This window comes from Streptomyces sp. NBC_00239 (assembly GCF_036194065.1).
Lineage (GTDB): Bacteria > Actinomycetota > Actinomycetes > Streptomycetales > Streptomycetaceae > Streptomyces.
Genome location: NZ_CP108095.1, coordinates 5958114 through 6015316, shown reverse-complemented (window position 1 = coordinate 6015316; position 57203 = coordinate 5958114). Strand labels below are relative to the sequence as shown.

Annotated in this window: 48 protein-coding genes and 1 tRNA gene (2 of these 49 cut by a window edge); 23 read left to right on the top strand and 26 right to left on the bottom strand. The window is 72.1% G+C overall.

Annotated elements, in window-relative coordinates:
- Together OG764_RS26420 and OG764_RS26415 are read right to left on the bottom strand one after the other, a co-directional pair.
- Window positions 1–1377: the 5' end (the start) of a DEAD/DEAH box helicase gene (locus OG764_RS26420; protein ID WP_328970921.1), read on the bottom strand. It extends 1515 nt beyond the left edge of the window; the window shows 1377 of its 2892 coding nt (coding positions 1–1377); the start codon lies at window positions 1375–1377; its stop codon lies off the left edge, out of view.
- Between the two features lie 108 nt (window positions 1378–1485).
- A complete protein-coding gene (locus OG764_RS26415) occupies window positions 1486–2919 on the bottom strand; it encodes a helix-turn-helix domain-containing protein (RefSeq protein ID WP_443056054.1) in 1434 nt (477 codons plus the stop codon).
- A gap of 222 nt (window positions 2920–3141) precedes the next feature.
- Here OG764_RS26415 and OG764_RS26410 point away from each other — a divergent pair, with 222 nt between their 5' ends.
- Together OG764_RS26410 and OG764_RS26405 are read left to right on the top strand one after the other, a co-directional pair.
- A complete protein-coding gene (locus OG764_RS26410; protein WP_328970919.1) occupies window positions 3142–3771 on the top strand; it encodes a hypothetical protein in 630 nt (209 codons plus the stop codon).
- Window positions 3772–3827: 56 nt separating this feature from the next.
- Window positions 3828–4103 carry a DUF6343 family protein gene (locus tag OG764_RS26405; protein ID WP_328970918.1) on the top strand — a complete coding sequence of 92 codons (276 nt, stop codon included), beginning with the start codon at window positions 3828–3830 and terminating at the stop codon, window positions 4101–4103.
- Window positions 4104–4176: 73 nt separating this feature from the next.
- Here the strand turns inward: OG764_RS26405 and OG764_RS26400 are convergent, their stop codons facing one another.
- The 4 genes from OG764_RS26400 to rpsA all read right to left on the bottom strand — a co-directional run bounded on the left by OG764_RS26400 (window position 4177) and on the right by rpsA (window position 8011).
- Window positions 4177–4548 (bottom strand): tetratricopeptide repeat protein, encoded by a 372-nt coding sequence (locus tag OG764_RS26400; protein WP_443056053.1) that lies wholly within the window; start codon window positions 4546–4548, stop codon window positions 4177–4179.
- 103 nt (window positions 4549–4651) lie between these two features.
- Window positions 4652–5266, bottom strand: a complete 615-nt coding sequence (coaE, locus tag OG764_RS26395; RefSeq protein WP_328970916.1) for a dephospho-CoA kinase — start codon at window positions 5264–5266, stop codon at window positions 4652–4654.
- Between the two features lie 125 nt (window positions 5267–5391).
- Entirely contained in the window at window positions 5392–6330 is a 939-nt protein-coding gene (locus OG764_RS26390) for a PAC2 family protein (RefSeq protein ID WP_328970915.1), read from the bottom strand.
- Window positions 6331–6502: 172 nt separating this feature from the next.
- Window positions 6503–8011, bottom strand: a complete 1509-nt coding sequence (rpsA, locus tag OG764_RS26385) for a 30S ribosomal protein S1 (RefSeq protein WP_328970914.1) — start codon at window positions 8009–8011, stop codon at window positions 6503–6505.
- A gap of 327 nt (window positions 8012–8338) precedes the next feature.
- Between rpsA and OG764_RS26380 the strand changes: the two genes are divergently transcribed.
- Together OG764_RS26380 and hrpB are read left to right on the top strand one after the other, a co-directional pair.
- Window positions 8339–9199, top strand: coding sequence for a class I SAM-dependent methyltransferase (locus tag OG764_RS26380; RefSeq protein WP_328970913.1), 861 nt, complete (start codon window positions 8339–8341; stop codon window positions 9197–9199).
- 11 nt (window positions 9200–9210) lie between these two features.
- On the top strand, window positions 9211–11760 hold the full coding sequence (gene hrpB, locus OG764_RS26375; RefSeq protein WP_328970912.1) for an ATP-dependent helicase HrpB: 2550 nt from the start codon (window positions 9211–9213) through the stop codon (window positions 11758–11760).
- A 12-nt stretch (window positions 11761–11772) separates the two neighbouring features.
- On the opposite strand, the gene OG764_RS26370 is transcribed toward hrpB, so the two are convergent.
- The 3 genes from OG764_RS26370 to OG764_RS26360 all read right to left on the bottom strand — a co-directional run bounded on the left by OG764_RS26370 (window position 11773) and on the right by OG764_RS26360 (window position 14675).
- Window positions 11773–12768: a DUF3068 domain-containing protein gene (locus OG764_RS26370; protein ID WP_328970911.1), complete on the bottom strand. Its 996-nt coding sequence runs from the start codon at window positions 12766–12768 to the stop codon at window positions 11773–11775.
- A 12-nt stretch (window positions 12769–12780) separates the two neighbouring features.
- Entirely contained in the window at window positions 12781–12921 is a 141-nt protein-coding gene (locus tag OG764_RS26365) for an SPW_0924 family protein (RefSeq protein ID WP_328970910.1), read from the bottom strand.
- Between the two features lie 449 nt (window positions 12922–13370).
- Window positions 13371–14675, bottom strand: a complete 1305-nt coding sequence (locus OG764_RS26360; RefSeq protein WP_328970909.1) for a lytic transglycosylase domain-containing protein — start codon at window positions 14673–14675, stop codon at window positions 13371–13373.
- Window positions 14676–14923: 248 nt separating this feature from the next.
- Here OG764_RS26360 and OG764_RS26355 point away from each other — a divergent pair, with 248 nt between their 5' ends.
- The gene (locus tag OG764_RS26355) at window positions 14924–15760 is read left to right on the top strand and encodes a DUF4184 family protein (protein WP_328970908.1); all 837 of its coding nucleotides are present in this window, start codon (window positions 14924–14926) and stop codon (window positions 15758–15760) included.
- A 193-nt stretch (window positions 15761–15953) separates the two neighbouring features.
- On the opposite strand, the gene polA is transcribed toward OG764_RS26355, so the two are convergent.
- Window positions 15954–18674 (bottom strand): DNA polymerase I, encoded by a 2721-nt coding sequence (gene polA / locus OG764_RS26350; RefSeq protein ID WP_328970907.1) that lies wholly within the window; start codon window positions 18672–18674, stop codon window positions 15954–15956.
- Window positions 18675–18778: 104 nt separating this feature from the next.
- Here polA and OG764_RS26345 point away from each other — a divergent pair, with 104 nt between their 5' ends.
- The 8 genes from OG764_RS26345 (at window position 18779) to OG764_RS26310 (ending at window position 28613) form a co-directional block, all read left to right on the top strand.
- Complete coding sequence (locus OG764_RS26345) at window positions 18779–21112, top strand: FdhF/YdeP family oxidoreductase (RefSeq protein ID WP_328970906.1); 2334 nt, start codon at window positions 18779–18781, stop codon at window positions 21110–21112.
- 105 nt (window positions 21113–21217) lie between these two features.
- Entirely contained in the window at window positions 21218–21697 is a 480-nt protein-coding gene (locus tag OG764_RS26340; protein ID WP_328970905.1) for a PaaI family thioesterase, read from the top strand.
- 118 nt (window positions 21698–21815) lie between these two features.
- On the top strand, window positions 21816–22232 hold the full coding sequence (locus OG764_RS26335) for a hypothetical protein (RefSeq protein ID WP_328970904.1): 417 nt from the start codon (window positions 21816–21818) through the stop codon (window positions 22230–22232).
- 566 nt (window positions 22233–22798) lie between these two features.
- Window positions 22799–24037 (top strand): branched-chain amino acid ABC transporter substrate-binding protein, encoded by a 1239-nt coding sequence (locus tag OG764_RS26330; protein WP_328970903.1) that lies wholly within the window; start codon window positions 22799–22801, stop codon window positions 24035–24037.
- A 136-nt stretch (window positions 24038–24173) separates the two neighbouring features.
- Window positions 24174–25106, top strand: coding sequence for a branched-chain amino acid ABC transporter permease (locus tag OG764_RS26325; RefSeq protein ID WP_328970902.1), 933 nt, complete (start codon window positions 24174–24176; stop codon window positions 25104–25106).
- Between the two features lie 5 nt (window positions 25107–25111).
- The gene (locus OG764_RS26320; RefSeq protein WP_328970901.1) at window positions 25112–26827 is read left to right on the top strand and encodes a branched-chain amino acid ABC transporter permease; all 1716 of its coding nucleotides are present in this window, start codon (window positions 25112–25114) and stop codon (window positions 26825–26827) included.
- A 2-nt stretch (window positions 26828–26829) separates the two neighbouring features.
- Complete coding sequence (locus OG764_RS26315; RefSeq protein ID WP_328970900.1) at window positions 26830–27900, top strand: ABC transporter ATP-binding protein; 1071 nt, start codon at window positions 26830–26832, stop codon at window positions 27898–27900.
- Complete coding sequence (locus OG764_RS26310) at window positions 27897–28613, top strand: ABC transporter ATP-binding protein (RefSeq protein WP_328970899.1); 717 nt, start codon at window positions 27897–27899, stop codon at window positions 28611–28613. Before OG764_RS26315 ends, OG764_RS26310 begins: the two co-directional genes overlap by 4 nt.
- 98 nt (window positions 28614–28711) lie before the next feature.
- Here OG764_RS26310 and OG764_RS26305 read toward each other — a convergent pair whose 3' ends face one another.
- A complete protein-coding gene (locus OG764_RS26305) occupies window positions 28712–29374 on the bottom strand; it encodes an ANTAR domain-containing response regulator (protein ID WP_328970898.1) in 663 nt (220 codons plus the stop codon).
- Window positions 29375–29469: 95 nt separating this feature from the next.
- Here OG764_RS26305 and OG764_RS26300 point away from each other — a divergent pair.
- Together OG764_RS26300 and OG764_RS26295 are read left to right on the top strand one after the other, a co-directional pair.
- Window positions 29470–29553: transfer RNA gene (locus tag OG764_RS26300), tRNA-Leu, on the top strand.
- An 85-nt stretch (window positions 29554–29638) separates the two neighbouring features.
- Window positions 29639–30430 (top strand): helix-turn-helix domain-containing protein, encoded by a 792-nt coding sequence (locus OG764_RS26295; protein WP_328970897.1) that lies wholly within the window; start codon window positions 29639–29641, stop codon window positions 30428–30430.
- 9 nt (window positions 30431–30439) lie between these two features.
- On the opposite strand, the gene OG764_RS26290 is transcribed toward OG764_RS26295, so the two are convergent.
- The 3 genes from OG764_RS26290 to OG764_RS26280 form a co-directional block, all read right to left on the bottom strand.
- Window positions 30440–31255, bottom strand: coding sequence for a glutamate ABC transporter substrate-binding protein (locus OG764_RS26290; RefSeq protein WP_328970896.1), 816 nt, complete (start codon window positions 31253–31255; stop codon window positions 30440–30442).
- A 254-nt stretch (window positions 31256–31509) separates the two neighbouring features.
- The gene (gene pyk / locus OG764_RS26285; RefSeq protein WP_328970895.1) at window positions 31510–32937 is read right to left on the bottom strand and encodes a pyruvate kinase; all 1428 of its coding nucleotides are present in this window, start codon (window positions 32935–32937) and stop codon (window positions 31510–31512) included.
- Between the two features lie 144 nt (window positions 32938–33081).
- On the bottom strand, window positions 33082–33783 hold the full coding sequence (locus tag OG764_RS26280; protein ID WP_328970894.1) for an SIMPL domain-containing protein: 702 nt from the start codon (window positions 33781–33783) through the stop codon (window positions 33082–33084).
- A gap of 150 nt (window positions 33784–33933) precedes the next feature.
- Here OG764_RS26280 and OG764_RS26275 point away from each other — a divergent pair, with 150 nt between their 5' ends.
- Window positions 33934–35739, top strand: coding sequence for a bifunctional metallophosphatase/5'-nucleotidase (locus OG764_RS26275; protein WP_328970893.1), 1806 nt, complete (start codon window positions 33934–33936; stop codon window positions 35737–35739).
- A 21-nt stretch (window positions 35740–35760) separates the two neighbouring features.
- Here the strand turns inward: OG764_RS26275 and OG764_RS26270 are convergent, their stop codons facing one another.
- From OG764_RS26270 to OG764_RS26240, 7 genes are all read right to left on the bottom strand, one after another.
- A complete protein-coding gene (locus tag OG764_RS26270) occupies window positions 35761–37173 on the bottom strand; it encodes a lysine N(6)-hydroxylase/L-ornithine N(5)-oxygenase family protein (protein WP_328970892.1) in 1413 nt (470 codons plus the stop codon).
- Window positions 37170–38738 carry a pyridoxal phosphate-dependent decarboxylase family protein gene (locus tag OG764_RS26265; protein WP_328970891.1) on the bottom strand — a complete coding sequence of 523 codons (1569 nt, stop codon included), beginning with the start codon at window positions 38736–38738 and terminating at the stop codon, window positions 37170–37172. Before OG764_RS26265 ends, OG764_RS26270 begins: the two co-directional genes overlap by 4 nt.
- A 756-nt stretch (window positions 38739–39494) precedes the next feature.
- Window positions 39495–42053 (bottom strand): aminopeptidase N, encoded by a 2559-nt coding sequence (gene pepN, locus OG764_RS26260; protein ID WP_328970890.1) that lies wholly within the window; start codon window positions 42051–42053, stop codon window positions 39495–39497.
- 106 nt (window positions 42054–42159) lie between these two features.
- Window positions 42160–42471: a chorismate mutase gene (locus tag OG764_RS26255; RefSeq protein ID WP_328970889.1), complete on the bottom strand. Its 312-nt coding sequence runs from the start codon at window positions 42469–42471 to the stop codon at window positions 42160–42162.
- A 574-nt stretch (window positions 42472–43045) separates the two neighbouring features.
- Complete coding sequence (locus tag OG764_RS26250; RefSeq protein WP_328970888.1) at window positions 43046–43843, bottom strand: serine protease; 798 nt, start codon at window positions 43841–43843, stop codon at window positions 43046–43048.
- A gap of 380 nt (window positions 43844–44223) precedes the next feature.
- Window positions 44224–45132: an SDR family oxidoreductase gene (locus OG764_RS26245; protein WP_328970887.1), complete on the bottom strand. Its 909-nt coding sequence runs from the start codon at window positions 45130–45132 to the stop codon at window positions 44224–44226.
- A gap of 1 nt (window position 45133) precedes the next feature.
- On the bottom strand, window positions 45134–45904 hold the full coding sequence (locus OG764_RS26240; protein WP_328970886.1) for an SDR family oxidoreductase: 771 nt from the start codon (window positions 45902–45904) through the stop codon (window positions 45134–45136).
- 56 nt (window positions 45905–45960) lie between these two features.
- On the opposite strand from OG764_RS26240, the gene OG764_RS26235 reads away from it, so the two are divergent.
- Genes OG764_RS26235 through OG764_RS26215 form a run of 5 tightly spaced genes read left to right on the top strand, consistent with a single transcriptional unit; the run spans window position 45961 to window position 50372 of the window.
- Window positions 45961–46710 (top strand): enoyl-CoA hydratase family protein, encoded by a 750-nt coding sequence (locus OG764_RS26235; RefSeq protein ID WP_328970885.1) that lies wholly within the window; start codon window positions 45961–45963, stop codon window positions 46708–46710.
- Complete coding sequence (locus OG764_RS26230; protein WP_328970884.1) at window positions 46707–47558, top strand: CoA transferase subunit A; 852 nt, start codon at window positions 46707–46709, stop codon at window positions 47556–47558. Before OG764_RS26235 ends, OG764_RS26230 begins: the two co-directional genes overlap by 4 nt.
- Before the next feature lie 41 nt (window positions 47559–47599).
- Window positions 47600–48322: a CoA-transferase subunit beta gene (locus tag OG764_RS26225; RefSeq protein WP_328970883.1), complete on the top strand. Its 723-nt coding sequence runs from the start codon at window positions 47600–47602 to the stop codon at window positions 48320–48322.
- Window positions 48322–49377: an NAD(P)H-dependent flavin oxidoreductase gene (locus OG764_RS26220; RefSeq protein ID WP_328970882.1), complete on the top strand. Its 1056-nt coding sequence runs from the start codon at window positions 48322–48324 to the stop codon at window positions 49375–49377. The genes OG764_RS26225 and OG764_RS26220 overlap by 1 nt, the downstream gene beginning before the upstream one ends.
- Window positions 49374–50372 (top strand): tyrosine-protein phosphatase, encoded by a 999-nt coding sequence (locus OG764_RS26215; RefSeq protein WP_328970881.1) that lies wholly within the window; start codon window positions 49374–49376, stop codon window positions 50370–50372. The genes OG764_RS26220 and OG764_RS26215 overlap by 4 nt, the downstream gene beginning before the upstream one ends.
- A gap of 110 nt (window positions 50373–50482) precedes the next feature.
- On the opposite strand, the gene OG764_RS26210 is transcribed toward OG764_RS26215, so the two are convergent.
- The 5 genes from OG764_RS26210 to OG764_RS26190 form a co-directional block, all read right to left on the bottom strand.
- Window positions 50483–52144 (bottom strand): DEAD/DEAH box helicase, encoded by a 1662-nt coding sequence (locus OG764_RS26210; protein WP_443056050.1) that lies wholly within the window; start codon window positions 52142–52144, stop codon window positions 50483–50485.
- A gap of 91 nt (window positions 52145–52235) precedes the next feature.
- Window positions 52236–52439, bottom strand: coding sequence for a cold-shock protein (locus OG764_RS26205; RefSeq protein WP_150210372.1), 204 nt, complete (start codon window positions 52437–52439; stop codon window positions 52236–52238).
- 262 nt (window positions 52440–52701) lie between these two features.
- The gene (locus OG764_RS26200) at window positions 52702–53859 is read right to left on the bottom strand and encodes an acetyl-CoA C-acetyltransferase (protein ID WP_328970880.1); all 1158 of its coding nucleotides are present in this window, start codon (window positions 53857–53859) and stop codon (window positions 52702–52704) included.
- A gap of 31 nt (window positions 53860–53890) precedes the next feature.
- A complete protein-coding gene (locus OG764_RS26195; RefSeq protein ID WP_443056049.1) occupies window positions 53891–54535 on the bottom strand; it encodes a TetR/AcrR family transcriptional regulator in 645 nt (214 codons plus the stop codon).
- 33 nt (window positions 54536–54568) lie between these two features.
- Window positions 54569–55396 carry an SDR family oxidoreductase gene (locus OG764_RS26190; RefSeq protein ID WP_328970879.1) on the bottom strand — a complete coding sequence of 276 codons (828 nt, stop codon included), beginning with the start codon at window positions 55394–55396 and terminating at the stop codon, window positions 54569–54571.
- A gap of 104 nt (window positions 55397–55500) precedes the next feature.
- Here OG764_RS26190 and OG764_RS26185 point away from each other — a divergent pair, with 104 nt between their 5' ends.
- Together OG764_RS26185 and OG764_RS26180 are read left to right on the top strand one after the other, a co-directional pair.
- Window positions 55501–56646, top strand: a complete 1146-nt coding sequence (locus OG764_RS26185; RefSeq protein WP_328970878.1) for an acyl-CoA dehydrogenase family protein — start codon at window positions 55501–55503, stop codon at window positions 56644–56646.
- Window positions 56646–57203: the 5' portion of an acyl-CoA dehydrogenase family protein gene (locus OG764_RS26180; protein WP_328970877.1), read on the top strand. The gene runs 429 nt beyond the window's last position; 558 of the gene's 987 nt are visible here — the first part of the coding sequence; its start codon is at window positions 56646–56648; its stop codon lies off the right edge, out of view. Before OG764_RS26185 ends, OG764_RS26180 begins: the two co-directional genes overlap by 1 nt.

Sequence of the window (57203 nt, the reverse complement as noted above, 5' to 3'; positions counted from 1 at the left end):
ACCGGTGAGGGCCAGGGCCAGCGCGTCGACCGGGTCGAGCAGCCCCAGCTCGCGTTTGCGGGCCTTGCGCACCAGCACCGGGTCCACGGCCACCCACTGGTCGCGCAGCCGCACGATGGGCCGGTGCGCCTCGGCGAGCACGTCCAGCTCGGCGGGGGTGAGCCGGTCGCCGCCCAGGGCCACCTCCCATTCGAACGAGAAGAGCTTCTGCGCGTCGAAGAAGGACGTCCCGTCGGCGGCCGAGCCGGGCGCCGCGCGCACCACCGCGGTGGCGGTGAGGCCACGGGCGAGTTCGCGCGGCCAGTGCACCGGCACGCCGGCCGCGGCGAGCCGGGCCGCGGCGACACCGAGCAGGTCCTCCAACTCCTCGTCGGACAGCGCGAGGACGTCCGGCACCGGCTGGTCCAGCAGCCGCAGCAGCGGCGGCCAGACCCGGGCGGCCCGGCGCAGCGCCAGCACCGCGTCGATCCGGGCCCGCGGCCCGAAACTGTCGGCCGCAGCCAGGCCCGCCCACAGCAGGCCGGCGTCCGTCACCCGCGTCGGGTCGGCCAGGCTGTGCACCTGCACCACGGCCGCACCCGCCCGGCGCACGGCCTCGGCCGAGCGGCCGTCCGATGCGTCCGATGCGTCCGTCGGGGGCTCGTCCGAGGCGTCGAAGACCCCGTACGCGTTCAGGTCGAGGCGAAGCGAGATGCCCACGCCGGCGTCCGCGCCCGCGGCCACCTGCACCGCCCAGTCGCGTATCCCCGGCACCCGCTGCGGCTCGCGCGCCGCGAACGGACGCCCCGCCGCATACGGCGCCGCCGGCGTGCGCGGCAGGCTGTCCGCGACCGCGTCGAGGAAGGCCCGCAGCAGCGCCTCGGGCTCCGGGAGCCTGAGCGGTCCGCGGCCCGGCAGCGGGGTCGCGTGCCCTTCGTACGGCATCGCGGCGGCGATCGCCCGCAGGTGGGCGAGGTCGTCGGCGGTGAGCGGACCGGCCCGCCACGCGTCCTGGTCCGCGGCCGTCACCCCGGGCAGCAGCCGGCCGCGGGCGGTGAGCTGGAGCGCCTGGCGGGCGGCCGCGGCCCAGCAGCGGGTCGCGGGATGGACGCCCGGCGCGGCCGCCGCCGCACCGAGCAGCGGCAGCGCCGGTCCGACGGGCAGCACCACGGCCGGCACCGACCGGCTGCGGGCACCGGCCCCGTGCGGGCCGACGACCGTCAGCAGGGTGCGCCGCCCGGCCTCCGGAAGGCCGTCCTGGAGGGCCTCCGGCACGTCGTCCGGCAGCGGTTCCGAGCCGGGCGACCAGAACGCGATCCGCCCCTCCCGCGGCACTTCCGCGGGCAGGAAGACGGCCGCGTGGCGCAGCAGGGCGCGCCCCGTCCCGTACGGATCCATCGAAGCCACCTCCCCCGGCAACACGTCGGCCGATCACTCAATGCGAGTCTAGGCGCGATCACTGACAACGCCCTTGACCTGCGCAGACACCGACCGTCTCGGTGCGGGTCAGCCGGCGGTCCAGCGTCCCGACTCCGATGCGTAACCGTACGTCGGCCGTCCCGCCGCCGCGCTCGTACGGAACGGCCGTCCGCCGTCGTCGATGCGGGCGGTCCCCGACCTGCCGCCGGCGGTCCACCGGAGCTCCAGGTACCAGCCGCAGTCGCAGCCGCTCGCGCTCGCCTCGACGCGCAGCACCACGGGCTCCCGGGCCGAGACCCGCATCGGCAGGGCGGGGGCCGGGATCTCGTGCTCCCCGTCGTGCCCGGCAACGGGCCGCGCCAGCGGACGCGGCGCGTCCAGATTGACCGTGAAGACGGCGGGCGTGAGCGAGCCGCCGCACCCCTGGGACATCGTGTACACGTTCCAGGGCAGCGGGGTCCCGCGGCCCGTCACGCGCACGTGCAGCGCCTGCAGCACCACCGGATGCGCGGTCCGCCCGGCCACCGTGACCTCGACGATCTGGCGCTCGGCGTGCACGGCGCGCTGCGCCGACGCCCAGACCGCGGCGTCCTGCTCGACGGGCGGTGCGGGCACGTCCTGCGGGCGGCGCCCGATGAGGTACGCGTGGTCGCAGCCGTTCTGCCAGACCTGCGAGCGCACCCCGAGGGTCAGCGGCCGCGCGGGCACGGCCGCCGGGCCGGTACGGCTCGCGGACGGCCGCGCCGACGGGCGGCCGCTCGGAGGCACGGAGGCCTGCGCGGTCGCCGTCGTGCCGGACGGGCTGGGTGCGGCCGACGGGGACGGCGTGGCGGAGCCGGCCGTGGTCGGGGCGGCCCCGCCCCCGGGGATCCGGGTGCCGGTGAGCGGCGCCGGCGGACGCAGCCCGTCCTTCCGCTCCGCGTCGCCACCGGGCAGACCGGCCGCGAGCGCCAGTACGGCGATCAGCCCGGCCGCCGCGCCCGCCACGGCCACCGCCCGCCCACGACGCCGGTACCAGGGCGTCCCTGCCGCCGGCACCGGCGTCGGCCCCACCAGCACGGCCGGAAGCTGCCCACCGGCCGGATCCACCCGATCCGCCGGTTCCGCGCGACCCGCCGGTTCCGCGCCACCCGCGGCCGCCGGCGCGGCCCCTGACAGCTCCTCAGCCGCCGCCTCGGTCACCGCCTCGGTCACCGCTGCCGCCGACGCCTCGGCCACCGCCCCGGCCACCGTCCCGGCCGGCGCCCCGGCCGGCGCCTGCGCCGGTACGGCCGGCTCCGCGCGCGCCGTGTTCTCCCGTACGCCCGCCCGCCGCCGGGCGTCGGCGAGCAGCCAGGCCCGGTGCAGGTCCAGCGCCTCGGCCGGCGACGCCCCGCAGGCCCGGGCGAACCGGTCGACCACGGCGAACTCCGCGGGCACGGCGTCCCCGTTGCAGTACCGGTGCAGCGTCGACGTGCTCGTGTGCAGCCGCCGCGCGAGGGTGCCGTAGCTGAGCCCCGCCCGCCCCTTCAACTCCCGCATGAGGCATGCGAATGCCTCGGTCTCCGATGCTCGTTCCATCCCGCCCACGACTTCCCCTGTTCCGCAACGCCGTTCCATGCGGCGGGTGTTCCCCCAGGTCACCGCATGTTCAGCCGTTCCAGTGTCCCGTATCGGCGCGGCTCCATTGTCCGCGACCCCGGGTGTGGGCGAACCTTCTGGTGCACCAGCCGAACACATCGCTTCACAACGGGGAGAACCACCGTGTTCCAGCGTTCCACCGCCCTTGCGGGCGCCGCCCTCGCCGCGGCCGCCGTCATCGCCGTCGCCGTGCCGGTCACCACCGCCACCGCCGCTCCCAAGGCCGCCGCTCCGACCGCGCCCGGCTTCATCAAGGGCACCGACCTGCCCAAGCACCCGAGCTCCGCGTGGACCGCGGGCCCCGTCAAGAAGGGCCTGCCGGAGCACCCCGTCTTCTGCCTCGGCAAGACGCTCCCCGCCACGAACGTGTGGCACCGCGAGTTCGGCACCGACGTGGACGCCCACGCCCTCCAGCTGTCGGTCCGCGCCGCCTCCGAGGCCGACGCCAAGAAGCTGGCCGCCGCCCTGGAGAAGAAGGTCGCGGCCTGCGCCGCCGACTGGCTGCGCAAGACCTCCGGCGGCACCGCCAGCTGGAAGGACTACGGCAAGCTCACCGTCGAGGAGGGCGCCCACGTCTACGGCGTCCACACCGCGGTCCCGGACTCCGAGCACGGCGTGAACCTCTTCGGCATCGGCCGCGACGGCTCCACCGTCACCGTCGTCGACTGGTCGCAGATGGGCACCCTGGTGGACGCGCCGGCCACCGCCTTCAAGAAGACGACCGTCACGGCCGTCAAGAAGCTCAACCCGTAGCGGACCGCCTGCGGGCGGCAGCGGTGAGACCATGTACGTGAGGCGAGGCGATGGCCATGCGTACCGGTAACGAACCGCTGACCGCCCGCAGCCCTCTGCGACTGCGGTTCTGGCTCAGCGTCTGGGGCATGATCTGGGCGGTCGCGGGCACCGCGGTGTTCGCGCTGTCCGAGCGGCCCGGCTGGGCGATCACCTGTGCCCTGCTGACGCTCCTGATCGGCGCCGACCTGATGGTGGTCGTGCACCGCCTCCACCAGGGCGCCCACTACCAGCCGGGCCCCGACATCCCGCCCTACGAGCCGCCCGGCCACGACGACCCGCCCGGCCGGTGATCCGCCCGGCCGGTGCCGCGCACCGCCGCAGAACCCCGGGAGCCGTCGCCCGGGAGTCGTCGCCCGGGGGGCCTCAGTCCTCGAAGCGGGCCGCCGCCAGGTACTCCGGATTCGGGTCGAGGGCCGCCGCCAGCCTGAAGTGCCGCCTGGCGGGCTCGGGCCGTCCCGACCGCTGGAGGGTCCGGGCCAGCGCGAAGTGCGCGAAGGCGTTGTCCGGCTCCCGCTCCAGCACCAGCTCGAATTCCAGCTCCGCGGGACGGAGCTGGGCGGCAGCGAAGAAGGCCCGGGCCCGCAGCAGCCGGGCCGCGGTGTTCTCGGGGTGCACCGCTATCACCGAGTCGAGCAGCTTGACGGCACCCCGCGGGTCCCGGGCCGCGAGCAGCTGTTCGGCGGCGCGGTAGTCGATGACGTGCGTCTCCGGGCTGGTACCGCTTTTGTCGGACACGGCCACGTTCCTTCCCACTTCCAGGGTGTTCCACTCCGGGCACGGGCCGCGCCCGTACCCGCCCCGCCCATCCGTGCCCGTCGTGGTCGGCCCGCGCCCGCGGTCAGCCCGTTTCGGCGGCAGCGGCGGCCCGTTCGACGAGCTCCGCCCACACCTTCCGGACCTGCGGCTCCAGCGCCGCAAGCGGACCGTCGTTGTCGATCACCAGGTCGGCGACGGCGAGCCGCTGCTCGCGCGTGGCCTGCGCCGCCATCCGGGCCCTGGCCTCGCTCTCGGCCATCCCGCGCCGACCGGTCAGGCGGGCCAGTTGCGTCTCGGGCGCCGCGTCCACCACGACCACCAGGTCGTACAGCGGCGCCAGCCCGTTCTCGGCGAGCAGCGGCACGTCGTTCACGACGATCGCGCCGGGCCCGGCGGCGGCTTCCAGCTCGGCCGAGCGGTCCCGGACCAGGGGGTGCACGATCGCGTTGAGCGTGCGCAGCTTCTCCTGGTCGGCGAAGACGATCGCACCGAGCCCGGGCCGGTCGAGGGTTCCCTCGGGGGTCAGTACGGACTCCCCGAAGGCCTCGACGACGGCCGCGAGTCCGGGGGTGCCCGGTTCCACGACCTCCCGCGCGATGCGGTCCGCATCCACGATCACCGCTCCGTACCGGGCCAGCAGCCCGGACACCTCGCTCTTGCCGGCGCCGATGCCGCCCGTCAGACCCACTTTCAGCATGGGCCGAAGCTTAGACCGGCCGCCGCCGCCCCAGAAGAGCGGCGTACGCCCCACCCGCCCGGACGACCGCGCCCCACCCGCCCGGGCCCGGCCGCCGACCGACTGCCTGCCTGCCTGCCTGCCTGCTACGCGTCGCCTTCGCGCTCCGCCAGGAAGCGCTCGAACTCGCGCCCGATCTCGTCCGCGGACGGGATCTCCGCGGGCTCGGCGATCATGTTGCCGCGGGTCTCGGAGCCGGCCGCCGCGTCGTACTGGTGCTCAAGGCCCTGGACCAGCGAGACCAGTTCCTCGTCGCCCTCCCGGATCTGACGGTCGATCTCGGTCTGGGTCCGGTGCGCCTCGGCGCGCAGCGAGTGCGCGACGCCCGGCAGCACCAGTCCGGTCGCGGCCGTGATCGCCTCCAGCGCCGTCAACGCGGCGTCCGGGTACGGGGAGCGGGCGATGTAGTGCGGGACGTGCGCGGCGACGCCCAGCACGTCGTGGCCGGCCTGCCCGAGCCGGAACTCGACGAGCGACTCGGCGCTGCCGGGCACCTGGGCCTCGTCGAACGGGCTGCGGTGGCCGGGCATCAGGTCGGTGCGGTTGCCGTGCGGGGTGATGCCGACGGGCCGGGTGTGCGGCACGCCCATCGGGATGCCGTGGAAGTTGACGGACAGCCGGACGCCGAGCCGCTCCACGATCTGCTCGACGGCCTTGGCGAAGCGCTCCCACTCCACGTCCGGCTCGGGGCCGGAGAGCAGCAGGAAGGGCGCGCCGGTGGCGTCCTGCACCAGCCGTACGTCGAGTTCCGGCGCCTCGAACTCGGTCCAGTGGTCGCGCTGGAAGGTCAGCAGCGGGCGGCGGGCCCGGTAGTCCACGAGCCGGTCCGCGTCGAAGCGGGCCACGACCTGGTGCGGCAGCGTGTCGAGCAGCCGCCCGACGATCTGCTCCCCGGTGTCCCCCGCGTCGATGTACCCCTCGAAGTGGTAGAGCATGACCAGTCCGGCGGAGTCCTGGGCCAGAGCCAGGTCGACCACCGCCAGGCCCTTGGCGTCCCATTCGTACAAACCCTGTGGATCAAGCACGGTTACCACTCCTCCTCGCGTCAATGCCAAGAACGTACGAGGAGTCGCGACCATTCCCCCGCGCGTGAACGGGCACATGAACATGCCGTGAAACGCGGTGAGGCCCGCCCCCCGAAGGGGACGGGCCTTACCGGTTCAGCTCAGCCTCGCGCCGGGGCGCGATGCGCTGCGATCAGCTCTGGCCGCCGGCCAGCTTCTCGCGGAGCGCGGCCAGGGCCTCGTCCGACGCCAGGGCGCCGGAGGTGTCGTCCGACTCCGAGGAGTACGAACCACCCGAGATGCCCGCACCGGCGTTGCCACCGGCGGCCGGGGCGGCAGCGCCCTCGGCGGCAGCGGCCTCGTCGGCCTCGCGGCTCTTGATGACCTGCGCCTGGTGCTGCTCGAAGCGGACCTGCGCCTCGGCGTACTGGCGCTCCCACGTCTCGCGCTGGGTGTCGAAGCCCTCGAGCCAGTCGTTGGTCTCGGGGTCGAAGCCCTCGGGGTAGATGTAGTTGCCCTGGTCGTCGTACGACGCGGCCATGCCGTAGAGGGTCGGGTCGAACTCGACCGAGGCCGGGTCGGCACCGAAGGACTCGTTGGCCTGCTTCAGCGACAGCGAGATCCGGCGACGCTCAAGGTCGATGTCGATGACCTTGACGAAGATCTCGTCGTTGACCTGGACGACCTGCTCCGGGATCTCGACGTGGCGCTCGGCCAGCTCGGAGATGTGGACCAGGCCCTCGATGCCCTCGTCCACGCGGACGAACGCACCGAACGGAACCAGCTTGGTGACCTTACCCGGGACGACCTGACCGATCTGGTGGGTCCGGGCGAACTGCTGCCACGGGTCTTCCTGCGTCGCCTTCAGCGACAGGGAGACGCGCTCGCGGTCCATGTCGACGTCGAGGACCTCGACGGTGACTTCCTGGCCGACCTCGACAACCTCGGACGGGTGGTCGATGTGCTTCCAGGACAGCTCGGAGACGTGGACGAGACCGTCGACGCCACCCAGGTCCACGAAGGCACCGAAGTTGACGATCGAGGAGACGACGCCGGAGCGGACCTGACCCTTCTGCAGGGTGGTGAGGAACGTCTGGCGCACCTCGGACTGGGTCTGCTCGAGCCAGGCGCGGCGGGACAGGACCACGTTGTTGCGGTTCTTGTCCAGCTCGATGATCTTCGCCTCGAGCTCCTTGCCCACGTAGGGCTGGAGGTCGCGGACGCGACGCATCTCGACGAGGGAGGCCGGCAGGAAGCCACGGAGGCCGATGTCGAGGATGAGACCACCCTTGACGACCTCGATGACGGTACCGGTGACGATGCCGTCTTCTTCCTTGATCTTCTCGATCGTGCCCCAGGCACGCTCGTACTGAGCGCGCTTCTTGGACAGGATCAGACGGCCTTCCTTGTCCTCCTTCTGGAGAACCAGGGCCTCGATCTCGTCGCCGACCTTGACGACCTCGTTCGGGTCGACGTCGTGCTTGATCGAGAGCTCGCGGCTCGGGATGACGCCCTCGGTCTTGTAACCGATGTCGAGGAGAACCTCGTCCCGGTCCACCTTGACGATGACGCCGTCGACGATGTCGCCGTCGTTGAAGTACTTGATCGTCTCGTCGATCGCCGCGAGGAACGCGTCCGCGTCGCCGATGTCGTTGACCGCAACCTGCGGAGTGGTGGCGGTGGTCTCGGTGCTGCTCGTCATGTGGGAAAGGGCTCCGGTTACGGACAGAAAGTCGTAGGTACTGCTACGCCGGGAGCCCTTATCGGCATCTGCCGAAGCCGGACAGCCAAGGAAGCCCGAATCCGCAGAGCGGTAGGGCCTCGAAAACCGAGGGGACATCAACAGAAGCAAGCGCAGCCTGCTAGGTCTGAGGAGCACAGGCTCGCAGCGCAACTTGTAGCATACGGGGGCAGCCGGACAGGGTCAATGCGCGAAGGCGCCGACCCCGGACAGAACACCGCACAAACGGCACAACTCGTGTGCCGACAGGCACGGCTGCGTGGTGCGAAGACTACGACGGCGGGCCCGATGAACCAAGAGGATGACGTCTCCGAAGGCGTGTACGAGGCAATCGATGCGGAAGCCGGGGAATCCGACGACGCCGAGGCCACCCGGCGTGACGCCGGAGAAGCGGAGAGCAGCCGGGCCAGCCGCGGCTGGTGGGACCGCAACGCCGACGAGTACCAGAGCGAGCACGGCGCCTTCCTCGGCGACGACCGCTTCGTCTGGGGGCCGGAAGGACTCGACGAGGCGGACGCGGCCCTGCTCGGCCCGGCCGCAGCCCTGCACGGCAAGGACGTCCTGGAGATCGGCGCCGGCGCCGCCCAGTGCAGCCGCTGGCTGGCCGCCCGGGGCGCCCGGCCGGTGGCCCTGGACCTCTCCCACCGCCAGCTCCAGCACGCGCTGCGGATCGGCGACGGTGACGTACCCCTCGTCCAGGCGGACGCCGGGGCGCTGCCCTTCCGCGACGGCTCCTTCGATCTGGCGTGCTCGGCGTACGGAGCGGTGCCCTTCGTCGCGGACCCCGTGAACGTGATGCGCGAGGTGCGGCGGGTCCTGCGCCCGGGCGGCCGCTGGGTCTTCTCCGTCACCCACCCGATCCGCTGGGCGTTCCCGGACGAGCCCGGCGCCGAGGGCCTGTCCGTGTCGGCCTCCTACTTCGACCGCACGCCGTACGTGGAGCAGGACGAGACGGGCGAGGCCCTGTACGTCGAACACCACCGGACGCTCGGCGACCGGGTGCGGGACGTCGTCGCCGGCGGCTTCCGGCTGCTGGACCTGGTCGAGCCCGAGTGGCCGGCCTGGAACAGCCAGGAGTGGGGCGGCTGGTCCCCGCTGCGCGGCCACCTGATCCCCGGCACGGCGATCTTCGTCTGCGAGCGGGACTGACGGCCTTGCCCGTGTCGATACGCACCGAGGCGCTCGCCGCCCTCCCGGTCCGGGAGGCCCTGCCCGCCCTGACCGCCGCCCTGGACACCCACGGCACCGCCGTGCTCTGCGCGCCGCCCGGCACCGGCAAGACCACCCTGGTCCCGCTCGTGCTGGCCGGGCTGGCCGGCCCGGACGGGCGGCCCGGCGACGGCCTCCCGGCGCGCCGGGTGCTGGTCGCGGAGCCCCGCCGGATCGCGGCCCGCGCCGCGGCCCGCCGGATGGCCTGGCTGCTGGGCGAGGAACCCGGCGCCCGGGTGGGCTTCACGGTCCGCGGCGAGCGGGTCGCCGGCCCGGCCACCGTGGTGGAGGTCGTCACCACCGGTGTGCTGCTCCAGCGCCTGCAGCGGGACCCGGAGCTGTCCGGGGTCGACGTCGTGGTCCTCGACGAGTGCCACGAACGCCACCTGGACGCGGACACCGTCGCCGCCTTCCTCCTCGACGTGCGCGCCACGCTCCGCCCGGAGCTGCGGCTGGTGGCGGCCTCCGCGACCACCGACGCGGCGGGCTGGGCCCGGCTGCTGGACGACGCCCCGGTGGTCGAGGCCGCCGGCGTCTCGTACCCGGTGGAGCGGGTGTGGGCGCCGCCGGCCCGGCCGGTGCGGCCCCCGCACGGGATGCGGGTCGACCCGGCGCTGCTGACGCACGTCGCCGCGGTGGTGCGGCGCGCACTGGCCGAGCGGGACGGCGACCTGCTGTGCTTCCTGCCGGGCGTGGGGGAGATCTCCCGGGTCGCCGGGCAGCTCGGGGCGGTGGGAGCGGAGGTCCTCCAGGTGCACGGCCGGGCCCCGGCCGCCGTACAGGACGCGGTCCTCGCGGGCGGCACCGGACGCCGGGTCATCCTGGCGACGGCGGTCGCCGAGTCCAGCCTGACCGTGCCCGGCGTGCGGATCGTGGTGGACGCCGGCCTGGCCCGCGAGCCGCGCACCGACCACGCCCGCGGCCTGGGCTCCCTGACGACCGTACGGGCCTCCCGGGCGGCGGCGCGGCAGCGGGCGGGCCGGGCCGGGCGCGAGGCCCCCGGCGCCGTGTACCGGTGCTGGTCCGAGGCCGAGCACGGCCGGCTGTCCGCGTTCCCCGCGCCCGAGATCAAGCTCGCCGACCTGGCCGGCTTCGCCCTGCAGGCGGCCTGCTGGGGCGACCCGGACGCGACCGGGCTGGCGCTGCTCGACGCCCCGCCGGCCGGGGCGATGGCCGCGGCCCGCGAGGTGCTGGCCGCGGTCGGCGCCGTGGACGCGGCGGGGCGGGCCACCGCCCGCGGCGGCCGCATGGCCCGACTGGGCCTGCACCCGCGCCTGGCCCGCGCCCTGCTGGACGCGGCCCCGCAGACCGGCGCCCGGCGGGCCGCCGAGGTCGTGGCCCTCCTCAGCGAGGAACCGCCGCGCGACTACGGCGACGACCTGGCGGCGGCATGGCGCACGGCCCGCCGCGGCGGCGACGGCTATGCGGCGCGCTGGCGCACCGAAGTCCGGCGCCTGAGCCGGGCGGCCGAGGCGGCCGCGGGGGGCGGGGGCGGGGACTCGCAGCAGGGTGGGCCGGGGGACGACGCCGTGGCCGGGCTCGTGGCGGCGCTGGCGTTTCCCGAGCGGGTGGCGCGGGCGCGGGGCGCGGGCGCGTTCCTGATGGCGTCCGGCACCGGCGCGGAACTCGCGGACGGGTCCGCGCTGCGCAGCGCGCCCTGGCTGGCGGTGGCGGTCGCGGACCGCGGCGCGCACGCCGCCTCGGCGCGGGTGCGGCTGGGCGCCGTACTCGACGAGGACACCGCCCGGGCCGCCGCCGGGCACCTGCTGTCCGCGGGCGAGGAGGTGCGCTGGGAGGGCGGCGAGGTGCTCGCCCGCGGTGTGGAACGGCTGGGCGCGATCGAGCTGGCCGCGCGCGCCCTGAAGAACCCCGATCCGGCCCTGCTGCGGGCCGCGCTCCTGGACGGGCTGCGCGACGAGGGGCTCGGGCTGCTGCGGTGGACCCCGGACGCGGCGGGACTGCGGGCCCGGCTCGGCTTCCTGCACCGGGTGGCGGGCGAGCCGTGGCCGGACGTCTCGGACGAGGCGCTGCTGGCGCGGCCCGACGACTGGCTGGAACCGGAGCTGTCGCGGGCCCGGCGGCGGTCGGACCTGGCCCGGATCGACGCGGGCCAGGCGCTGAACCGGCTGCTGCCCTGGGCGACCGGGCACGCGGCCCGCCTCGACGAGCTGGCGCCGGAGCGGCTGGAGGTGCCGAGCGGTTCCCGGATCCGGCTGGACTACTCGGCGGAACAGCCGGTGCTGGCGGTGAAGCTCCAGGAGATGTTCGGGCTGCGGCAGACGCCGCGGGTGGGTGGGGTGCCGGGGGTGCCGGTCCTCGTACACCTGTTGTCGCCGGCCGGGCGGCCGGCGGCGGTCACCGCGGATCTGGCGTCCTTCTGGGCCGGGGGGTACCGGGCGGTGCGGGCCGAGCTGCGCGGGCGCTACCCCCGGCACCCGTGGCCGGAAGACCCCGCGACCGCCGAACCCACCCGCCACACCAACGCCCGCCTCAAACGCTGAGACGGGTCGCGGTCAGGTGGGGTCGGGGGCGTCCGGGGCGGTGGCGTCGCGGGGTTCGGGGCGCCGGGCGCGGGCTTCGAGCCAGAGGGCGAGGGCCAGCAGCGCGACACCCCCCACGACCAGCCCGCCGGGCGCGTACGTGTGCAGGAAGAGAATCTTGGTCCGGTTCGAGGCGACCAGCTCCACCGTGTGCCGGAGGTAGTCCTCGCGCATCTTCACGTGCCCGTCGAACACGACCAGCCTCTGGCCCGGCGCCGCCGCGGTCAGCGACCCGCCGCGCAGCTCCTCGGTGTGGATCTCCTCGCCGTTGACGGGCGCGCCCGTCACGGGCTCCACCCAGAACATCCGCTTCGTCGTGTACCAGCGGCTGGTCCCGAAGGACTTCTCGATGGTCGACGCGTCGAAGCCCGGCAGCGGCATCTTCTTGGGGAAGGGCACCTTGGTCCACGGGATCGTCTGCTCGTAGTAGTAGACGTCCAGACCGCGGAACTTGCGGGGGCCCACGTAGTGGATCGGCGCGGAGGTACGGCTCTGCGCGTCGAAGTAGAGGTAGTCGCGCGGCTCGGTGAAGAAGGGCCACTTGTACTCGATGCCCTCGCGCCGGACCGGGTCCCCGTCGACCATCTCGCCGGTGGCGTGGACGGGGTCCTGGGTGTGGGCGTCGAAGATGTACCGCTCGGGGACGGACGACACCATCTTGTCGTCGGGCCCGGCCATGTAGGTGAGCGCGTCCCAGACGACGACGTCCTTGCCGGCGTCGGCCTCGATCTCCTCGGAGCGCTCGACGTTGCCCTTGAGCGTCTGCACGATGGTGATCTTCGAGACCTTCTTCGGCTTCAACGTGCCGTAGTCGAGGAGGGTCGCGGGTTTCGCCTCCAGGACCACCTCCTGGTACTGGCCGGGCGGGATCTTCGCGAAGCTCGGGTACATCCACCAGCGCAGCAGCGGTGCGAGCGCGGTGCAGAACACGGCGAGGGAGAGCAGGACGAGGCTCGCTCTGCGTCGCATGGCCGCCTCCTCTTACTTTCCGGGCGCGGGCGGGACGGTGGTGAGCAGCGGCTTGGGTGACGTGCCGCCTTCGGGCGGGCCGATCGCCGTGGCGGTGAAGACGAGGGCCAGCGCGGCGGCCAGCCCGATGGCGGCGGCGAGCAATGCGCGCATGGCGGTGCCTCCGGAATCTGATACGGCGTCAGGGCTGGGGCACCGTAGCAATGCGGGGGCCAGATGAGAACACCGGACGCCGCGGGCCCGGCGGGAGGTGCCCACCCGACAACCCCCGGCCTTGCCGATGCGCTCGGGGCCCTTCCGCCTCACCGGTGCCCTGAGGGGCAACCTCCAGCCTCGCCGACCCCGCGGGGCGCAAATCCCAGCCTTGCCGGCGTTTGAGGCGCGGGGTTTGGGGCGGAGCCCCAAGACCAACCCGGCTGGCGCCGGGCACCGGGCTCCGCCCGGACCCGCGCCTCAAACGCCGGCGAGGCTGAAGGTTGCCCCTCAGGGCACCGGCAAGGCGGGGGGCGCCACGTCAGCCGGCGAGGCTGGAGGTGCCCCTCAGGGCATCGACAAGGCCGGAGGTTGCCCCTCAGGGCATCGACAAGGCCGGGGCGCCACGGTCAGCCGGCGAGGCTGGCGCTGCCGGGTGTGGCGCTCCGGGAGGCCGCAGGGGACGGCGAACCCGTGGGGGTGGCCGAGGACGCCGGCGTCGGCTTCGGAGTCGGGCTCGGGCTCGGCTCCGGGATGAACGTCGGGCTCGGCTTGGAGGTCAGCGTCGGCTTGGGCTTAGGCGTCGAAGTCGGCGTCGGCGTCGGCGTGGGCTTCGGCGTCGGCGTCGGCGTCGGCGTCGGCGTGGGCTTGGGCGTCGGCGTCGGCGTCGGCGTCGGCGTCGGCTTGGGCGTCGGAGTCGGCGTCGGCGTCGGCGTCGGCGTCGGCGTCGGCGTCGGCTCCGGCGTGGGCGTGGGCTTGGGCGTCGGCGTCGGCTTCGGCTTCGGCTTCGGCTTCGGCTTCGGGTGGGCGTCCGGGACCTCGTGGGTGCCGGTCGTGTAGAACGCGTACCAGGACCGCACCGTGAACAGGTACTCCGACGAGCGGTTGTAGCTGAGCACCGCCCGTTCCAGATCGGCCGCGCCCCGCAGGTCCCGCCCGCCCGCGCACAGGTAGCGGCCCGCCGCCAGCGCCGCGTCGAAGATGTTGCCCGGGTTGCGCAGGCCGTCGCCGTCCGCGTCCTGCCCCCAGGCGCGCCACGTGGACGGGATGAACTGCATGGGCCCGACGGCCCGGTCGTACCTGCTGTCGCCGTCGTACGCACCCCCGTCGGTGTCGCGGATGTTCGCGAAGCCCTTGCCGTTCAGCACCGGGCCCAGGATCGGGGTGAGGGTGGTGCCCGCCGCGTCGACGAGGCCGCCGCGCGCCTGCCCGGACTCGACCTGCCCGATCGCCGCGAGCAGCTGCCAGCGCAGTCCGCAGCCGGCGTCGGAGCCGGCCACGGTCCGCTCGGCCCGCAGGTAGGCCGCGAGCACGGTCACGGGTATCCCCCGGCTCCCGGTCCGCGGGATCCGTAGCACCGGTGCGGAGCGCGGCGCGACGGGCCGCCGGGGCACGGCCGCCGGCGGAGTCGGGGCGGGCGTCACGGACGGGCCTGGTCCGGGCGCGGCACTGCCGGCGGGCTGCGGCGAGACGAGCGGCGGCAGGGCGGTGTAGTACGACGAGGACGAGGAGGAGCCGCGCGGGTCGGGGCCGGGCGGCGCGGCGTGCGGGGCGCTGCCGGGGTGTGCCTCGGCGGCCGACGCCCGTTCCGCCGCCGGTCCTTGGGAGGCGGTGACCGCACCGACGACGAGCGCCGAGACCAGCGCGGCCGCGCTCCCGCGCCGCCACGTGCGTCCTGCCCCGCGCCGTGTCCGGCGTCCTGTCCTCGCTGCCATGGCCGGGCCCTCTTCCCCCTCGACGGCTCCTGCGTCCGCGTGACCTTACGACAACTTCCGGACATCCGGCACAGGTTGGCGGCAGCGTTCACCACTTCGCCACGACCCGCACCACCTGCGCATACTGGAACGACGTGATCCACATCCAGTGATCCACATCAACTGATCCGCATCCGCTGATCCCAGCCGGTGATCCCCGGCCGGTGATCCGCAGCCGGTGATCCCGGTGATCCACACGAGAGGCCGTCATGCCGTTCACGCTCAGCCACGCGGCCGCCGTCCTGCCGGCGCTGCGCCGCACCGGCAGGGCCCGCGGCCCGCTCGTCGGCTCGGCTCTCGTCGCGGGTTCCTTCGCCCCCGACCTCACGTACTTCGCGGCGAGCGCGGTCCCGGGCGCGATGGCCTTCGGCACGTTCACGCACTCCCCGGCCGGGGTGGTGACCGTCGACGCCGTGTTCACCGCGGTGCTGGCCGGTGTGTGGCTGCTGCTGCGCGAACCCCTCACCGCGCTGCTGCCGGCCCGCCTGCGCGGCAGGGTGTACGCGGTGGCGCGCGGCGAGCACTGGCGGGGCCGGGCCCGGCTGGCGCTCGCCGCCTGGTTCTACGTCTGCGCGGTGGCGGGCTCCGTCACCCACGTGGTGTGGGACAGCTTCACGCACCACGACCGCTGGGGCACCGAGGCCCTGCCGTTCCTGAACCGGGTCGTGTGGGGGCAGCCCGTGTTCTCCGTCGTGCAGTACGCGGGATCCGCGGTGGCGCTCGGCGTCCTCGGCTGGTTCCTGTGGACCGCGGTGCGCCTCCAGCCCGCCACGGCGACCGTGCCGGCGGCCGTACCCCGCCTCGGGCGCCGCGAACGCACCGCGGCCGTGGCGCTGCTCGCCGCGGCCACGGTCGCCGGAGCCGTACAGCGGGTCCTGCTCTGGTACTCGTACGACCCGCAGGTCACCAGCCCGCTCGACGTGATCCCCGCCCTCTGCTTCGGCGCCGGCACCGGCCTCGCCTGCGGCCTGCTGCTGTACGGGGCGGCCGTACGGCTGTGGCACCGGTCCCGCGCACGGACCCGGACGCCCGCCCTCCCCGGCTAGCCCGGAATGCACCGCCTGGCACCGGCAGCCCGGTGCGGTGCGAGAACCACGCGCCCGCCCCCTCCGAGAGCGAGACCACGCGCCCGGCCGTCTCCGGGAGCGAGAGCATGCGCCCGCCCGCCTCCCGGGGCACGAACACGGGCGCCCGCCCTCCCCGGGCGGGAGGGCGGGCGCCCGGTGACGGCACACGGGGTCAGTGCGCGGCGGACTCCCAGTCCGGGCCGACGCCCACCGACACGTCCAGCGGCGCCCGCAGTTCGACGGCCGCGCCCATCTCGCGGCGGACGAGCTCCTCCACCGCGGCGCGCTCGCCCGGAGCGATCTCCAGCACGATTTCGTCGTGGACCTGGAGCAGCATCCGGGACGTGAGCCCCGCCTCGGTGAGCGCCTTGTCCACGCGCAGCATCGCGACCTTGACGATGTCGGCGGCGGTGCCCTGGATCGGCGCGTTCAGCGCCATCCGCTCGGCGGCCTCACGGCGCTGGCGGTTGTCGCTGTTGAGGTCCGGGAGATACCGGCGGCGGCCGAAGACCGTCGCCGTGTACCCGGTGGCGCGGGCCTCGTCCACCACGCGCCCGAGGTACTCGCGGACCCCGCCGAACCGCTCGAAGAAGGTCTCCATCAGGCCGCGCGCCTCGGCGGGCTCGATGTTCAGCTGCTGGGCGAGACCGAACGCGGACAGCCCGTACGCGAGGCCGTACGACATCGCCTTGATCTTGCGGCGCATCTCGGCGTCGACCTGCGACCGCTCCACGCCGAACACCTGGGAGGCGACGGTGGTGTGCAGGTCCTCGCCGGACAGGAACGCCTCGATCAGGCCCGCGTCCTCGGAGAGGTGGGCCATCACGCGCAGCTCGATCTGGCTGTAGTCGGCCGTCATCAGGGACTCGAAGCCCTCGCCGACGACGAAGCCGCGGCGGATCGCGCGGCCCTCGTCGGTGCGCACCGGCACGTTCTGCAGGTTGGGGTCGGTGGAGGACAGCCGGCCGGTCGCGGCGACGGTCTGGCTGAAGCTGGTGTGCACCCGGCCGTCGGCGGCGACCGTCTTGACCAGGCCCTCGACGGTGACGCGCAGCTTGGCCTGCTCCCGGTGACGGAGCATGATCACCGGCAGTTCGTGGTCGGTCTGCGTGGCCAGCCAGGCCAGCGCGTCCGCATCCGTGGTGTACCCGGTCTTCGTCTTCTTCGTCTTCGGCAGGTCCAGCTCGCCGAAGAAGACCTCCTGGAGCTGCTTGGGCGAGCCGAGGTTGAACTCGTGGCCGACCGCCGCGTGCGCCTCCTTCACCGCCTGCTGCACCGCGCCCGCGAACTGCTGCTCCATGGCGTCCAGGTGGTCGCGGTCGGCGGCGATGCCGGCCCGCTCCATCCGGGCGAGGAGCTCGGACGTCGGCAGCTCCATGTCGTGGAGCAGCTCGGCCGCGCCCACCTCGTCCAGCTTGGCGGTGAAGGCGTCGCCCAGGTCGAGGACCGCGCGGGCCTGCGCCATCAGCGCCTCGGCCTCCGCGGTGTCGTCCGCGCCGAAGGCCAGCTGGCCGTCGGCGGCGGCCGGCGCGAGCTCCCGGTGCAGGTACTCGTTGGACAGCGCGTCCAGGTCGAAGGAGCGGCGGCCCGGCTTGACCAGGTAGGCGGCGAGCGCGGTGTCCATGGTGACGCCGGCGAGGGTCCAGCCGTGCTCGGGGAAGACCCGCATCAGGCCCTTCGCGTTGTGCACGACCTTCGGCTTCGCCGCGTCGGCGGCCCAGGCGGCGAACGCCCGCTCGTCGGCCTCGTCCAGCTCGGACGGCTCGAACCACGCCGCGGCCCCGCCGGCCGCGGCCAGCGCGATCTCGCTGACATTGCCCTGGCCCAGCGCCCAGCTGTCGACGGTGGAGACGCCCAGCGGGCCGCCCGCGTGGGCTTCCAGCCACGGGGCCAGCTCGCCCGCGCCCAGCACGGAGGCGTCGAGCTCCACGCCCGCCGCCGGAGCCGGGGCCTCCTCCTCGGCCGCGCCCGGGTCCACGGCCAGCAGCCGCTCGCGCAGCGAGGCGTTGCGGATCTCCAGCACGTCCAGCACGCCGAGCATGGCGGTCCGGTCGTACGCGACGCGGACCAGGTCGGCGGGGGTCTTGGGCAGCTCCACGTCCTTGACCATCTCGGTCAGGACGCGGTTGAGCTTGACGGCCTCCAGGTGGTCCCGGAAGTTCTGCCCGGCCTTGCCCTTGACCTCGTCCGCGCGCTCCACCAGCTCGGCGAACGACCCGAACTGGGTGATCCACTTGGCGGCGGTCTTCTCGCCGACGCCCGGGATGCCCGGCAGGTTGTCGGACGGGTCGCCGCGCAGCGCCGCGAAGTCCGGGTACTGCTGCGGGGTGAGCCCGTACTTCTCCTCGACCTTCTCCGGGGTGAACCGGGTCAGCTCGGAGACGCCCTTGGTCGGATACAGCACGGTGGTGTGCGCCGAGACGAGCTGGAAGGAGTCCCGGTCGCCGGTCACGATCAGCACGTCGAAACCGAGGGCCTCAGCCTGCGTCGCCAGCGTCGCGATCACGTCGTCGGCCTCGAAGCCGTCGACCGCGAAACGCGGCACGTGCATCGCGTCGAGAAGTTCGCCGATCAGCTCGACCTGCCCCTTGAACTCGTCGGGGGTCTTGGACCGGTTCGCCTTGTACTCGGGGAACTCCGTCGACCGCCACGTCTTGCGGGACACGTCGAACGCCACCGCGAAGTGCGTGGGCGCCTCGTCGCGCAGGGTGTTCGCCAGCATCGACGCGAAGCCGTAGATGGCGTTGGTCGGCTGGCCGGTCGCCGTCGTGAAGTTCTCCGCGGGCAGCGCGAAGAACGCCCGGTACGCCAGGGAGTGCCCGTCCATGAGCATCAGGCGGGGGCGGTCCGCTGCGGTCGTCTGGTCGGTCTTCTTCGATGCTGAATCTGCCACGCCCCCGATCCTAGGCGCCCCCACCGACAAATCCGCCGTCGGCGACGGCGGAGGAGCGTGACAGGATCGGATGCGTACGAGAAGACTGCTCAAAGGGGAGCGACATGGCCACCAAGCCGCCCGCAGGTGATCCGGTTCAGGACGCGCCGCAGGTAGCGCCCCCGCAGCACGCTGCCGCGGGCCTCCCCGCGATCGGGCACACCCTCAAGATCGCCCAGGCGCAGATGGGCCTGCGGCGCACCGCGCAGACCCTCCTCAAGGTCAACCAGAAGGGCGGCTTCGACTGCCCCGGCTGCGCCTGGCCCGAGGGCGACAAGCGGCACACCGCCGAATTCTGCGAGAACGGCGCCAAGGCCGTCGCCGAGGAAGCCACCCTGCGCCGCGTCACCCCCGACTTCTTCGCCGCGCACCCCCTCGCCGACCTCGCCGGCCGCAGCGGCTACTGGCTCGGCCAGCAGGGCCGCATCACCCAGCCCGTGCTGCTCGAACGGGGCGCCCGGCCCGACGGCGAGGACCGCTACGACGCGATCACCTGGGAACGCGCCTTCGCGATCATCGCCGAGGAGCTCCAGGCCCTGGACTCCCCCGACGAGGCCCTCTTCTACACCTCGGGCCGCACCAGCAACGAGGCGGCGTTCCTCCTCCAGCTGTTCGCCCGCGAATTCGGCACCAACAACCTGCCCGACTGCTCGAACATGTGCCACGAGTCCTCCGGCTCGGCGCTCAACGAGACCATCGGCATCGGCAAGGGCAGCGTCTCCCTCGAAGACCTCCACCAGGCCGACCTGATCATCGTCGCCGGCCAGAACCCCGGCACCAACCACCCCCGGATGCTCTCCGCCCTCGAAAAGGCCAAGGCCGCCGGCGCGAAGATCATCTCCGTGAACCCGCTGCCCGAAGCGGGCATGGAACGCTTCAAGAACCCCCAGACCCCCCTCGGCATGTTCCGCGGCGCGGCGCTCAACGACCTGTTCCTCCAGATCCGCATCGGCGGCGACCAGGCCCTCTTCCGCCTCCTCAACAAGCTCGTCCTCGAAGCCTCCGACAGCGCGCCCGAAAGCCCCTCCGGCACGGGCCAAGCCGCCATCGACGAGGCCTTCATCCGCGAACACACCCACGGGTACGAGGAATTCGCCGCCGCCGCCCGCGCCGCCGACTGGGACGACACCCTCACCGCCACCGGCCTGCGGCGCGAGGAGATCGAAGAAGCCCTGCGCATGGTCCTCGCCTCGCGGCGCACCATCGTCTGCTGGGCCATGGGCCTCACCCAGCACAAGCACTCCGTCGCCACGATCCGCGAGGTCGTCAACTTCCTGCTGCTGCGCGGCAACATCGGCCGCCCCGGCGCCGGCGTCTGCCCGGTCCGCGGCCACTCCAACGTCCAGGGCGACCGCACCATGGGCATCTTCGAACGGCCCGCACCCGCCTTCCTCGACGCCCTCGACAAGGAATTCGGCATCACCTCGCCCCGCCACCACGGCCTCGACGTGGTCCGCGCCATCGAGGCCCTGCGCGACGGCAAGGCCAAGGTGTTCTTCGCGATGGGCGGCAACTTCGTCGGCGCCACCCCCGACACCCACGTCACCGAGGCCGCGATGCGCAACGCGTCCCTCACCGTGCACGTGTCGACGAAACTCAACCGCTCCCACGCCGTCACCGGCCGCCGCGCCCTGATCCTGCCGACCCTGGGCCGCACCGACAAGGACGTCCAGGCCTCCGGCAAGCAGTTCGTCACGGTCGAGGACTCCATGGGCATGGTCCACTCCTCCCGCGGCAACCTCACCCCCGCGAGCCCCCACCTGCTCTCCGAGCCCGCGATCGTGGCCCGGATGGCCCGCGCCGTCCTCGGCGCCGCCTCCGCGACGCCCTGGGAGGACTTCGAGCACGACTACGCGGTCATCCGCGACCGGATCTCCCGCGTGGTGCCCGGCTTCGAGGACTTCAACGCCCGGGTGGCCCGCCCCGGCGGCTTCACCCTGCCGCACGCCCCCCGCGACGAGCGCCGCTTCCCCACCGCCACCGGCAAGGCCAACTTCACCGCCGCCCCCGTCGAGTACCCGACGGTCCCCGCCGGCCGGCTGCTCCTGCAGACCCTGCGCTCCCACGACCAGTACAACACCACGATCTACGGCCTGGACGACCGCTACCGCGGGATCACCGGCGGCCGCCGCGTCGTCCTCGTCAACCCGCAGGACGCCGCGGAGCTCGGCCTCGCCGACGGCGCGTACACCGACCTGGTCGGCGAGTGGAAGGACGGCGTGGAGCGGCGCGCGCCCGGGTTCCGGGTGGTCCACTACCCGACCGCGCGCGGCTGCGCGGCCGCCTACTACCCCGAGACCAACGTGCTGGTCCCCCTCGACTCGACGGCCGACACCAGCAACACCCCGGCCAGCAAGTCGGTGATCGTCCGCTTCGAGCCGGCCGTCTCCCCGGCCTGACCTCCGCCCGGCCGGTCCGCGGCCGCCTCCCCCTCCCTGACCGGCATCCCGGTCACCTGATATGAAGAGCCTTGTTAACGGTCGTTTACGAACGGAGCCGGCCCCATGGGCGAGCAGCGCCACGTGAAGTTCCCGCAAGAGGTCATCGACGAATACGCCGGACTCGGCGTCGACCTGCCCGCACTCTTCTCCGCCGGACACCTCGGCACCCGCATGGGCATCCAGATCCTGGAAGCCGCCGCCGACCGCGTCGTCGGCACCATGCCCGTCGAAGGCAACACCCAGCCCTACGGACTCCTGCACGGCGGCGCCTCCGCCGTACTCGCCGAAACCCTCGGCTCCGTCGGCACCATGCTCCACGGCGGCCTCAACAAGATCGCCGTCGGCGTCGACCTCAACTGCACCCACCACCGCGGCGCCCGCTCCGGCCTCGTCACCGGCGTAGCCACCCCGCTCCACCGCGGCCGCTCCACCGCCACCTACGAGATCGTCATCACCGACGAACAGGACAAGCGGATCTGCACCGCCCGCCTCACCTGCATGCTCAAGGACGCCGGCACCGCCACCGCCGTCCCCGCCACCTGAGCCGCCCGCCCGCACCGCACACCGCCGGGCTCCCCGCGCACCCCCAGGGCGCCCGGGGAGCCCCGGCATTCCCCCCGCGACGGTTGTGTCACCGATCGTGACGGCCTACCTTCCCCTCATGGGGACCACGCCGCACACCACGGCCCGGCACACCGCCTGCGCCCTCCTCGCCGCACTCGCACTCGCCGGATGCACCGGTTCCGCCACGCCCGGCCCACCCGCGACCGGCACACCGGCCACCAGCGCCCCCGCACCCCGCCCCAGCAGCCCCGCCGACATCTGCACCGCCCTCGTCTCCTACTGGATCACCGAGGCCCTCACGGGCGGTAAGTGGGCCGGCCTCGACTGGGAGCAGAAGGGCATGTCGAACGGCCAGTACGAGATCCACGAACAGGTCCTCGCCGAGGCCCGCGCCGAGGAGCGAACAAGCGGCCGCCAAGCGGCACTTGACTTCGCCGGACCCCGCGTCCGGCAGCGCTGCACCGAGGAGCGCGGCGCCACCCGCAGCTCAGAGAACTGGCGACCCCCGGCCTGACCCCCTCACCGGATTCCCGACCCCGCTGTCCGCCTTCCGGTCACCCGGCCGGGCGGCGCGACCCCGGCGCGCACTCAGCAGGTCGGACCCCCTTTGCGCGCCCCGCACCCCCCGGTCCCCCGCACCGCGCGCACCTCGCCATCCCTTTACGTTCCGTAATCGCCACACCCGGCGGAATGCCCGGCGAAAGACCGTTTTCCCACGTCAAGCGCGTGCGGCCGCCATATTTCGGCCACACCCTGCTACCAAAATGACCAAACGATCAGCGTCAGTAGCATGAAACCCTCAAGCCCCTTAGCGGAGCTGGGAATTCTCACCATGCGGACGATCACCCCCACCCCCAAACGCCCGATCTGTCGCTATTACCGGCACACATTCTTGGCCTTGGCATAACAAGAGCGTCACATCCTCCTTTCCCGCCTCCCCCATCTCGCCACCTCCGCTCTAGAGTCACGGCCAGTCACCGCGCCGCCGGGCGCATCGCAGCACGGCCGCGTACCTCCCAGTGCGGCCCGGCGACAAAACGGCACCTCGCATAGGGGGCCGCGCCAGGGAAAGGAAGAATCGTGCGACACCGTTCTTTGCTCATCCTCACCACCGTGATCACCACGGGAGCACTGACCCTCACCGCCTGCGGATCGCGCGACGGCAAGACCGACGAAGGCAAGACCGACGGCGGCAAGAAGACCGTCGTCGTCATCGGCGTCGACGCCCCGCTGACGGGCTCGCTCTCCGCACTCGGCCAGGGCATCAAGAACTCCGCCGACCTCGCGGCCAAGACGGCCAACAAGAACAACGAGGTCCCCGGAGTCGAGTTCAAGGTCGAGGCCCTCGACGACCAGGCGGTCCCCGCCTCCGGTCAGGCCAACGCCACCAAGCTCGTCGGCAACAAGGAAGTCCTCGGCGTCGTCGGCCCCCTGAACTCGGGCGTCGCCCAGCAGATGCAGGGCGTCTTCGCCTCCGCCAACCTGGCGCAGGTCTCCCCGGCCAACACCAACCCCTCGCTCAGCCAGGGCGACAACTGGGGCAAGGGCGAGTTCAAGCGCCCCTTCAAGACCTACTTCCGCACCGCCGCCACCGACGTGGTCCAGGGCAAGTTCGCCGCCCAGTACCTCTTCAAGGACGCCGGCAAGAAGAAGGTCTTCGTCGTCGACGACAAGCAGACCTACGGCGCCGGCCTCGCCGCGATCTTCTCCGACGAGTTCAAGCGCCTCGGCGGCAAGGTCGTCGACACCGACCACGTCACCGTCAAGGAGACCGACTTCTCCACGACCGCCGACAAGGTCAAGTCCTCCGGCGCCGACTCCGTCTACTTCGGCGGCCAGTACCCCGAGGGCGGCCTGCTCTCCGACCAGATCAAGAAGACCGGCGCCAAGGTGCCCGTCATGGGCGGCGACGGCATCTACGACCCGGCCTTCATCGCCGCGTCCGCCGAGGCCAACGACGGCGACCTCGCCACCTCGATCGGCTACCCCGTCGAGAAGCTCCCCACCGCCAAGACCTTCATCGCCGACTACGCGGCCGGCGGCTACAAGGACCCGTACGCGGCCTACGGCGGCTACTCCTACGACGCCGCCTGGTCCGTCATCCAGGCCGTCAAGGCCGTCGTCACCGCCAACGGCGGCAAGGTCCCGGACGACGCCCGCGCCAAGGTCGTCGAGGCCCTCGGCAAGGTCTCCTTCGACGGCGTGACCGGCAAGGTCGCCTTCGACGAGTACGGCGACACCACCAACAAGCAGCTCACCGTCTACAAGGTCGAGGGTGGCGCCTGGAAGGACGTCAAGAGCGACACCTTCACCGAGTAGCACCCCCACGGGCCCTCCCGGCCCGGACCCAGGCCACCCGGCCTGAACCGCACCACCTGAACCACCCCACCGCGCGAGGGCGCAAACAGCGCCCTCGCGCGGAGTCTTATCCGACACGCTCATCGGAGGCCCTGCGGTGCACGAACTGCCGCAACAGCTGGCCAACGGCCTTGCCCTCGGTGCCCTTTATGGCCTCATAGCCATCGGGTACACCATGGTCTACGGCATCGTCCAGCTCATCAACTTCGCCCACGGCGAGATCTTCATGATCGGCGGCTTTGGAGCCCTCACCACCTACACCGCCCTCCCCAGCGGTACTTCACTCCTGGTGGCGATCCCGCTCATGATCATCGGTGGCGCACTCGCCTCCGTAGCGGTCGCGACCGCAGCGGAACGCTTCGCGTACCGCCCCCTGCGCAGCGCGCCCAGGCTCGCCCCCCTCATCACCGCCATCGGCCTCTCCATCGCGCTCCAGCAGCTCGTGTGGCAGTTCTACCCGGACGCCAAGAAGGCAGTGACGTTCCCCGAGTTCAAGGGCGACGCCTACCAGATCACCGACAGCCTGACGATCCAGCGCGCCGACGCCTTCGTCCTCGTCCTCGCCCCCCTGTGCATGCTCGCCCTCGGCGTCTTCGTCGCCAAGAGCCGCAGCGGCCGCGCCATGCAGGCCACCGCGCAGGACCCGGACACCGCGAAGCTGATGGGCATCAACACCGACCGCATCATCGTCATGGCCTTCGCCATCGGTGCCGCGTTCGCCGCCGTCGCCGCCGTCGCCTACGGCCTCGACAAGGGCCAGATCAACTTCGAAATGGGCTTCATCCTCGGCCTCAAGGCGTTCACCGCAGCCGTCCTCGGCGGCATCGGCAACATCTACGGAGCCATGGTCGGCGGCGTCGTCCTCGGCCTCGCCGAATCGCTCTCGATCGCCTACATCGAGGACATCCCCGGCATGCAGCAGCTCGGCGGTGGAGCCTGGTCCAACGTCTGGGCGTTCGTACTCCTCATCGTCGTCCTCCTCGTGCGGCCACAAGGCCTGCTCGGTGAGCGCGTCGCGGATCGGGCGTGAGAACCATGACCACCGACAGCACCACGAAGACCACCACCGCGGGCGCCCCCAAGAGCAGCCTGCTGTACGCGATCATCGGCGGCAGCCTCGCCACGATCGCCAGCACCTACCTCGCCTGGACGTGGACCACCGACTTCCCCGGTGACCTCACCATCTACGGCAGCCCCGCCCCGCTCCAGATGCTCACCCTGGTCGGCGCGCTCCTCACCGCCGCCTTCGCGCTCTCCGCGCTCGGCACCAAGGGCTTCGGCTGGCTCACCCCCACCGGCGCCCGCAAGGCCGTCTGGCTCCTGGCCCTGGGCACCTTCGCCACCACCCTGTTCACGGTGGTCTCCATCGCCGTCGAACTCGGCGGCGTCGCCCACCTCGAACCCGGCGCCTACGTCGCCGTCGTCGCCTCGCTCGTCCCGGCCCTCGCCGCGTACAAGCTCCCCGACGACACCCGCAAGGCCGCCCCGGCCGGGAAGCTGCCCTCCTGGGCCGAAATCCTCGTCATCACCGGCGCCTTCGCCGTGGGCCTCTACGTCGTCACCTTCGGCATCGACACCGACGACAAGGAACCGCAGCTCTTCATCGCGTACCTGATCATCGTCCTGTTCGCCACCACGGCCCTCCTCAAGTCCGGCCTGGTCGAACGGTTCTCCGAGATCACCGCACGCAACCGCCAGGTGACGATCATCGGGACCATGGCCGCGGCCGTCGCCTTCCCGTTCATCCAGCAGAGCGGCGACACCTACACCCTCATCGCGGTCAACATCCTCATCTTCGCGACCGTCGCCCTCGGCCTGAACGTCGTCGTCGGCCTCGCCGGCCTCCTCGACCTCGGCTACGTCGCCTTCCTCGGCGTCGGCGCCTACACCGCGGCCCTCGTCTCCGGAAGCACCGCCTCCGCATTCGACGTCAAGCTCCCCTTCTGGGCCGCAGTCCTCGCCGGCGCCCTCGCCTCGCTGATCTTCGGCGTCGTCATCGGCGCCCCCACCCTGCGACTGCGCGGCGACTACCTCGCCATCGTCACCCTCGGCTTCGGAGAAATCTTCCGCATCGCCATGGGCAACCTCGACGGCGTCTCCGGCCCGGACATCACCAACGGCCCCAACGGCATCCCGAACGTCCCCCACCTCGAACTCTTCGGGTGGAACTTCGGCGAAGCCCACACCGTCATGGGCGTAGAACTCGGCGCCTACGCCAACTACTACCTGCTCATGCTCCTCGTGATGGCCCTCGTCATCGTCATCTTCGCCCGCGCCCAGAACAGCCGCATCGGCCGCGCCTGGGTCGCCATCCGCGAAGACGAGACCGCCGCCACCGCCATGGGCATCAACGGCTTCCGCGTCAAGCTGATCGCCTTCGCCCTCGGCGCCACCCTCGCGGGCCTCGCCGGCACCGTCCAGGCCCACGTCAACACCACGGTCGTCCCCGAGAACTACGTCTTCGCCGGCCCCGTGCCCCCGAACTCCGCGTTCCTCCTCGCCGCCGTCATCCTCGGCGGCATGGGCACCATCCGCGGCCCCATCCTCGGCGCCGCACTGCTCTTCCTGATCCCGGCCAAGCTGCAGTTCCTCCAGGACTACCAGCTCCTCGGCTTCGGCATCGCCCTCATCCTGCTCATGCGCTTCCGCCCCGAAGGCCTCATCGCCAACAAGCGGGCCAAGCTCGAGTTCCACGACGACACCGCTGACCAGGCCCCCACGGACCTGGCCACCGCCAAGGCGGGGGCGTGAACATGACCACCACCACCAGCACCTCGCCCGTCCTCGAAGCAAGCGGCGTCACCATGCGCTTCGGCGGCCTCACCGCCGTCCGCTCCGTGGACCTCACCGTCAACGCAGGCGAGATCGTCGGCCTCATCGGCCCCAACGGCGCCGGCAAGACCACCTTCTTCAACTGCCTCACCGGCCTGTACGTCCCCACCGAGGGCACCGTCAGCTACAAGGGCACCGTCCTGCCGCCCAAGCCCCACCTCGTCACCCAGGCAGGCATCGCCCGCACCTTCCAGAACATCCGACTGTTCTCCAACATGACCGTCATGGAGAACGTCCTCGTCGGACGCCACACCCGCACCAAGGAAGGCCTCTGGTCCGCCCTCCTGCGCGGCCCCGGCTTCAAGAAGGCCGAAGCCGCCTCCGAGGCCCGAGCCATGGAACTCCTCGCCTTCATCGGCCTGGAGAACAAGGCCCACCACCTGGCGAAGAACCTCCCCTACGGCGAACAGCGCAAGCTCGAAATCGCCCGGGCCCTCGCCAGCGACCCCGGCCTCATCCTCCTCGACGAGCCCACCGCCGGCATGAACCCCCAGGAAACCCGCGCGGCCGAAGAACTCATCTTCGCCATCCGGGACCTCGGCGTCGCCGTCCTCGTCATCGAGCACGACATGCGCTTCATCTTCAACCTCTGCGACCGCGTCGCCTGCCTCGTCCAGGGCGAAAAGCTCATCGAAGGCACCGCAGCCGAAGTCCAGGGCGACGAGCGCGTCATCGCCGCCTACCTGGGAACCCCCTTCGAGGGCGACCCCGGAGCCGCCGAAGTCGCCGAAGTCGAAGCCGCCGAAGCCCACGCCGCCGAAGCGGCCGAAGCAGAAGCCGAGCCCGAGGCGGAGGCGGAGGCGGAGGCAGAAGCCGAGGCCGAGGCTGAGGCAGAAGCCGAGGCCGAAGCAGAAGCCGAGCCCGAGGCGGAGGCAGCAGCCGAGCCCGAGGCCGACCCGACCGACACCGAAGCGGACACGGACGCCCCCGCGGCAACCGAACCCGCCGAGGACAGCACCACCCGCACGGAACCGGAAGGAGAGGCCAAGTGACCGCACTGCTCAAGGTCGAAGACCTCAAAGTCGCCTACGGCAAGATCGAAGCCGTCAAGGGAATCTCCTTCGAGGTCAACCAGGGCGAAATCGTCTGCCTCGTCGGCACCAACGGCGCCGGCAAGACCACCACCCTGCGCACCCTCTCCGGCCTCATCAAGCCCCGCGGCGGCACCATCACCTTCGACGGCCAGCCGCTCAGCACCGTCCCCGCACACAAGATCGTCTCCCTGGGCCTCGCCCACTCCCCCGAGGGACGCCACATCTTCCCCCGGCTGACGATCGCCGAAAACCTCCAGCTCGGTGCGTTCCTGCGCAGCGACAAGGAGGGCATCGAGAAGGACATCCAGCGCGCCTACGAGATGTTCCCCATCCTGGGCGAACGCCGCAAGCAGGCCGCCGGCACCCTCTCCGGCGGCGAACAGCAGATGCTCGCCATGGGCCGCGCGCTCATGTCCCAGCCCAAGCTGCTCATGCTGGACGAGCCCTCCATGGGCCTCTCGCCGCTCATGATGCAGAAGATCATGGCGACGATCGCCGAGCTCAAGGCCACCGGCACCACCATCCTGCTCGTCGAGCAGAACGCCCAGGCGGCGCTCTCGCTGGCCGACCAGGCGCACGTCATGGAGATCGGCAAGATCGTCCTGTCGGGCACCGGCCAGGAACTCCTCCACAACGAGGACGTCCGCAAGGCCTACCTCGGCGAGGACTGACCCCCGCCGTACGCACAAACGACTGAGGCCCGCCCCCGGATGTTCCGGGGGCGGGCCTCAGTCGTACGTACGGGCCGGCCACGGCCCTCCCGCGGGCCCTACTGGCCCTTGGCCGCGTTCTTCTTCTCCTCGGCGTCCTCGATGACCGCCTCGGCCACCTGCTGCATCGACATCCGCCGGTCCATCGACGTCTTCTGGATCCACCGGAACGCGGCCGGCTCGGACAGCCCGTACTGCGTCTGCAGCACGCTCTTCGCCCGGTCCACCAGCTTGCGCGTCTCCAGCCGCAGCGAGAGGTCCGCGACCTCCTTCTCCAGCGCCTTCAGCTCCGCGAACCGCGACACCGCCATCTCGATGGCCGGCACCACGTCGCTCTTGCTGAACGGCTTCACCAGGTACGCCATCGCACCCGCGTCACGGGCCCGCTCGACCAGGTCGCGCTGCGAGAACGCGGTCAGCATCAGGACCGGCGCGATGGACTCCTCCGCGATCTTCTCGGCCGCGGAGATCCCGTCCAGGACGGGCATCTTCACGTCCAGGATCACCAGGTCCGGCCGGTGCTCCCGCGCCAGCTCGACGGCCGTCTGCCCGTCCCCGGCCTCGCCGACGACGGCGTAGCCCTCCTCCTCCAGCATCTCCTTGAGGTCGAGACGGATGAGCGCCTCGTCCTCGGCGATGACGACACGGGTCGTCAGCGGCGGGACGTGCGACTGGTCGGCGTCTACGGGCGTGGGCGACGACTCGGACTCGGCGGCGGTCACGGGAGACTCCTTGAGGCGGGGCTGTGTGCTGCTGGAATGAGCCTACCTAGCTGCAACGTCGCCGAGTCACCCGGTACACTCCGACGTGCAAGCCTGCCGGGTTGGCGCAACTGGTTGACGCGGAGGTCTCAAACACCTCTGTCCGCAAGGACGTGTGGGTTCGAATCCCATACCCGGCACATGTCCGAAAAGCGGACGTTCACCTTCGCGTGAACGTTCGCTTTTTGCTACACGCCGCCACTTTGCATCACACAGAGTGGCGACATGACGTATCACACCCTCACGGTGCGCCAGACGGCCCTGTCGTTGCTCCGGGACGGCGTCCGGAACAGCGACGTCGCACGGCGACTGAACGTGCCCCTCGGAACAATCGGCTACTGGAAGCACATGGACCGCGCGAAGCGTGGCGAGTGCCCTGGACGCCAAGCCCGGCCGGACTGCCCGAGGTGCCACGAGGTGCCTCTTGACCATGAGGCCTACTCATACCTCCTGGGCCTCTACCTGGGCGACGGTCACATCAGTTGGTACTCGGCCCACCGGGCACCCAGCCTCATGATCACCTGCGATAACAAATGGCCGGGCCTGATGGACGCTTGCGAGGCGGCCATGCGGCGCGTCCTCCCGCTCCACAGCACGTGCCGGGTACGCAGCACCGGGTGCCACAACGTGAAGGTGTACTCCCAGCACCTCGAATGCATCTTTCCCCAGCACGGCCCGGGCAGGAAGCACGAGCGGCGCATCGCGCTCGAACCGTGGCAGCAAGAGATAGTCGACGCCTACCCGTGGGAGTTCATCCGGGGGCTCATCCACTCGGACGGCTGCCGGATCACCAACTGGACCACGCGCCTCGTCGGCGGCGAGCGAAAGCGCTACGAGTACCCGCGGTACTTCTTCACCAACAAGTCCGACGACATCCGGAAGCTCTGCACGGACACGCTGACGAAGGTGGGGGTCGAGTGGACGATCCTTGCTCGCGGCAGCGACCCGTTCAACGTGTCCATAGCCCGAAAGGCGTCCATCGCGTTGATGGACGCCCATGTGGGGCCGAAGTACTGAGCCGGCGGCTCAGCCCTCCGTGATGGCCGGGGCCGGGTCGGACTTGTAGTTGGCGGGGCCGAAGTTCGTCTTCACGTACTCGGCCCAGGAGCCGTCCTGGACCATCTTCTTCAGGGCCGCGTTGATCTTCGTGCGGAGCTCCGCCTTGCCCTTCTTGACGCCGATGCCGTACTTCTCGTTGCTGAGGCTGAGGCCGATCAGGCGGAACTGGCCCTGGTACTTCTTCTGCGCGGCGAACCCGGCGAGGATCGAGTTGTCCGTGGTCATCGCGTCGAGGAAGGTGTCCTTGAGGGCGACGGCGCACTCGGAGTAGTTGCCGAGTTCCATCATGCTGGCCTTGGGGGCCAGCTTCTCCTTGACGTTGCGGGCCGAGGTGGAGCCGGTCACCGAGCAGAGGCGCTTGGAGTTGAGGTCCGAGGCGTCCTTGATGGTCTTGTCGGAGGCGCGGACCATCAGGTCCTGGTGGGCGGTGAAGTACGGGCCCGCGAAGTCGATCTTCGCCTTGCGCTTGTCGGTGATCGAGTAGCTGGCGACGACGTAGTCGACCTCGCCGTACTGGAGCAGCAGTTCGCGGTCGAGGCTGGTGACCTGCTTGAACTCGATCTGGTCTGCCTCGTAGCCGAGCTGCTTGGCGACGTAGGTCGCGACGTCGACGTCGAAGCCGCTGAAGGTGCCGTCGTGGTCCTTGAAGCCGAGGCCGGGCTGGTCGAACTTGATCCCGATGGAGATCTTCTCCTGCTCCTCGCTGCTGCCGCCGCAGGCGCTGGCGGTGAGGGTGAGGGCGAGGACGGCCGCGGAGAGGCCGGCTCGGGAGGAGATGCTCATACGGGGGACTTCCTTCGGTTCTTGCGCGGAAGGAAGTGCACGTTCTTCCTCGGCTGCAAGGAACCTAGAGAGCCGGTCGGTGCAGCGTCATCAGAGTTGAGCAAAACTTGAGGATAACGATCCGGTTCCGCCGGAGATCTTGCGGCGGCCCGGTCGTGGCGCGGGAAGATCGTCCGCGGCGGTCACGCGCCGTGTGGGCGGTGCCGCCGCGGAGTGACCCGTTCCGGTGCGCGGGGTGTCAGCGCGGGCGGGGGTCAGCGGACTGCGTCGCCGATGTGGTGGACGCGGACCAGGTTGGTGGAGCCGGAGACTCCGGGCGGTGAGCCGGCGGTGATGACGACGGTGTCGCCGGGTGCGCAGCGGCCGATGCGGAGGAGTTCTTCGTCGACTTGGGCGACCATCGCGTCGGTGGAGTCGACGTGGGGGCCGAGGAAGGTTTCGACGCCCCAGGTGAGGTTGAGCTGGGAGCGGGTGGCTGGGTCGGGGGTGAAGGCGAGGAGGGGGATGGGGCTGCGGTAGCGGGAGAGGCGGCGGACGGTGTCGCCGCTCTGGGTGAAGGCGACGAGGTATTTGGCGCCGAGGAAGTCGCCCATTTCGGCGGCGGCGCGGGCGACGGCGCCGGCTTGGGTGCGGGGTTTGTTGCGGTCGGTGAGGGCGGGGAGGCCTTTGGCGAGGATGTCTTCTTCGGCGGCTTCGACGATGCGGGACATGGTGCGGACGGTTTCGACGGGGAATTTTCCGACGCTGGTTTCGCCGGAGAGCATGACGGCGTCGGTGCCGTCGATGACGGCGTTGGCGACGTCGGATGCTTCGGCGCGGGTGGGTCGGGAGTTGTCGATCATCGAGTCGAGCATTTGGGTGGCGACGATGACGGGTTTGGCGTTGCGCTTGGCGAGTTTGACGGCGCGCTTTTGGACGATGGGGACTTGTTCGAGGGGCATTTCGACGCCGAGGTCGCCGCGGGCGACCATGATGCCGTCGAAGGCGGCGACGATGTCGTCGATGTTCTCGACGGCCTGGGGCTTTTCGATCTTTGCGATGACGGGGAGGCGGCGGCCTTCTTCGTCCATGATGCGGTGGACTGCTTCGATGTCGCGGCCGCTGCGGACGAAGGAGAGGGCGATGACGTCGGCGCCGGTGCGCAGGGCCCAGCGGAGGTCTTCGACGTCTTTGTCCGAGAGGGCGGGGACGGAGACGGCTACGCCGGGGAGGTTGAGGCCTTTGTGGTCGGAGACCATGCCGCCTTCGATGACGCGGGTGTGGACGCGGGGTCCGTCGACGGCGGTGACCTGGAGGGTGACGCGGCCGTCGTCGACGAGGATGCGTTCGCCGGTGGTGACGTCGGTGGCGAGTCCGTTGTAGGTGGTGCCGCAGGTGTGGCGGTCGCCTTCGATGTCTTCGACGGTGATGGTGAATTCGTCGCCGCGTTCAAGGAGTACGGGGCCTTCGGTGAAGCGGCCGAGGCGGATCTTCGGGCCTTGAAGGTCGGCGAGGATGCCGACGCTGCGGCCGGTCTCGTCGGAGGCCTTGCGTACGCGGTGGTAGCGCTCCTCGTGTTCGGCGTAGGTGCCGTGGCTGAGGTTGAAGCGGGCGATGTCCATTCCGGCTTCGACCAGGGCTTTGATCTGGTCGTATGTGTCGGTGGCGGGGCCCAGGGTGCAGACGATTTTTGCTCGGCGCATGGGGCGAGGGTATGCCCCTACCGATCAGTAGTGGATGGGTTCGGGGTGGCTGCTCAACAACCTTTTGGTGAAGGGTTGTTGACAAGTCTCGAATGGTGAGCGGGGGTGCTCCGATGAGCACCCCGCGCGGTGGGGTGGGGGGTGTCAGAGGCGCGGTGGGGTCATGGTGAAGCGGGCGTTGACGGAGGCGTAGACGGTTTGGCGTTGGGGTTCGAGGTCGAGGGCGGGGGCGGTTTCGGTGTCGGCGGCGAAGGCCATGGAGCGCATGGTGCCGGCGGTGCCGGGGCGGCCGAAGGGTTGAGTGTCTTCGGCGCCGAGGTCGGCGAGTTCGACGAGGGCGGCGAGTTGGGCGCCGAGGGCGGTGGCGTATTCGCGGGCGCGTTGGACGGCTTCGAGTACGGCTTGGCGGCGGGCGTCGCCGTGGGCGGGTGAGTCGGGGCGCAGGGCCCACCAGGGTCCGTCGACGCTGGTGAGTTCGAGGTCGGCGAGACGGGTGGTGAGTTCGCCGAGGGCGGTGAAGTCGCCGAGTTCTGCGGTGAGGTGGACGCGGCCGTGGTAGGCGCGGATGCGTTCGGCGCGGCCGTGGCGGGTGAGTTCGGGGGTGATGGAGAAGGTGCCGGTTTCGAGTTTTTCGACGGCGTCGCCGTAGCTTTTGACGAGGTCGAGGACGGTGGTGTTGCGGCGGGTGAGGTCTTCGAGGGCGGTGCGTCGGTCGGTGCCGCGGGCGCTGATGGTGATGCCGAGGCGGGCGATTTCGGGGTCGACTTCGATGTGGGCTTCGCCGCGGACGGCGACGCGGGGTACTTCGGGGGTGCCGTAGGGCTGGGGTGTGGGGTCTTGGGTCATGCGTTCCACTGTCGCATTGGGGGTGGTGGGTGTGTCGGTCATCGGATCGAAACCTGCCAGGGGTGTTGTGGCCGGTTGTCGCTGGGTCAGAATCTACGCGCGTTGGTGTTGGTGTCTACGCGCGTTGTTCGGTCTCACGAGGGAGATGACATGCCGTTCGATCGTCGGACGTTTCTGGGTACGTCGGCTGCTACGGGTGCTGCGGTGGCGGTGGGTGGGGCGGTGGCGGCTCCGGCTGCGGCTGCTTCCGGTGGGCGGCGGCCGCATCCGCGTCCGCGGACGTACGCGTTCACGGTGATGGGGACGACGGACCTGCACGGGAATGTCTTCAACTGGGATTACTTCACGGACAAGGAGTTCGACGACAAGGCGCACAACGATGTGGGTCTGGCGAAGATCTCGACGCTGGTGGATCGGGTGCGTGCGGAGAAGGGGCGTGGGAACACGCTGCTGATCGATGCGGGTGACACGATCCAGGGGACGCAGCTGTCGTATTACTACGCGAAGGTGGATCCGATCACGGCGCGGCGTGGTCCGGTGCATCCGATGGCGCAGGCGATGAATGCGATCGGGTATGACGCGGCGGCGTTGGGGAATCACGAGTTCAATTACGGGATTCCGGTGCTGCGGAAGTTCGAGGAGCAGTGTGATTTTCCGCTGCTTGGGGCGAATGCGTTGGATGCGCGGACGTTGCGGCCGGCGTTCGCTCCGTACAGCATGCACCGGTTGTGTACGCCGCACGGGCCTGATGTGAAGGTGGCGGTGCTGGGTCTGACGAATCCTGGTATTGCGATCTGGGACAAGCAGAACGTGCAGGGGAAGATGACGTTCCCCGGGTTGGAGGAGCAGGCGGCGAAGTATGTGCCGCGGCTTCGGTCGATGGGTGCGGATGTGGTGATCGTGTCGGCGCATTCGGGGTCGAGCGGTACGTCTTCGTACGGTGACCAGTTGCCGTACATCGAGAATGCGGCTGCGCTGGTGGCGGAGCAGGTGCCGGGGATCGACGCGATTCTGGTGGGGCACGCGCACACGGAGATTCCGGAGTACCGGGTGGCGAACAAGACGACGGGCAAGGAGGTCGTGTTGTCGGAGCCGTTGAAGTGGGGGCAGCGGCTGACGTTGTTCGACTTCGAGCTGTCGTTCGCGCGGGGCCGGTGGAGCGTGGACAAGGTGTCCGCGAAGGTTCTGAACTCGAACACGGTGGCTGAGGACCCGAAGATCACGGGGTTGCTGTCGGACGAGCACCGCAAGGTGGTGGCGTACGTGAATCAGGTGATCGGTACGTCGACGGCGGCGATGGTGTCGGCGGAGGGTCCGGTGAAGGACGTTCCGATCATCGATCTGATCAACCACGTGCAGGCGGACACGGTGAAGTCGGCGCTGGCGGGTACGGAGTGGGCGGCGCTGCCGGTGTTGTCGCAGGCGTCGTGCTTCTCGCGTACGGCGTCGATTCCGGCGGGTCAGGTGACGATTCGCGATGCGGCGGGTCTGTATCCGTTCGAGAACACGCTGGAGGCTCGTCTGATGACGGGTGCGCAGCTGAAGGACTACCTGGAGTATTCGGTCAGGTATTTCGTGCAGACGGCTCCGGGCGCGCCGGTGGATCCGGCTGCGCTGACGAATGCGGAAGGGATCCCGGATTACAATTACGATGCGCTGTACGGGCTGTCGTACGACATTGACATTGCGCAGCCGAAGGGTTCGCGGATCGTGGGTCTGTCGTTTGCGGGGAAGCCGTTGGATCCGGCGGCGCAGTTCGTGTTGGCGGTGAACAATTACCGGGCCTCGGGTGGCGGTAACTTCCCGCATGTTCCGCAGGCCCGGCAGTTGTGGGCGAATTCGGATGAGATACGCAACACGATCATCGGTTGGGTGAAGGCGAAGGGGACGATTGATCCGGCGCAGTTCGCGTCGGTGGACTGGCGTCTGACGCGGGCGGGTGTGCCGGTGTTCTAGTGCGGCGCCCCTTGGGGGGCGTCAGGGGTGTTCGACGAGCGGGAGCAGTTGTCCGGGGATGCGGGTCCGGGGCTGCTCCCGTTCGTGTAGGCCGAAGCGGGTGAAGGCGGTGCGGTCGGGGAGGGGGTAGGGCTCTTTGCCGGTGAGGGTGTTGAGGATGGTGGCGCTGCGCCAGGCGGCGAGGCCGAGGTCGGGGGCGCCCACGCCGTGGGTGTGGCGTTCGCCGTTCTGGACGAAGACGGTGCCGGTGACGGTGGGGTCGAGGTGCATGCGGTAGCGGTCGTCGATGCGGGGGCGGCCGGCGGAGTCCTTGCGGATGTAGGGGTCGAGTCCGGCGAGGAGGCTGCTGAGGGGGCGTTCGCGGTAGCCGGTGGCGAGGACGACGGCGTCGGTGGTGATGCGGGAGCGGGTGCCTTGTTCGGTGTGTTCGAGGTGGAGTTCGACTTTGGTGGTGGCGACGCGGCCGGCGGTGCGGACGCTGACGCCGGGGGTGAGGACGGTGTCGGGCCAGCCGCCGTTGAGGGTGCGGCGGTAGAGCTCTTCGTGGATGGCGGCGATGGTGGCGGCGTCGATGCCCTTGTGGAGTTGCCATTGGGCGGGGACGAGGCGGTCGCGGACGTTTTCGGGGAGGGCGTGGAAGTAGCGGGTGTAGTCGGGGGTGAAGTGTTCGAGGCCGAGCTTGGAGTACTCCATGGGGGCGAAGGAGGGGGTGCGGGCGAGCCAGGTGAGGCGTTCGCGGCCGGCGGGGCGGGCGCGGAGGAGGTCGAGGAAGACTTCGGCTCCGGACTGGCCTGATCCGATGACGGTGACGTGGTCGGCGGCGAGGATGCGTTCGCGGTGGTCGAGGTAGTCGCTGGAGTGGAAGACGGGGACGGTGGGGGCGTCGGCGAGGGGTTTGAGGGGTTCGGGGACGTAGGGGGCGGTGCCGATGCCGAGGGCGAGGTTGCGGGTGTAGGTGCGGCCGAGCGCTTCGGCTTCGCCGTCGGGGTCGAGTTGGGTGAAGTCGACTTCGAAGAGGGCGCGTTCGGGGTTCCAGCGGACGGCGTCGACCTGGTGGCCGAAGTGGAGGCCGGGGAGGTTGCCGGCGACCCAGCGGCAGTAGGCGTCGTATTCGGCGCGGTGGATGTGGAGCTGCTCGGCGAAGTAGAAGGGGAAGAGGCGTTCCTTGTGCCGGAGGTAGCGCAGGAACGACCAGGGGCTGGCGGGGTCGGCGAGGGTGACGAGGTCGGCGAGGAAGGGCACTTGGAGGGTGGCTCCTTCGATGAGGAGTCCGGGGTGCCAGCGGAATTCGGGGCGTTGGTCGTAGAAGGCGGTGGCGGGGCCGCCGTCGTGGGGGCCGTGGGGAAGGCCGTGGGCGAGGGCGGCCAGGGAGAGGTTGAAGGGGCCGATGCCGATGCCCACGAGGTCGTGGGGGGTGTCGAGTTGGGTGGTCATCGGATGCTGCCTTCCAGGAGTTTCACGAGGTCGTGGAGGTCCCTCGTGGTGGTGTGGGGGTTGAGGAGGGTGGCTTTGAGCCAGAGGCGGCCGTCGGCGGTGGCGCGGCCGAGGACGGCGTGGCCGTCGTGGAGGAGGGTGCGGCGGAGTGCGGCGATGCGGGTGTCGGGGAGGTGGGTGGGGCGGAAGAGGACGGTGCTGATGGTGGGTGGTGCGTGGATTTCGAAGTGGGGGTGGTTGTCGAGGAGTTCGGCGAGCCGGTGGGCGGTGGCGCAGGTGCGGTCGATGAGGGCGGCGAGGCCGTCTCGGCCGAGGGAGCGGAGGGTGGCGGCGATTTTGAGGATGTCGGGGCGGCGGGTGGTGCGCAGGGAGCGGCCGAGGAGGTCGGGGAGGCCGGCGTCGGTGTCGTCTTCGGCGTTGAGGTAGTCGGCCTGGTGGTGGAGGGGGGCGAGGAGGTGCCGGTCGGGGACGGCGAGGAGGCCGGCGGCGGCGGGTTGCCAGCCGAGTTTGTGCAGGTCGAGGGTGATGGAGTGGGCGTGTTGGAGGCCGTTGAGTAGGGGGCGGTGGCGGGGGCTGAAGGCGAGGAGGCCGCCGTAGGCGGCGTCGATGTGGAGTTCGGTGCGGTGGGCGGCGCAGACGGCGGCGAGGTCGGCGAGGGGGTCGATGAGGCCGGCGTCGGTGGTGCCGGCGGTGGCGGCGACGAGGGTGGGGCCGGGGTGGTCGGTGAGGGCGCGGTCGAGGGTGTCGGGGTGGAGGGTGCCGTCGGGGGTGGGGAGGGTGAGGGGGGTGGGGAGGCCGAGGAGCCAGGCTGCGCGGGGCAGGGAGTGGTGGGCGTTGGCGCCGTGGACGAGGCGGACGGGGCCGTGGCGTTCGCGGGCGAGGAGCAGGGCGAGCTGGTTGGCTTCGGTGCCGCCGGTGGTGACGAGGGCGTCGGGGTCGGGGGTGCGGGGGTCGGCGGTGCGGGCGTTGGCGGTGCGGGCGTTGGCGGTGCCGGGGTCAGGAATGTGGGGGGCGGGGCTGCGGGGGTCGAGGGTGCGGGCGTGGGAGGTGCCGGGGACTGGGCTGCCCGGGACAGGACTGCCGGGCGTGGGGGTGTCGGGGGTGTCGGGGGTGTCGTAGAGGTGGCGGGCGAGGGTGCGGGTGACGAGGGCTTCGAGGGCGGAGGCGGCGGGGGCCTGGTCCCAGGAGTCCAGCGAGGGGTTGAGGGCGGAGGCGGCGAGGTCGGCGGCGGCCGCGACGGCGAGCGGCGGGCAGTGCAGGTGGGCGAGGCAGCGGGGGTCCGCGGGGTCGGCGGCGCCTGCGGCGAGGGCGCGGACGAGGGTGCGGAGGGCTTCGTCGTCGCCGGTGCCGTGTGCGGGGAACACGTCGCCGAGGGTGGTGGTGAGGCGGGCGGTGACGGAGCCGGGGCCGCCGGGGGGCAGGGGGCCGTTGCGGTCGCGGGCGCCGGTGCCGAGGGCGTCGAGGACGGTGGCGAGGAGCGGGCGCAGGGCGGCGGGGCCGGCGGTTCCGCCGGCGAGCGGCGGAAGGGGGTGTGGGTGGGGGTGCTGGCCGGGCGGGGCTGTCATCGGGTTCCTCACGGCGGTCGGCGGCGGGGCGGGTGCCGGTGCCGTGGCGATCTGGTGCGCGGCCCGTGAGGGGTTTCCGGTGGGGGTCCGCCGGGGCGGTCCGGCTGTACGTGGGTCGCGCGCCGGGCGCCCGCATGCGGGCGGTTCCTGGCACCCGCTCTGGTCAACGATCCGCCCCGAATGGGGTAACCCTGCCCCGCCCCGACCGCCGCTTTTCAGCCGCCCCGACGCAAACGCCCGTACGGTCCGGCGCCCCGCCGAAAGGGGCCCGGCCTGAGCGGGCCGATTCGGCCTCGCCGGCCGACCCGGCACCACCTTCAGCGCCTCGTCGGCTGCCCGAGAGACAACGTCCATCCCCGCCGGCCGCCCGACGGCGCCCATCCCCGCCGACCGTCCGACGGCCACCCCCATCCCCGCCGGCAGCCCGAGGGGCAACTTCCAGCCTCGCCGGCAATCCCCAGCCTCGCCGGCGTTTGAGGCGCGGGTCCGGGCAGAGCCCGGTACCCGGCGCCAGCCGGGTTGCAGTCCTGGGGCTCCGCCCCAGACCCCGCGCCTCAAACGCCGGCGAGGCTGAGGGGTTGCGCCCCAGGGCACCGGCGAGGCTGGAGCGGTCCCCGCCCGAGGCGCCGCCTCAAACGCCGGCGGGGCTGGATTTCCCGCACGCGGCGCCGACAAGCCCGGAGGTTGTACCCCTGGGCGCCGGGGAGGCTGGGCGGCAGCATGCCGTCGGGGCGTGGGGCGGGGCGGGTCGGGGGGTTAGGGGGTGGTGCGGATGTGGAGGGCTCGGGTGAGGTCGTCGAGTTGGTCGACGAGCTTGCGGCGCAGGGCGGGGATCATCTCGGCGGTGTCGAGGCAGTCCTGGCCGATGCGGAGCGCGTCGGGGTCGACCGCGTGCGCGGGGAACGCGTACCGTCCGGCGGCTTCGGCCATGGCGGGCCCGCGGCGGTCGGCGAGCGCGACGGCGTCGGGGTAGAAGCGGGCGACGTACGGCCGGACGAGTTCGGCTTGTTCCGGCTGCCAGAAGCCCTGCGCGGTGGCGCTGAAGAGGTAGTTGGAGAGGTCGTCGTGGGCGAACATGCGCTCCCAGGCGGCTTCCTTGGCGGCGGCGTCGGGCATGGCGGCGCGGCAGCGGGCGGCGCCTTCGCGGCCGGTGGCGGTGGGGTCGCGGTCGAGTTCGGCGGCGATGTCGGTTTCGTCGGCGGCGCCGAGGACGCTGAGGCGGGCGAGGATCCGCCAGCGCAGTTCGGGGTCGAGTTCCGGTCCGCCGGTGACGGTGCCGTCGGCGAGCCAGGCGGCGATGGTGTCGGGCTGGGTGGCGCTGTCGATGAAGGTGCGTACGGCGGTGAGGCGCAGCCCGGCGTCCTGGGCGCTGCGCCGTTCGGTGCTCTGGCCGGACTTCCAGTCGTCGGCGGTGAGGCCTTCGGTGCGGCGGATCAGGGCGCGGGTGGCGGAGGTGAGGACGGCGAGGGCGGCGGGGCGGTCGGCCGTGGTGACGTAGCGGTCGGCGATGTGGGTGCGGGCGAAGCCGAGGACGCCTTGGACGATGGCGAGGTCGTTTTCGGCGGGGAGGTGGGTGTGGGCGGTGTCGAGGTAGGCGGAGGGGTCGAGTTCGCCGTCGCGGACCATGTCGCGCAGGGAGTTCCATACGACGGCCCGGGTGAGCGGGTCGGGGATGGTGGAGATGCCGCGGAGGGCGGTGTCGAGGGAGTGCGCGTCGAGGCGGACCTTGGCGTAGGTGAGGTCGGCGTCGTTGAGGACGAGGAGGGCGGGGCGGGGGCCGGCGCCGGAGACGATCTCGTCGGAGGGGACGTCGAGGTCGAGGACGTCGCGGGGTTCGAGGGTGCTGTCGGGTGCGTGGTCGAAGGCGGCGACGTTGATGCGGTGGGGGCGGCTGCCGTCGCGGCGTACGGCGAGGGTCCAGCCGTCGGGGCTTTCGTGGATTTCGGGGGTGAGGGTGTCGGTGCCGGTGGTGCGCAGCCAGGTGTCGGCCCAGGCGTGGACGTCGCGGTCGGTGTGGGCGGCGAGGGAGTCGACGAAGTCGGCGAGGGAGGCGTTGGCGAAGCGGTGGCGGGTGAAGTGGGTGTTGATGCCGGCGAGGAAGTCTTTTTCGCCGAGCCAGGCGACGAGCTGGCGGAGGGCGGAGGCGCCCTTGGCGTAGGAGATGCCGTCGAAGTTGAGGAGGGCGGAGGCGGTGTCGGGGACGGCGGCGGGGTCGGGGGCGACGGGGTGCGTGGAGGGGCGCTGGTCGGCGTCGTATCCCCAGGCTTTGCGGGTGATGGCGAAGTCGGTCCAGGTGTCGGTGAAGCGGGTGGCTTCGGTGAGGGTCTGGTAGCCCATGTATTCGGCGAAGGACTCGTTGAGCCAGATGTCGTCCCACCAGCGAAGGGTGACGAGGTCGCCGAACCACATGTGGGCCATTTCGTGGGCGATGACCATGGCGCGGGTCTGGCGTTCGGTGTCGGTGACGGCGGAGCGGTAGACGAATTCGTCGCGGAAGGTGACGAGGCCGGGGTTTTCCATGGCGCCCGCGTTGAATTCGGGGACGAAGGCCTGGTCGTAGGAGTCGAAGGGGTACGGCTCGGTGAACTTGGCGTGGTAGCGGTCGAAGCAGTCGCGGGTGATGCCGAGGATTTCGTCGGCGTCGGCGTCGAGGTGGTCGGCGAGGGAGCGGCGGCAGTGGATGGCGAAGGGCAGGCCGGCGTGTTCGGTGCGGATGCTGTGCCAGGGGCCTGCGGCGACGGCGGCGAGGTAGGTGGAGATGACGGGGGTGGTGGCGGCGCGCCAGGTGGTGGCGCCGTCTTCGCGTTCGCCGGTCTTTTCGGTGATGCCGTTGGCGAGGACGGTCCAGCCGGCGGGGGCGGTCACGGTGATCGTGAAGGCGGCCTTGAGGTCGGGCTGGTCGAAGGCGGCGTAGACGCGCTGGACGTCGTCGAGGAAGAGCTGGGTGTAGACGTACGTTTCGCCGTCGGTGGGGTCGGTGAAGCGGTGCATGCCCTCGCCGGTGTGGGAGTAGCGCATGCGGGTGTCGACGCGGAGCTCGTGGGGGCCGGCGGTGAGGCCGGTGAGCGGGAGCCGGCCGTCGTGGAGGGTGGCGGTGTCGAGGGGTTGTCCGTCGAGGGTGGCGGAGCGCAGGGTTTCCGGTTTCAGTTCCACGAAGGTGTCGCCGTCGCTTCGGGCGGTGAAGCGGATGGCGGTGGTGGAGTCGAAGGTCTCGTCGCCGGTGGTGAGATCGAGGTCGATCGCGTAGTGGTCGACGTCGAGGAGCTGTGCTCGGAGCTGCGCTTCGTTGCGCGTCAGTACGGACATGGGCCCCATGCTGCCTGATGGGGCCCTGTCTGCCGTAGGCCGTTCAGGCCGTCTCTTGCGGATCCGGCCTGGCCGGCAGGGTCCGGAAGGGACGGCCTGGGGGGTGTGGGGGTTTCTACTCTTCGCCCGCGGCGATCGTCTCGTGGTGGCGGATGACCTCCGCGATGACGAAGTTGAGGAGCTTTTCCGCGAAGGCGGGGTCGAGTTTGGCGCTCTCGGCGAGCTCGCGCAGGCGGGTGATCTGGCTGGCTTCGCGGGCGGGGTCGGCGGGTGGCAGGTGGTGCTTTGCCTTGAGGTGGCCGACCTGCTGGGTGGCCTTGAATCGCTCGGCGAGCATGTGGACCACGGCCGCGTCGATGTTGTCGATGCTGTCCCGGAGCCGGGACAGTTCCTCACGGACGTTTTCGTCGATGTCGCTGGTCTTCATGTGGCCTGAGCTTACGCGGCCGGGCCGGTGGGATCATCGGTCGGCCGTTCTGTGAGACGGGTTCCGGCCGGGGCGGGTGGGGGGTGATGGGGGTGCCGGCGGCTGTGGCCGGCGGGGGTGATCGTGCCTGGTCACCGGGTGTGGGGGTGCGGTGACCTGCCGGTCGCGGTCGGGGGTGGGGGCGGTGAGTGCCGGTCGCCTTCGGGGGCGGGGTGCCTCGGCCGTCCGGCCGGTTGTACGGGGGCCGGACGGCCGAGGCGGGGACGCTCGTACGGGCTCGGGCTCGGGCTCGGGCTCGGGCTCGGGCTCGGGCTCGGGCTCGGGCTCGGGCTCGGGCTCGGGCTCGGGCTCGGGCTCGGGCTCGAGTTCGGGTTCGGGTCACGGGCCCAGGGCTCGGGGCCGAAGCTCGGGGCCGAGGGCTCAGGGCTGGGGCTGGGCCCGGGGCTGGGCCCGGGGCTGGGCCCGGGGCTGGGACCCGGGCACGTGCACGGACACGTGCGCCGGGGCCGTGGGTGCCGGGGCCGCCGGCCCGCTCCGGGTGGGTCCGGGCGGGTGGTGGCGGCCCCGGCGGGGGTCACATGCCGGCCGCGGCCGACTTGATGGCGGCGGCGAAGGTGGAGACCTCCGTGTAGACGCCGGGGTAGTCGGGGCGGGCGCAGCCTTCGCCCCAGCTGACGATGCCGACCTGGATCCAGGCGCCGGCGTTGTCGCGGCGGAACATGGGGCCGCCGGAGTCTCCCTGGCAGGTGTCGACGCCGCCGACGCCCAGCAGGCCGGCGCAGATCTCCTCGCCGGCGATGAGGGAGCCGCCGTAGGCGTCCTGGCAGTCGGCGTCGGAGACGAAGGGGACGTTGGCCTTGAGGAGGTAGCGCTGCTGGCTGCCGCCTTCGCGGGCGGCGCCCCAGCCGGCCACGGTGAAGGTGCCGTTGTTGTAGGCGGTGGTGTCGGCGATCTTGAGGGTGGGGAGGTTGATGGGCTTGGCGAGCTTGATCAGCGCCCAGTCCTTGCCGCTGCCGTTGTAGCCGGGGGCGCGCAGCACCTTGGTGGACTTGACCTTGATGGCGCTGCTGCTCTGGAGGTCGACGACGCCGGCGGTGGCGGTGATGGAGGTGGTGTTGCCGGAGGCGCCGACGCAGTGGGCGGCGGTGAGGACGATCTGCTGGGTGTAGAGGGCGCCGCCACAGCCCATGGAGAGGCGGACCATGAAGGGGAATTCGCCCTGGGCGGCGCGGGTGCCGCCGACGACGGGGGCCGGCGAGGCGGTGGCGGCGGCCGGCTGGAGGCTGAAGGCGGCGAGGGCTACGGCGCCTGCGGCGAGGGTGCGCTTGATGAAGCGGGCAGGGGTCTTCTGCTTCCGGGTTGTGTTCAACACACTGCCTTTCGTGGGGGGTGGGGCTGTGCGTGTGGCGTGGGTGCGCCTGCCGGGCGCACCGGAACACGATGCGCCTGACGCGTACATGTCACACCCTGGTCCACGTGTCGAACAAGAAGGCGTTTTTGGCCAAACCCGGGGCCGGTGCCGCACGGTCCTCAGCGGCGCGACGCGTGGCACGACCTGACAAAGTCAAGACCGTCCGGGTGAGTGCGGTTCAGCCGGTGTCCCGGGTGGGTAGTAAAGCCCTGTCGCACGAGTCAAGGATCCGGGCCCGACCTCCCGCCAGGGGGCCGGGCCCGGATTCATGTACGGGCCCGGATTCACGCACGGGCCCGGCCGGCCGCCGGACTCGCCGGCCTTCCCCCCTCCCCCGCCCGTCAGTTGGCGCCGTACACCGGGCGGGCGGGCTGTGACTCGGCGAGGAGGGCGGTGGCCGCGCGGCCGGCTTCCGCCGGGGTCCAGCGGGCGCCCTTGTCGGTGGTGGCGCCCGGGCGCCAGCCGTCCATCACCGTGATCCGGCCTCCCTCCGTCTCGAAGACCCGACCGGTGACGCCCGCCGAGGCGTCCGAGCCCAGCCAGACCACCAGCGGGGACACGTTCGCGGGCGCCATGGCGTCGAACTCACCCTCCCCCGGCGCGGCCATCGTCTCGGCGAAGGCCTGTTCCGTCATGCGGGTGCGGGCGGCCGGGGCGATCGCGTTGACCTGGACTCCGTAGCGGCCCATCTCGGCGGCGGCGACGAGGGTGAGGCCGAGGATGCCGGCCTTGGCCGCGCTGTAGTTGCCCTGGCCCACCGACCCCAGCAGGCCGGCCCCGGAGGAGGTGTTGACCACCCGGGCGGCGGGCGCGCGGCCCGCCTTGGCCTCGGCCCGCCAGTGCGCGGCCGCGTGCCGCAGCGGCAGGAAGTGGCCCTTGAGGTGGACCCGCATGACCGCGTCCCAGTCGTCCTCGTCGAGGTTGACCAGCATCCGGTCGCGCAGGAAGCCCGCGTTGTTGACGAGGGTGTCGAGGCGGCCGTAGGTGTCGACCGCGCAGGCGATCAGCGAGGCGGCTCCCTCGGTGGTGGCGATGTCCCCGCCGTGCGCGACGGCCGATCCGCCCCGCGCCCGGATCTCGTCGGCGACCTGCGCGGCGGGGCTGCCGGGGGCGGGGACGCCGTCCAGGCCCACCCCGAGGTCGTTCACCACGACCCGGGCGCCTTCCGCGGCGAACGCGAGCGCGTGCGCCCGGCCCAGTCCCCGGCCCGCGCCCGTCACGATCACGACCCGACCTTCGGCGATACCCATATCAGCTCTCCTCTGTCTTGTTGGCGTTTGCCGCGTCGAGGAAGGCCGGGCGTTCGCCGCCGCCGTGCACGAGCAGGCTCGCGCCGCTCACGTAGGCCGCCCGGTCCGAGGCGAGGAACACCGCCGCCGCGCCCACGTCCGAGGGCTCGGCGAGCCGGCCCAGGGGCACGGTCGCCGCGACCGCCGCGACGCCGCGCTCGTCGCCGTAGTGCAGGTGCGCCAGTTCGGTCCGCACCATGCCCAGGACGAGACTGTTCACCCGCACCTCGGGGGCCCATTCCACGGCCATCGAGCGGGCCAGGCTCTCCAGTCCGGCCTTCGCCGCACCGTAGGCCGCCGTGCCCGGTGACGGTCGGGTGCCGCTCACGCTGGTGATCATCACGATCGAGCCGCGGGCCGTGCGCAGCTGCTCGTACGCGGCGAGGGAGGCGGTGAGCGGGGCGGTGAGGTTGAGGTCGAGGACGCGGGCGTGGCGCTGTGCGCCGCCTTCGGCGAGCGGCCGGTACGGGGTGCCGCCGGCGTTGTTGACCAGGCAGTCGAGGCGCCCGTGGCGGGCCGCGACCTGCGCGAAGAGGGCGTCGACGGCCGCCGGGTCGCGCAGGTCGGCGGGGATGTGGGTGGCGGTGCGGCCGCCGGCGGCGACCGGTGCGTCGGGTGGTCTGCGGGCGCAGAGGACGACCTCGGCGCCCGCGGCGAGGAACGACCGGGCGATGCCGGCTCCGACGCCGCGGGTGCCGCCGGTGACGACGGCGACCCTCCCGTCCAGCTCCATGGGCTGCTACCTTCCTCACCTAACAAATGTTTGGTGGAAAGGTAGCTGATCCTCCCATGGGTGTCTCCACCTCCCGCCCGGACAAGGGCGTCGCACTCGTCACCACCGACTTCCCTCCCGTCAACGCGCTGCCCGTGCAGGGCTGGTACGACCTCGCCGACGCACTGCGCGCGGCCGGCCGCGACCCGGAGGTCCGGTGCGTGGTGCTGGCCGCCGAGGGCCGCGGCTTCAACGCCGGGGTCGACATCAAGGAGATGCAGCGCGACCCCGGCCACGGCGCGCTGATCGGCGCCAACCGCGGCTGCTACGAGGCCTTCGCGGCGGTGTACGAGTGCGAGGTGCCGGTGGTGGCGGCGGTCAACGGCTTCTGCCTGGGCGGCGGCATCGGCCTGGTCGGCAACGCCGACGCGATCGTGGCGAGCGACGACGCGGTCTTCGGGCTGCCGGAGCTGGACCGCGGGGCGCTCGGCGCGGCCACGCACCTGTCCCGGCTGGTCCCCCAGCACCTGATGCGCGCCCTGTACTACACCTCGCGCACCGCGACCGCCGCCGAGCTGCACGCGCACGGCTCGGTGTGGGAGGTGGTGCCGCGGGAGCGGCTGCGGGCCGCCGCGCTCGCGCTGGCCGGGGAGATCGCCCGGAAGGACGGCTACCTGATCCGGCTGGCGAAGGCCGCCATCAACGGCATCGACCCGGTGGACGTGCGCCGCAGCTACCGCTTCGAGCAGGGATTCACCTTCGAGGCCAACCTCAGCGGGGTCGCCGACCGGGTCCGCGACTCCTTCGGGAAGGGGCAGGACGCGTGACCGACAAGACCATGAGCGCCGACGACGCCGTGGGCCGGCTGGCCGACGGGATGACCGTCGGCATCGGCGGCTGGGGCTCGCGGCGCAAGCCGATGGCCCTGGTGCGAGCACTGCTCCGGACCGGGATCACCGATCTCACCGTCGTCTCGTACGGCGGTCCGGACGTGGGCCTGCTCGCGGCGGCCGGCCGGATCCGGCGCCTGATCGCCCCCTTCGCGACCCTCGACTCGATCCCGCTGGAACCGCACTTCCGGGCCGCCCGCGAGCGCGCCGCCTTCGAGATGACCGAGCTCGACGAGGCGATGTTCATGTGGGGGCTGCACGCCGCCGCGAACCGGCTGCCGTTCCTGCCCGTACGCGCCGGCATCGGCTCCGACGTGATGCGGGTCAACCCCTGGCTGAAGACCGTACGGTCGCCCTACGAGGACGGCGAGGAGTTCGTCGCCGCGCCCGCCCTGCGCCTGGACGCCGCCCTGGTCCACCTCAACCGGGCCGACCGGCTCGGCAACGGCCAGTACCTGGGCCCCGACCCGTACTTCGACGACCTGTTCTGCGAGGCCGCCGACACCGCGTACGTGTCCTGCGAGCAGATCGTGGAGAGCGCCGAGCTGACGAAGGACGCCGCCCCGCAGACCCTGCTGGTCTCCCGGCACTCCGTCACCGGCGTCGTCGAGGCCCCGCACGGCGCGCACTTCACCTCCTGCGTCCCCGACTACGGCCGCGACGAGGCCTTCCAGAAGCTGTACGCGACCACTCCCTGGGGCGAGTTCGCCGAGCGCTTCCTGTCCGGGCCGGACGAGCACGCCTACCAGTCCGCCGTCCGCACCTGGCACGAGGAGCAGAAGTGAGCGGCGCAGAAGTGAGCAGCGCAGAGGCGCGAGGAGCAGAAGTGATCAGCCGTTCCGAATACTGCGTGGTGGCGTGCGCCGAGGCCTGGCGGGACAACGGCGAGGTGCTCGCCAGCCCCATGGGGCTCGTCCCGTCCTTCGGTGCCCGGCTCGCCAAGCGGACGTTCTCCCCCGACCTGCTGCTGACCGACGGCGAGGCCGTGCTCGTCGGGCTGGACGGCACCGTCGAGGGCTGGCTGCCGTACCGCCGCCACCTGGCGATGGTCACCGGCGGCCGTCGGCACGTGATGATGGGCGCCAGCCAGATCGACCGGTACGGCAACCAGAACATCTCGTGCATCGGTGCCTGGGAGCGCCCCGCCCGCCAGCTCCTCGGGGTGCGCGGCGCGCCCGCCAACACCCTGAACAACCCGGTCAGTTACTGGGTGCCCCGGCATTCGCCGCGGGTGTTCGTGGAGCGCGTCGACATGGTCAGCGGGGTCGGGTACGACCGGGCCGCGGCCGTCGGCGCCCGCCACCACCGGCTGCCGCGGGTCGTCAGCGACCTCGGCGTGTTCGACTTCGAGACCCCGGACCACCGCATGCGGCTGGCGTCGGTGCATCCGGGGGTGAGCGTCGAGGAGGTCGTGGCGGCCACCGGCTTCGAGCTGGCGATCGGGGAGCGGGTGCCGTTCACGCGGGAGCCGACCGCGGCCGAGCTGCGGCTGATCCGCGAGGTCGTCGACCCGCAGGGCCTGCGGGACCGGGAAGTGCGGGCCGCCTGATGGAGACGGCGCTCACGAAGCTCGTCGGCATCGAGCATCCGGTGGTGCAGACGGGGATGGGCTGGGTGGCGGGTCCGCGGCTGGTGTCGGCGACCGCGAACGCGGGGGCGCTGGGCATCCTCGCGTCCGCGACCATGACGCTGGAGCAGCTGCGGTCGGCGGTCCGCGAGGTGAAGTCCCGTACCGGCGCCCCGTTCGGGGTGAACCTGCGGGCGGACGCCGGGGACGCGGCCGAGCGGGCGCAGCTGATCGTCGACGAAGGGGTGCGGGTCGCCTCGTTCGCGCTGGCGCCGTCGCGGGAGCTGATCGCGCGGCTGAAGGACGCGGGCGTGGTGGTGATCCCGTCGGTGGGGGCGCGGCGGCACGCGGAGAAGGTCGCCGGGTGGGGTGCGGACGCGGTGATCGTGCAGGGCGGCGAGGGTGGCGGGCACACCGGGGAGGTGGCCACGACGGTGTTGTTGCCGCAGGTGGTGGACGCGGTGGACATCCCGGTGGTCGCGGCGGGCGGTTTCCACGACGGGCGGGGGCTGGTGGCGGCGCTCGCGTTCGGGGCGGCGGGCGTCGCGATGGGCACCCGTTTCCTGCTCACCTCGGATTCGACCGTTCCGGACGCCGTGAAGGCGCGCTATCTGGCGGCGGCGGTGAAGGACGTCACGGTGACCACGGCCGTGGACGGGCTGCCGCACCGGATGCTGCGCACCCCGCTGGTGGCGTCGCTGGAGCGGTCGGGGCGGGCCGGGGCGCTGCTGCGGGCGGTGCGGCACGCGGCGGGGTTCCGCCGGATCTCGGGGATGGGCTGGCCGCAGATGGTGCGGGACGGGCTGGCGATGAAACACGGCAAGGACCTGTCCTGGAGCCAGGTCCTGCTCGCCGCGAACACCCCGATGCTCCTGAAGGCGTCCATGGTCGAGGGCCGTACGGACCTCGGAATCATGGCATCGGGCCAGGTCGCGGGCGTGATCGAGGACCTTCCGTCGTGTGCGGAGCTCGTCGCCCGGGTGATGGCCGAGGCACAGCAGGTACTGGACGAGCTGCCAAGGAGATACGACACATGAGCCGTGCTCGAAGAACGCGACGGATCCGGCTGGCTTCGGCGGGGGCGCTGCTGTGCGCACTCGCCGTGGGGACGCTCCCGGCGACCGCGCACGCGACCGCCGGGAGCCCGGGGAGCGCCGGGACTCCGGGGAGCGCCGGAAGTGCGGGGAGCGCCGCGGCCGCGCTGCTGCGCCAGCATCCGCGGGCGCCGTACGGGACGACGGCGATCCGGCAGATACCCCTGCAGGGCGCGGTCAACGTCCGTGACCTGGGCGGATACCGCACGTACACGGGCGGTCAGGTGCGCCAGGGCCTGGTGTACCGCTCGGACGCGCTCGGCAAGGTGACGGACGCCGACGTCGCCACCCTGGCGGGGCTGGGGCTGGCGAAGGTCGTGGACTTCCGGATCCCGCTGGAGGTCCAGTACGACGGCGGCGACCGGCTGCCGGCGGGGCTCGCGGTGACCTCGCGGCCGGTGAGCGACCTCGGGCTGTTCGGGACGCTGCTGACGGCGATCGGGAGCGGCGACCCGGTCCGGCAGGAGGCGATGCTGGGCGGCGGACGGGCGGAGGCGTACATGCGGGACATCTACCGCACGTTCGTCACGAGCGCCGAGAACCGGGCGCAGTTCGCGGCGACGCTGCGGGACCTGGCGGCCGGCGGGCAGGGCCCGCTGCTGTTCCACTGCACGTCGGGCAAGGACCGTACGGGCTGGCTGGGCTACGTGCTGCTGCGCGCGCTGGCCGTGCCCGAGGGGACGGCCGCGCAGGACTACCTGGCGTCGAACGCGTTCCGCGGCGCGTACGACGCCCGGGTCCGCGAGGGGCTGCGGCAGTCCGGCCGGATGCAGAATCCGGATCTGCTGATCCCGCTCCAGGAGGTCCGTCAGGACTACCTGGACGCGGCGACCGCGCAGCTGGCCGCCGACTACGGCGACTTCTACGGGTACCTGACGCGCGGGCTGGGCCTCGACCTGTCCACGCTGGCGAAGCTCCATTCCCGGCTGGTCCGCTGAGTCCCGGCCGGTCCGCCGGGTGCGCTGGGCCTGCCGGCGCCCGCAAACGCACCGGGGCCGGTGCCGTGATCGCTCACGGCACCGGCCCCGGTCATGCTGCGCGGTGCGGGTCAGGCCGTGCGGCCGGACGCGGGACGGCCGCCGCCGCCCTGGCGGCGGGCCTGGCCGCCACCGGTACGGGCCTGGCCGCCGCCGGTGCGCGGCTGGCCGCCGCCGGTGCGGGCCTGGCCGCCGCCGGAGCGGGTGCGCGAGGTCGTGCCGGTGCCCGTGGCGGCGGCGCCGCCGGCGGGCTGGCCGCCGGTGCGGGGCCGGCGGGTGCGGGCACCCGCGGTGGTGGCGCCGGCGGCGGGCGCGCCGCTGCCGGAGCCGGCCGGGCGGGAGCGCCGCGGCTTGGCCGGGGACTTCGCCCGGGCGGGGGCCGCCGGCTGGGGCACGTCCACGACGACCGGGACGCCGGAGGGCTCGCGGGCGCCGGTGAGGCGGGCCAGCTCCTCGTCGGAGGAACGGATCTGCGCGGCGCGCGGGGCGATCCCGGCGTCCGACATCAGGCGGCTCATGTCGCGCTTCTGCTCGGGCAGCACCAGGGTGACCACGCTGCCGGACTCGCCGGCGCGGGCGGTGCGTCCGCCGCGGTGCAGGTAGTCCTTGTGGTCGGTGGGCGGGTCCACGTTGACGACGAGGTCGAGGTCGTCGATGTGGATGCCGCGGGCCGCGACGTTGGTCGCGATCAGCGCGGTGACCTGGCCGTTCTTGAACTGGTCCAGGGTGCGGTTGCGCTGCGGCTGGGAGCGGCCGCCGTGCAGGCCGGAGGCGCGTACGCCGCTGGCGAGGAGCCGCTTGACGAGGCGGTCCACGGAGCGCTTGGTGTCCAGGAACATGATGACGCGGCCGTCGCGGGCGGCGATGCGCGCGGTGACGGCCTTCTTGTCGGTCTCGTCCAGGACGTACAGGACGTGGTGCTCCATGGTGACGACGGCGCCGGCCGAGGGGTCCACGGAGTGCGTCACCGGGTCGGTGAGGAACTGCTTGACCAGCCGGTCGACGTTCTTGTCGAGGGTCGCGGAGAAGAGCAGCCGCTGGCCGCCCTCCTCGACCTGCTTGAGCAGGGCGGTGACCTGGGGCAGGAAGCCCATGTCGGTCATCTGGTCGGCTTCGTCGAGGACGGTGATCGCGACCTGGGCGAGGGTGACGTCGCCGCGGTCGATGAGGTCCTTGAGGCGGCCCGGGGTGGCGACGAGCACTTCGGCGCCGCGCTTGAGGGCGGTGGCCTGCCGGTTGATCGACATGCCGCCGACGACCGTGGCTATGCGCAGGTTGACGGAGGTCGCGTACGGGGTCAGCGCGTCGGTGACCTGCTGCGCGAGCTCGCGGGTCGGTACGAGGACCAGGGCCAGCGGCGCGCGGGGCTCGGCGCGGCGGCCGGCGGTGCGGGCGAGCAGGGCCAGGCCGAACGCGAGGGTCTTGCCGGAGCCGGTGCGGCCGCGGCCGAGGAGGTCACGGCCGGCGAGCGAGTTCGGCAGGGTGGCGCCCTGGATGGGGAAGGGCTCGGTCACACCCTGGGCGGTGAGGGTCTTGAGCAGCGCGGCCGGCATGTCCAGGTCCTCGAAGGAGGCGACCGGGGGCAGGGCGGGGGTCAAGGTCTCCGGCATGGTGAATTCCTGGGGCCGCGCCACGGCCTTCGGGCGGCCAGCGGCGGCCTTCGGGCGGCCCTGGGCGGCGCCCCGGTTGCTGCTGGGGCGGCGGGGGGCACGGGCGGAGCTGGAGCTGGTCATGCGGAGACGCCCTCCTGAGTGACGGACAGAGCGGACAGCGCAAACCGGGGCCCGCACCAAGCGGTGCGGGCCCCGGCCGTGCGGTGAGCAATCAGGCGGGGAGGATGTTCTCCGCCTGGGGGCCCTTCTGGCCCTGCGTGACGTCGAAGGTCACCTTCTGGCCTTCCTGGAGCTCACGGAAGCCCTGGGTGGCGATGTTGGAGTAGTGGGCGAACACGTCCGGGCCGCCACCCTCCTGCTCGATGAAGCCGAAGCCCTTTTCCGAGTTGAACCACTTCACGGTGCCGTTGGCCATAACAATCTCCTGAATGTGAGGGAACCCATCCGGAGATGCCGGAAAACAGTAAAAGCGCCTGAGGAACATTCCCGTCAGGCGCGCATAAAGTTCATGGGTACCACAACTGCAACTCTCCAAAGCTAACACATCACGGTGGGGTAGCTGAGCCGCCCGCCCCCGGTGCGTTGTTCCCCACACCGGCCGGGCGGCGGCACGGGGGCCCGGGCCGCCCGCGCCGGGGCCCGTGCCCGGGCCCCGTTCCGGGCCGCCCGCCCGGCCGTCAGAGGCGTTCGATGATCGTGACGTTCGCCTGGCCGCCGCCCTCGCACATGGTCTGGAGGCCGTAGCGGCCGCCGGTCCGCTCCAGTTCGTGCAGCAGTGTCGTCATCAGCTTGACGCCGGTGGCGCCCAGCGGGTGGCCCAGGGCGATGGCTCCTCCGTTGGGGTTGACCTTCGCCGGGTCCGCGCCGGTCTCCTTCAGCCAGGCGAGCACGACGGGGGCGAAGGCCTCGTTGATCTCGACCAGGTCGATGTCGTCGAGGGTCATGCCGGCCTTCTTCAGTGCGTACGCGGTCGCCGGGATGGGGGCCGACAGCATCCGGATCGGGTCCTCGCCGCGCACCGACAGGTGGTGGATGCGGGCCCGAGGGGTCAGTCCGTGCTCGCGTACGGCGCGTTCCGAGGCGAGCAGCATGGCGGCCGCGCCGTCGGAGACCTGGGAGGAGACGGCGGCGGTGATGGTGCCGCCCGCGACGACCGGTTTCAGGCCCGCCATCTTCTCCAGGGTGGTGTCGCGGCGCGGGCCCTCGTCGGTGGTCACGTTCCCGTAGGGGACGGTCTCGCGGGTGAAGCGGCCCTCGTCGATGGCGCGGGCGGCCCGCCGGTGGGAGCGCAGCGCGAACTCCTCCATGTCGCGGCGGGAGATGCCCCATTTCTCGGCGATGAGCTGGGCGCCGTGGAACTGGTTGACGGGCGCGTCGCCGTAGCGGGCCCGCCAGCCCGCCGAGCCGGCGTAGGGGCCTTCGGTCAGGCCGAGGGGCTCGGCGGCCTGCCGGGAGGCGAAGGCGATCGGGATCATCGACATGTTCTGGGTGCCGCCGGCGACCACCAGGTCCTGGGTGCCGGAGAGGACGCCCTGTGCGGCGAAGTGCACGGCCTGCTGGGAGGAGCCGCACTGGCGGTCGACGGTGACGCCGGGGACCTCTTCGGGCAGCCCGGCGGCCAGCCATGCGGTGCGGGCGATGTCGCCGGCCTGCGGGCCGACCGTGTCGAGGCAGCCGAAGACGACGTCCTCGACGGCACCGGGTTCCACTCCGGAGCGTTCGACCAGGGCCTTCAGCACGTGTGCGCCGAGGTCGGCGGGGTGTACCCCGGCCAGTCCCCCGCCCCGCCTGCCGACGGGGGTGCGGACCGCTTCGACGATGTAGGCCTCGGGCATGGCTGCTGCTCCTTCGGATCGGATCCTTGGGTTACGTCCGCACGGCGATGCCGTCCAGCACCATCGACAGGTACTGGCGGGCGATCTCCTCGGGGCTGTGCTGGCCGCCGGGCCGGTACCAGGAGGCCGCCACCCAGACCGTGTCGCGGACGAACCGGTAGGTGAGGCGGATGTCCAGGTCGGCCCGGAAGACCTCGGCCTCGACCCCGCGCTCCAGCGTCCCCAGCCAGGCCTTCTCGAACTTCTGCTGCGAATCGGAGAGGTAGTGGAAGCGGGGCTGCGCGGCCAGGGTGCGGGATTCCTTCTGGTAGATCGCGACGGCGGCGCGGTGCCGGTCGATCTCGCGGAAGGACTCGGTGACGAGGGCCTCGATGGTCTCCCTGGGGCCGAGTCCGGCGTCGAGCACGGCGTCGTACCCGTCCCACAGCTCGGTCAGGAAGGTGGAGAGGATCTCGTCGAGCATCGATTCCTTGGAATCGAAGTGGTAGTAGAGGCTGCCGGCGAGCATGCCGGCGGCGTCGGCGATCTTGCGGACGGTGGTGGCGTTGTAACCCTGTGCCGCGAACACCTCGGCGGCGGTGTCGAGGAGCTCGCGCCGGCGCTCGGGCGAGGCGGTCACCGGGGGCTTCTTCCTGGCGGTGGCGGGCTGCTTGCTGTCGCTGTTCTTCGTGGGCACGCGACCATTCTGTAGCCAGGGGCCGGACGCGCCCTAGGCGCGCTGGCTGCTGACGGAGACGGTCTCGCCCGTCATGTAGGAGGAGTAGCTGCTGGCGAGGAAGACGATGACGTTGGCTATCTCCCAGGGTTCGGCGTACCGGCCGAAGGCCTCGCGGGCGGTGAGTTCCTCCAGCAACTCCTGGCTGGTGACCTTCACCAGGTGCGGGTGCATGGCCAGGCTGGGGGCGACCGCGTTGACGCGGACGCCGAACTCGGCGGCCTCCAGCGCCGCGCAGCGGGTCAGGGCCATCACCCCGGCCTTGGCGGCGGCGTAGTGGGCCTGGCCGGTCTGTGCGCGCCAGCCGACGACGGAGGCGTTGTTGACGATCACCGCGCCGCCGCCGCCGTCGCCGGGGCCGTGGCTGTCGCGGAGTCGGCGCAGGGCGGCGCGGGTGCAGCGGAAGGTGCCGTTCAAGGTGACGTCGAGGACGTTCGACCACTGGTCGTCGGTCATGTCGACGAGGTGCGCGGTGCCGCCGAGTCCGGCGTTGTTGACGACGATGTCGAGGCGGCCGTGGGTGTGTTCGGCGAGGTCGAAGAGGGCCTGTACCTGGTCCTCTTCGGTGACGTCGCAGGGCAGGGCGGCGACGCGGCCGGCGCCGAATTCGGCGGTCAGGCGTTCGGCGGTCTCCTTCAGGCGCCGGGCGTGGGCGTCGCCGATGACGATCCGGGCGCCCTCCTCCAGGAACCTGCGGGCAGTGGCCCCGCCGATGCCGGCTCCGGCGGCGGCGGTGATGACGGCGGTGCGGCCGTCGAGCAGGTGGTGGCCGTGCGTGTAGGCGGGTGTGTGGGCGGGTGTGTGGGCGGGTGCCGCTGTCATGCCCGTACCTCCGTGGGAAGCCGCTCCTCGACGCTGCTCATGGCCGTACGTTAATCTACCAAACACTTGTTAGGGAAGGATCGTACGGAGGAGGCGAACGGCTGGTGGACCTCACGCAGACGCCGGAGCAGGCGGCCTTCCGGGTCGAGGCCCGGGCCTGGCTCCGGGAGAACGTGCCGCCCGGCCCGCTGCCCTCCCTGGAGACGGCCGAGGGATTCGCGGCCCACCGGGAGTGGGAGGGGCGGCTCGCCGCGGACCGCTGGTCCGCGGTGTCGTGGCCCGCGCGGTACGGCGGACGGGACGCGGACATCTTCCACTGGCTGGTGTTCGAGGAGGAGTACCACGCGGCCGGGGCGCCCGGCCGGGTCTCGCAGAACGGCATCAGCCTGCTCGCCCCCACCCTCTTCGACCACGGCACGCCCGAGCAGCGGGACCGGGTGCTGCCGCCGATGGCGCGCGGCGAGGTGATCTGGGCGCAGGCCTGGTCGGAGCCGGAGGCGGGCTCGGACCTGGCCTCGCTGCGGTCGACGGCGGTGCGCACGGACGGCGGCTGGCTGCTGTCCGGGCAGAAGACGTGGTCCTCGCGGGCCGCGTTCGCGGACCGGGCGTTCGGCATCTTCCGCAGCGACCCGCAGGCGCCCAGGCCGCACCAGGGGCTCACGTACCTGATGTTCGACCTGCGGGCGCCGGGGGTCACCGTGCGGCCGATCGGACGGCTCGACGGCAAGCCGGCGTTCGCGGAGCTCTTCCTGGACGGGGTGTTCGTCCCCGACGAGGACGTGATCGGCGAGCCGGGGCAGGGCTGGCGGATCGCGATGTCGACGACCGGCAACGAGCGGGGGTTGACGCTGCGCTCGCCGGGCCGGTTCCTGGCGGCCGCGGACCGGCTGACGGCGCTGTGGCGCGAGCGCGCCGACCCCGCGGACACGGCGCTGCGCGACCGGGTGGCCGACGCGGTCGTCGGCGCGCGTGCGTACCAGCTGTTCACCTGGGCGAACGCGACGCGGTTCGCGGCGGGGGAGGTGATCGGCGCGGAGTCCAGTCTGAACAAGGTGTTCTGGTCGGAGCTCGACATCGCCCTCCACGAGACGGCCCTGGACCTGTTGGGACCGGACGCGGAGCTGGCGGCCGGACCCTGGTCGGAGCCCTGGCTCTTCGCCCTGGCCGGGCCGATCTACGCGGGCACCAACGAGATCCAGCGCGACATCATCGCCGAGCGGCTGCTCGGCCTCCCGAAGGGCCGCCGCTGATGCGTTTCCAGCCCACCGCCGAGCAGGCGGACTTCGCGCGTTCGGTCGGCTCCCTGCTGTCCGCGGCCGCCGTGCCCTCGGTCGTACGCGCCTGGTCGGCGGGTGACCACGGGCCGGGGCGGGCGCTGTTCGAGAAGCTGGCCGGCACCGGGGTGTTCGCGCTCGCCGTGCCGGAACGGTACGAGGGCCTGGGCCCGCTCCCCGACGTGGCGGCGGTCGCCTTCACCGAGCTGGGGCGGTACGCCGTACCGGGCCCGCTGGTGGAGAGCGCGGCGGCGGCCGTGCTACTGGACCGGCTCGGGCAGGACGGGACGGCCGGCCGGTTCCTGCCGGAGCTGGCCGACGGGTCGGCGCAGGCCACGCTGACCCTGCCGGGCGGGAGCCCGTACGCGCTCGACGCGGACGCGGCGCGGTGGCGGTTCGCGGTGACCGCGGCGGGCGAGCTGTACCTGTCGCCCGGCCCCGGCGCGGCGCTGGCCTCGTCCGACCCGGCCCGGCGGCTGTTCCGGCCGGAGCCGGGCGGCGAGCTGCTCGCCGCGGGGCCGCACGTGCTGGCG

What these genes read in the sequence shown, in the direction of transcription:
- OG764_RS26190 (WP_328970879.1), bottom strand. Translation starts at nt 55,396, where the DNA reads ATGACAGCGGCACCCGCCCACACACCCGCCCACACACCCGCCTACACG.
- OG764_RS26365 (WP_328970910.1), bottom strand. Translation starts at nt 12,921, where the DNA reads ATGCGCGCATTGCTCGCCGCCGCCATCGGGCTGGCCGCCGCGCTGGCC.
- pepN (WP_328970890.1), bottom strand. Translation starts at nt 42,053, where the DNA reads ATGGGGCCCATGTCCGTACTGACGCGCAACGAAGCGCAGCTCCGAGCA.
- OG764_RS26200 (WP_328970880.1), bottom strand. Translation starts at nt 53,859, where the DNA reads ATGCCCGAGGCCTACATCGTCGAAGCGGTCCGCACCCCCGTCGGCAGG.
- OG764_RS26240 (WP_328970886.1), bottom strand. Translation starts at nt 45,904, where the DNA reads ATGGAGCTGGACGGGAGGGTCGCCGTCGTCACCGGCGGCACCCGCGGC.
- OG764_RS26415 (WP_443056054.1), bottom strand. Translation starts at nt 2,919, where the DNA reads ATGCGGGAGTTGAAGGGGCGGGCGGGGCTCAGCTACGGCACCCTCGCG.
- OG764_RS26235 (WP_328970885.1), top strand. Translation starts at nt 45,961, where the DNA reads ATGGGTGTCTCCACCTCCCGCCCGGACAAGGGCGTCGCACTCGTCACC.
- pyk (WP_328970895.1), bottom strand. Translation starts at nt 32,937, where the DNA reads ATGCGCCGAGCAAAAATCGTCTGCACCCTGGGCCCCGCCACCGACACA.
- OG764_RS26255 (WP_328970889.1), bottom strand. Translation starts at nt 42,471, where the DNA reads ATGAAGACCAGCGACATCGACGAAAACGTCCGTGAGGAACTGTCCCGG.
- OG764_RS26295 (WP_328970897.1), top strand. Translation starts at nt 29,639, where the DNA reads ATGACGTATCACACCCTCACGGTGCGCCAGACGGCCCTGTCGTTGCTC.
- rpsA (WP_328970914.1), bottom strand. Translation starts at nt 8,011, where the DNA reads ATGACGAGCAGCACCGAGACCACCGCCACCACTCCGCAGGTTGCGGTC.
- OG764_RS26355 (WP_328970908.1), top strand. Translation starts at nt 14,924, where the DNA reads ATGCCGTTCACGCTCAGCCACGCGGCCGCCGTCCTGCCGGCGCTGCGC.
- OG764_RS26360 (WP_328970909.1), bottom strand. Translation starts at nt 14,675, where the DNA reads ATGGCAGCGAGGACAGGACGCCGGACACGGCGCGGGGCAGGACGCACG.
- OG764_RS26210 (WP_443056050.1), bottom strand. Translation starts at nt 52,144, where the DNA reads ATGACCAGCTCCAGCTCCGCCCGTGCCCCCCGCCGCCCCAGCAGCAAC.
- OG764_RS26405 (WP_328970918.1), top strand. Translation starts at nt 3,828, where the DNA reads ATGCGTACCGGTAACGAACCGCTGACCGCCCGCAGCCCTCTGCGACTG.
- OG764_RS26280 (WP_328970894.1), bottom strand. Translation starts at nt 33,783, where the DNA reads ATGACCCAAGACCCCACACCCCAGCCCTACGGCACCCCCGAAGTACCC.
- OG764_RS26265 (WP_328970891.1), bottom strand. Translation starts at nt 38,738, where the DNA reads ATGACAGCCCCGCCCGGCCAGCACCCCCACCCACACCCCCTTCCGCCG.
- OG764_RS26290 (WP_328970896.1), bottom strand. Translation starts at nt 31,255, where the DNA reads ATGAGCATCTCCTCCCGAGCCGGCCTCTCCGCGGCCGTCCTCGCCCTC.
- coaE (WP_328970916.1), bottom strand. Translation starts at nt 5,266, where the DNA reads ATGCTGAAAGTGGGTCTGACGGGCGGCATCGGCGCCGGCAAGAGCGAG.
- OG764_RS26345 (WP_328970906.1), top strand. Translation starts at nt 18,779, where the DNA reads ATGGCCACCAAGCCGCCCGCAGGTGATCCGGTTCAGGACGCGCCGCAG.
- OG764_RS26220 (WP_328970882.1), top strand. Translation starts at nt 48,322, where the DNA reads ATGGAGACGGCGCTCACGAAGCTCGTCGGCATCGAGCATCCGGTGGTG.
- OG764_RS26320 (WP_328970901.1), top strand. Translation starts at nt 25,112, where the DNA reads ATGACCACCGACAGCACCACGAAGACCACCACCGCGGGCGCCCCCAAG.
- OG764_RS26340 (WP_328970905.1), top strand. Translation starts at nt 21,218, where the DNA reads ATGGGCGAGCAGCGCCACGTGAAGTTCCCGCAAGAGGTCATCGACGAA.
- OG764_RS26315 (WP_328970900.1), top strand. Translation starts at nt 26,830, where the DNA reads ATGACCACCACCACCAGCACCTCGCCCGTCCTCGAAGCAAGCGGCGTC.
- OG764_RS26205 (WP_150210372.1), bottom strand. Translation starts at nt 52,439, where the DNA reads ATGGCCAACGGCACCGTGAAGTGGTTCAACTCGGAAAAGGGCTTCGGC.
- OG764_RS26335 (WP_328970904.1), top strand. Translation starts at nt 21,816, where the DNA reads ATGGGGACCACGCCGCACACCACGGCCCGGCACACCGCCTGCGCCCTC.
- OG764_RS26370 (WP_328970911.1), bottom strand. Translation starts at nt 12,768, where the DNA reads ATGCGACGCAGAGCGAGCCTCGTCCTGCTCTCCCTCGCCGTGTTCTGC.
- OG764_RS26275 (WP_328970893.1), top strand. Translation starts at nt 33,934, where the DNA reads ATGCCGTTCGATCGTCGGACGTTTCTGGGTACGTCGGCTGCTACGGGT.
- OG764_RS26245 (WP_328970887.1), bottom strand. Translation starts at nt 45,132, where the DNA reads ATGGGTATCGCCGAAGGTCGGGTCGTGATCGTGACGGGCGCGGGCCGG.
- OG764_RS26215 (WP_328970881.1), top strand. Translation starts at nt 49,374, where the DNA reads ATGAGCCGTGCTCGAAGAACGCGACGGATCCGGCTGGCTTCGGCGGGG.
- OG764_RS26270 (WP_328970892.1), bottom strand. Translation starts at nt 37,173, where the DNA reads ATGACCACCCAACTCGACACCCCCCACGACCTCGTGGGCATCGGCATC.
- OG764_RS26380 (WP_328970913.1), top strand. Translation starts at nt 8,339, where the DNA reads ATGAACCAAGAGGATGACGTCTCCGAAGGCGTGTACGAGGCAATCGAT.